This is a genomic window from Ochrobactrum sp. PL_is483 (assembly GCF_055816855.1).
The window spans coordinates 1-57,671 of record NZ_JBVPGS010000038.1 but is presented as its reverse complement, the minus strand read 5'-3'; the positions used below and the strand labels follow the sequence as shown (position 1 = coordinate 57,671).

The window sequence follows — 57,671 nt, the reverse complement described above, 5'->3', positions numbered from 1 at the left end:
CATGTTGATGATACCGCGATAGTTCATGTCCATGTGGTACCAGTGGTTGAGACCGGCACCGAGAATGACCATGGAACGGCCATTGGTCTTTTCGGCATTGGTGGCAAACTCGCGTGCGACCGCAATGATCTGGTCGCGCGGGACGCCCGTGATCTTCTCCGCCCATGCCGGGGTATATGGCAGGCCCTCATCATAGGACTTGGCGGAGTTCTCGTCGCCAAGCCCGCGATCGAGGCCGTAATTGGCGGCGAACAGGTCGAACACGGTCGCGACCAGCACATCGCCCTTTTTCAGTTTCAGCTTGCGGGCCGGAACCTTGCGCACCAGCACGCTGTCATGGTCGGTGCCTTCGAAATAATCGTGCTCGCGATTGCCGAAATAGGGGAAGGCCACATCGGCGACGGCATCGTGCGCGCCCGCCTCAATGAAGCTCTTGGCAAGTTCCACGTCCTTGCCCTGGCCGTCCTTTTCTTCAAGGTTCCACTGGCCGTCATTGCCCCAGCGGAAGCCGATGGAGCCTTGCGGCGCAACATAGGTGCCCGATTTCGTATCATAGGCGACGGTCTTCCAGTCGGGATTGTTGGCCTCGCCAAGATCGCCCTTCAGGTCGGAAGCGCGCAGGAAGCGGCCCGGCACATAGCGGCCGTCCTTCTTCGTGAGCATGACCAGCATCGGGAAGTCGGTATATTTGCGGCAATAATCCTCGAAATAGGAAACCTGCCGGTCAAGGTGATATTCGCGCAGGATCACATGGCCAAGCGCCATGGCAAGTGCCGCGTCGGTGCCTTGCTTCGGGTGCAGCCACAGATCAGAGAATTTCGCGGCCTCCGAATAGTCGGGCGAGACCACGACCGACTTGGTGCCCTTGTAGCGCACTTCCGTATAGAAATGCGCATCCGGTGTGCGGGTCTGCGGCACGTTGGAACCCCAGAGCATCAGGAAACCGGCATTGTACCAGTCTGCCGATTCCGGCACGTCCGTCTGTTCGCCCCATGTCATGGGCGATGCGGGCGGCAGGTCGCAATACCAGTCGTAGAACGACATGCAGACGCCGCCCAAGAGCGACAGGTAACGCGAGCCCGCCGCATAGGACACCATCGACATGGCCGGGATTGGCGAGAAGCCGATCACGCGGTCAGGCCCATAGGTCTTGGCCGTATAGGCATTGGCGGCAGCGATGATCTCGTTGACTTCTTCCCACGTGGCGCGCACGAAACCGCCAAGGCCACGCACCTTCATATAGTCGGCGCGCTTGGCGGGGTCCTGCTGGATCGCGGCCCATGCCGCGACCGGCGTTTTCAGCACACGTTCCTTGCGCCACAGTTTCAGGAGGCGCGAGCGGATCAGCGGATATTTCACGCGGTTGGCCGAATAGACGTACCAGCTATAGCTCGCCCCGCGCGAACAGCCGCGCGGTTCGTGGTTCGGAAGATCGGCGCGGGTGCGCGGATAGTCCGTCTGCTGGGTTTCCCAGGTGATGATGCCGCCCTTGACATAGACCTTCCACGAGCAGGAACCGGTGCAGTTCACGCCATGGGTGGAACGCACGATCTTGTCGTGCTGCCAGCGCTTGCGATAGGCGTCTTCCCAATCACGGTTTTCGTTGGTGGTGACGCCATGGCCTTCCGAGAAGGTGCCGACATTCTTGCGGGCAAGAAAGTTCAGGCGATCGAGGAGTAGACTCATGATTTTATCCTCACTTTAGTTCGTTAGGCAGCAGCAGCTGCTGGCTTGCTGCGATGCTCCACGTCGTAGAGCAGCCCGCCTTTTCGGGTGTAGACGCCCCAGGTGATGACGAGGCATGTCACGTAGAAGATCAGGAAGGCCCACAATGCTGCTTCCGGCCCGCCGGTCATGCTGATCGAGGTGCCGTAGCCCTTCGGGATGAAGAAGGCGCCGAAGGCAGCAATGGCCGAGGTGAAGCCGGTGATGGCCGCGGATTCCTTGTCCGCTTCGTGGCGGCGTTCTTCCGGGGTGGCATTGGGCATCAGCCGCACCATTTCCTTCGACATGATCGCCGGGATCATCTGGAAGGTGGAGGCATTGCCGATACCGGTTGCGAAAAACAGCAGCACGAAGGAAGCGAAGAAACCCCAGAACGCATTCGGCTGATCCTTGATGCCGACGAAGTAGAGCACGCCCGCTACGCCCACCATCATCAGCACGAATGCCCAGATGGTGACGCGCCCGCCGCCATACTTGTCCGCCAGCCAGCCCGAACCCGACCGCGACAGCGCGCCGACCAGAGGCCCCAGGAAGGCGAATTGCAGCGCATTCACTTGCGGGAACAGGATGTTGGTCAGAAGCGGGAAGCCAGCCGAATAGCCGATGAACGAACCGAAGGTTCCCGTATAGAGCCAGCACATGATCCAGTTGTGCCTGCGGCGGAAAATGACGGCCTGATCGGCAAACGAAGCCTTGGCCGAAGCGATGTCGTTCATGCCGAACCAGTTGGCGAAAGCCGTGACGACGATGAACGGCACGAAGACGAACCCGGCATTTTGCAGCCACAGCGGTGCGCTGCCCGCTTCGGTTGCGACCATGGCCGGATCGCCGCCAAGCTTGCCGAAGATACCGGCGGTAATGACCAGCGGCACCACGAACTGCACGACGCTGACGCCGAGATTGCCGAGTCCCGCATTGAGCGCTGCCGCATTGCCCTTCTCGTGCTTGGGGAAGAAGAACGAGATGTTGGACATGGAGGAGGCGAAGTTGCCGCCACCGAAGCCGCAGCAGAGCGCGAGCAGAAGGAAGATGAAGTAAGGCGTATCCGGGTTCTGCACCGCATAGCCGATACCGATGGCCGGGATGACCAGCGACCAGGTGGTGAGCGTCGTCCACAGGCGACCGCCGAAGATCGGCACCATGAAGGAATAGAAGATGCGGAAGGTCGCGCCCGAAATGCCGGGGAGTGCCGCCAGCCAGAAAAGCTGGTCGGTCGTGAACTGGTAGCCCACCAGCGGCAGCTTCGCCACCACCACGGACCAGACCTGCCAGATGGCGAAGGACAAAAGAAGTGCGGGGATCGAAAGCCACAGGTTGCGCTTGGCGATCTTGCGTCCCTTCTGTTCCCAGAAAGCCGGATCGTCCGGACGCCAGTCGGTGAGGACGGAATCGCCCTTTGCCGGCTTGATTTCAGCCTTCTTCAACCCCTGCAATTCGGCAAAGGCCGGAAGTTCGCCGAAAGCCTTGCCTTGCGCGGCGCGCTCCATCTGGCGGATCGAGACATGCATCCACACGAAAGATACCGCGACAATGACGAAGAGCAGCATGAAGCAGCTTGTCCACAGGCCCGTCTGGTCGAGGATCACGCCGAACAGGATCGGCAGGATGAAGCCGCCGAGACCGCCGATCATGCCCACCAGACCGCCGACAGAGCCGACATTGCCCGGATAATAAACCGGAATGTGCTTGAAGACCGCAGCCTTGCCCAAGGCCATGAAGAAGCCGAGGATGAAGACGGTGACGGTGAAGCCGATCACGCCCATTTCGGCATGGAAGGCCAGCGGGCCGTTATCGCTCTGGATGACATAATCCGTCGGCGGATAGGACAGCACGAAGGTTGCGACCAGCGACACGGCGAAGGTCCAGTACATGACGCGGCGCGCGCCATAGACATCCGAAAGATGCCCGCCATAGGCGCGGAACAGGCTGGCAGGAACCGAAAAGAACGCCGCGATGATGCCTGCAAGACGAATATCGACGCCGTAGACATGGATCAGATATTGCGGCAGCCACAGCGCGAGAGCCACGAAAGCGCCGAAGACGAAGAAATAGTAAAGCGAGAAACGCCAGACCTGCACGTTCTTCAGCGGTTCCAGCTCCATCAGCGTGCTGGCGGGCTTTTCACCCTTGCGGCGGCGCTCGACCAGAACCGGGTCGTCGCTCGTGGTGAAATAGAAGATCAACGCCATGACGACCATCGCAGCCGCCCAGACTTCGGCAACCGCATGCCAGCCAAAGGCGACCATGACCATCGGCGCGAAGAATTTCGTCACCGCCGAGCCGACATTGCCCGCGCCGAAAATGCCGAGCGCGACGCCCTGCTTTTCCGGCGGATACCAGCGCGACACATAGGCGACGCCGACCGAGAACGACCCGCCCGCCACGCCGACGCCAAGCGCTGCAACCAGCATCTGCGGATAGGTGGTGGCGTAGGTCAGCAACCAGGTGGCAACCGCCGAAACCAGCATTGTGAGCGTGAAGATGGCGCGACCGCCATAACGGTCCGCCCAGATGCCGAGGATGACGCGGATCAGCGACCCGGTCAGGATGGGCGTGCCGACCAGCAGGCCGAACTGCGTTTCGCTCAAGCCCAGCTCGGACCGAATTTCAATGCCGATGATTGCGAAGATGGTCCAGACCGCGAAACAAACTGTAAAAGCGGTCGTACTCATCGCTAGCGCCGTTGTCTGCGCCCTGGGATTTTCCCCTGCGACATGTTGCATAGGCGTACTCCGAATTGAATACCATTGGGAGGTTTCGTATGCACTTATGCGTCGACTGTTGGATGAATACATTGATTAAGATCAATATCTCTGGACTATTCAAGTTGAATTTTAGTTTTTCGTGACTTAAGGGAAATAATAGACCAAGTTAGGCGCAAGTATTGATTAATGCATATTGCCTAATTGATATTTATCAATTATGTTAACGGGCTATAACTTGACCCCTAAAGTGAGGATTGATGCGGAAAGAAGAAATCGACGCGCTGAGAAATTTGCCGCTTTTCACGGACATGGCGGATGCCACGTTCGAGCGGCTGGTGCGTCCGAGCTTCGTGCAGTCTTTTCCGCCGCGCACGACCCTGATCCGGGAAGACGAGCCTGCGGACTTCCTGTTCGCGATCCTCGACGGGCTTGTGCTGATGTCGGCCAAATCGGACGATGGCGAGACCGCGCTGGAGATATTGCGCGCCGACGATATCTTCATTCTCGCAGCCGTGCTCAATGACGATGTGTGCCTGCAAACCGCGCAGACGCTCACGCCCACCCGCGTGCTGATGGTGCCCTCCAGCCTGGTGCGCGACCTGATGAGCGAGGATGTCGGCTTCATGCGCGCCATCGTTTTTGAAACCGCGCGCGCCTATCGCCGCCTGGTCAAGGAACTGAAGACGCAGAAACTGCGCAGCAGCGTGCAGCGCCTCGCCAACTGGATCGTCAAGGAATCGCTTCTGAACGACGGCGCCGATGTGGTGATGATCCCTTACGAAAAACGCACGCTTGCCGCCTATCTCGGCATGACACCGGAAAACCTGTCGCGCAATTTCGCGACGCTCGCCTCGCATGGCGTCACGGTGCAGGCCTCCGCGATCAAGATCACCAACAAGAACAAGCTGCTGCAATTTGCAGCCCCCTCCCACCTGATCGACAGGCAGGAACCGGCGCGCAGTTTCGACAAGATCTGAGATTGGCGGCCTTCATCTTTCTGTCAAACAGAACGACTATCCGGTGACTTTCTCCATCGAACGGGCCTCCGCCATGAAAGCACCTTTTATCGTCCTGTTTCTCGCTCTTGCAACCAGCGCCGTTGCGCAGGAATTGCCCAAGCCCGAACTGATCGGCGCTTTCACGCTGCCCACCGGCCTGAAAATCGGCGGCGTCGAGTTCGGCGGAATTTCCGGCCTCGATTACGATCCGCGTGAAGACGTCTATTACGCCATATCCGACGACCGTTCGGAAAATGCGCCTGCGCGCTTTTACAAGCTCAGGCTCGCCATCGACGGTTCCGGCGTGCAGGGCCTCGACATCGTGGAAACAATCACCCTTCTGGACAAAGCCGGCAAACCATTTGCGCTGAAGGATGTGGACCCGGAAAGCATACGCTTCAACGCAGCCACCGGCACCATCTACTGGTCAAGCGAAGGCGACAGGAACGGCAGACCGTTTGTCGGCGAAGCAAAGACCGATGGCAGCTTCATCCGCGAATTTGCCTTGCCGGAAGCCTACGTTCCCGACGAGGGCAAGACACGCGGCATCCGCAACAATCTTTCCTTTGAAAGCCTGACCATCACGCCGGACGGCAAGACGCTTCTTGCGGGCACGGAAAACGCGCTGATACAGGATGGAGACAAGGCGACGCTCGACCAAGGCAGCCGCTCGCGCATCATCGCCTTCGATCTCGCATCGGGCAATGTCACGGCGGAATATGCCTATGATACCGACCCGATCTTCACCAAGGCGACTGAGCCGCCCTTCTGGAACGATAACGGCATGTCGGAATTCGTTTCCGATGGAAACGATCTTCTCACCGTCGAACGCTCCTTCGCCATGGGTGTGGGCAACCGGATCACGCTTTACCGCGCCTCCTTCGATGGCGCCAGCGATGTGAAGGGCGTGCCGTCGCTTGCCAGCCAGCAGGTAACGCCGCTCGGCAAGAAACTTCTTCTACGGCTCAACGAAGGCGATTTCGGCCTCGACATCGACAATATCGAGGCCATCACCTTCGGGCCGATGGTTGACGGCAAGAGGACGCTCATCCTCGCCTCGGACAACAATTTCAGTCCCGGACAGGTTTCGCAGTTCATCGCCCTGAAGCTGCCCTGAAAAATAGTGACCGCACTCAGGTCCAGAAATAGCGCACGATGTGGAAGAAGACCGGGGCCGAGAAGACAAGGCTGTCGGCCCGGTCGAGCATGCCGCCATGCCCTTCGATCATGTGGCCCCAGTCCTTCACGCCGCGATCACGCTTGATGGCGGAGGCGACAAGCCCGCCGAAGAAGCCCATGATGCAGGATGTTGCGGCAAGCGCGCCCGCCTGAAGCGGCGAAAACGGCGTCAGCCAGGCAAGCCCTGCCCCCAGAAGCGAGGCGCTGGCGACCCCGCCGACAAAGCCTTCCCAGGTCTTGGACGGCGATATGGCGGGCGCGATGCGATGTTTGCCGAACAGCTTGCCGAAAATATATTGCAGCACATCGCTGCCCTGCACGGTGGCCACCAGAAAGGCGATCAAAAGCAGCTTCTTGCCGTCAAAGCCGGGAATATCCAGCGTCATCAGCGCGGGCACATGGCTGATGCAATAGACCGACAGCATGATGCCCCATTGCTGCTCGCTGATGCGCTCCAGAAAGCGCGACGTGTCGCCGGAAAGTGCCGTCAGCACCGGCATGGCGAGGAAGCAATAGACCGGGACAAAGATGGAATAGAGCCCGTACCAGTCGATCCAGATCAGGTAATACTGCACCGGGATAACCAGCAGGAACATGCCCAGCAGCACGCGATGGTCGGCGCGCCGCGTCTGCGTCAGCGTCGCATATTCGCGCAAGGCGGCAAACGAGATCAGCGCGAACAGCACGATCACCCCGCCCTTGCCGAACAGGAAGGCGACGCACATGGCGCCGACCATGATCCACCATGCCTTGATGCGGGCATTGAGATTGACCAGCGTGGAGGAAAGCGGCTTCGGCGCGCGCCATGAAAGAACACCGGCAACGGCGCTTGCCGTTGTCAGAACGCCCATGAGGCCAAGGAACAGTCGGGTTGTTTCGCTCATGGTTGTTTACCGTTGCGGGGCTGAATATCGAGAAGGCTCTGGCGGGCGCGGGCGAGAAATTCCTTGCGGTCCTCGCCCTCGCGAAGCTGGACCGGCGCGCCAAAGATGACGCGGCACAGAAGCGGCACCGGCAGCATCGCGCCCTTGGGCAGCACACGCGACATGTTTTCGATCCAGCACGGCACCAGTTCCACATCAGGGCGCGCCAGCGCCAGATTGTAGATGCCTGAGCGAAAGCGCAGCAGCGCCTCGTCGGTCATGTTGCGCGTGCCTTCCGGGAAGATGATGAGCGAATGGCCATCGGCCAGCGCCTTCAGCATCACTTCCATCGGGTCCTGCGTGCGTTCCACCCAGTTGCGCTCGACAAGCACGGTGCGCAGCAGAACTTCCGCCATGAACTGGCGCACGCGGTTGCCCCGCCAGTAATCCGCCCCGGCGACGGCACGGGTGCGGGCGCGCTCTTCCTGATCGAGACAGGAGGAAAGCAGGATGAAATCGCCATGGCTTGTGTGATTGGCAAAATAGATGCGCTGATTGCGCGACGGTCCGGTGCCGCTCCAGATGGGCCGCACGCCGGTAATCCCGCGCGACAGGATGGCCAGAAACGAACCGAAAATCGATTGAACCTGATGGCGGATCAGTTCCCGCATGTCACGGCCCCCACCCCAATGGCTGACCTGATGGCACTGCGGCCAGCAGAATGAAAAGCACGATCCCAACCCCCATGAAGAAGCGCAGCCGCCCCACGATGCGCCGCGAACCCTCAATCCTTGCCGCAAGCGGACGCACCGGCCCCTCGGTGGAACGAAGGCCCATGCGCTCCAGAATTTGGTCCACCTCGCCCAGTCCCGTTTCACCGGAAGCGGCAATCAGGCGGAAAAGCGCTGCATCGAACAAGAGATGCGCGGCGATACCCAGCATGATCAACGCAGTGGCGAGCAGCAGCGGCCAGATCAGCCAGAAAGCCAGATCGTGCACCGGGCGCAGGAAGGGCGCGACCGCAAGGAGAACAACCGCGATGGCAATGCCAAGAAAGGCGTTGCGGCGCAGCATCATCGCCGTCGAGGTTGCAGGCGTATTCATGCCGCCTCCCCCGTCAGATGCAGATGGACCGGCCAGCCTTTGGCGCGGACCAGCGCTTCCGCTTCCTGCGCATTGGCGGCGCGTCCGGTGGAAACAAGCCACGCCACCGCAACGGTGGCGCTGCGCTGGAAGCCAAGCGCGCAGCAGATGAGAACCCGGCCGTGATGGCGAGCAGCTTCAACGGCATGGGCGGCCAGTTGCACTTTTTCGGATGACGGCGCGATCAGGTCGAGCGTGGCAAAACTTTTCCATTCCGTGGCGTGCGGCGGCGGCACCATTTCAGCGGCAAGATCGATGACGGCGGCAAAGGATGAGAGTTCCGACGCTTTTGGAAACCGCCCGAGAAACACCCCATCGGCAAGCTCGACATGCGGCGGCAGCCTGCGGGTCCAGAACCGCACATTCAGCCGGGCAAAAAGACGATAAGGCCATAGCAGCCAGCGGCTTGCGATACTGACCGATCCATCCGTCTGCTTTTGGAAAATGGCCGCACCGGCACCAAAATAGCCGAGCGCCACAATGGCAAGCGCGGTTGCAGGCCAGAGCCAGAAAATCGCATAGCCGGTGACGGTCAGGCCATGGATGGCGAGCGCCAGAAACAGGATCGCGCCCGCCAGATAGCAAAGCCCGATCCTTCTGGCTTTGGGGTCCGATGTAAACGGAAAGCCAGCCAGCGGCGAAGGGCCGTTGCGCGGAAAAAGCCACAGGGCAAACAGGCCGAGCAAGCTGCCAGCCGGAATATCGACCGCATGGTGCTGGTAGGTGGTCAGCACCGACAGGCCGATCAGCAGGCACCAGACATGCCAGACCACGCGCATGGCATCACCCATCACGCGGCGCATCTGGTCCCAGATGATGATCAGCAGCGCGATATGCAGCGAAGGCGCCTGATTGAAAGGCTTGTCGAAGCCGCCAAGCACATCGAACATGAAGCCCGGAATGCCCGCCGTTGCCGGTTTCACGAAGGTCGCCGTCAGCGGAAAGGCGACGAAGCAGAGAACGGCGATGATCTGTGCCGTCAGATAACGCTTCGCCAGCCGGTCGACCTGTTCCGGACTGTCATTGACGAACAGCGCAATCGCGTAAAACAGGTTGACCGACCAATAGGGTACGATGCTCCACGCGATGAACGGAACCCGGCTTTCCCACGCGAAGGCGAGGTTCGGCACATGGCTTTGCTGCGATGCGAGCCAGTTGGCCGTACCGTAGGTCAGGTAGAAAAAGGGAGCGAGAAACAGAAGCCAAAGGATGGCGCGACGGGCCACGGGCCGCCGCGAATATCCCTCGCGTTCCGTCAAATCCCCTATCACGCTTCGCCGTCTCCAACGCGCTCCGCAATCGAGACGGTGAAAATGCCCCACTGGTCGATGCGCTGCTCGATCTTGCGATAGCCTGCCTTCTCGACAAGCTGGTCCATTTCGCCCTGCGTGCGGCGGCGCATCACCCATGCCTCGCCGCCGCGATGCGAGGTCAGCGCCCGCGCGATCATTTCAAGCTGCGGATGCCAGGGCTGGTTGGTGTAGATCAGCAATGAGCCGGGTTTCTGCACGCGGGCAAGCCCCGACAGCGAACGATTGATCAACGCATTATCAGGGAAAAGCTCGTAAAGACCGGACACGATGGCGAGGTCCGGCTGCGGCGTGATCGCGGCAAGGCTTTCCTCGTTGAAAGCGTCGCCCTCTTCCATATGGGCGATGGCTTCCAGCCCGCGCTCCTTGATGAGCTTGTTGCCCGCCAGCACATTGATCGGCGAATAATCGCGCAGGTGAATGCTATCCGGCAAGTCGCCTGCACGCACCACGGCATCAATGACATAGCGGCCATGGCCGCAGGCAATGTCGAGGATATTGGTCGAGCGGCCTTCGCTTTCGAGCCGCCTGATGGCGTGTCTGATCAGTTCTTCCAGATGCACCTTGCGCTGGCGGATGCCGCGCCAGCCGATCGCTTCCAGAAACTGCCTGTCGATGAGCTTGCCGCCCGGTCCAATGCCGCGCGCTTCGTTCTCATAGACATAATCGAGCGTCGAACCGGAATCGAAGCCGGTGCGCTTGCCGACTTTCAGCCCTTCCGAAAACAGTGCGCCGAAGCCTATCGAAGCGCGTGTCGACGCCCAGTAAAGCCCCCGTGCCGTCAGAAGCGACAGCGGGGTCGACAGCCGGTCCGCCTCGTCGCGCGTGTAGCCTGCGATATGCGCTTCCGTCAGGTCGGCGCGCTGCGGCTTTTCGGCAAAACGCGCCTCGATGAAATCATGGATGCGTTCGATGGCCGGCTTGCGATTCCGCTCGCCCAGCGTGTCGTGATAGAAGCCTTTCAGCACATGCCGCTCCTTGATGCGGCTGCCGAGATTTTCGAAGAAGCGATGTTGCGGCGCGGGGCGCACGACAAAATCGCTGCCGGAGATGAGCAATTGCGTCGGGACGGTAATCGCCCGCGCATCGTCCACCACGCGCTTTGCCGCCTCGTAGAGTTGCAGCAATATATGCGATGCGATGGGCCGCGTGATCAGCGGATCGGTGCGATAGGATTCGATGCGCTCCGGATCGTGGGTCAGGAATTGCGGCTTGACGTAGGAATTGACGTAGAACGTACCCTTCAGCTTCTGCCAGAGCGCAATGCCTTCCTTGGCGAACGGCACATAGAGCTTGATGTCGAAGGCAGGCGAAGCCAGCACCAGCGCGCGGATATTGGGCGCATAGTCATGCACCCAGGCAGCCGCCAGCACCGCGCCGACGCTTTGCGCGATGATGGCCACGTCCTCGATGGCGGCACCGGTTTCCTGCCGGATATGGGTGACGAAACAATCGAGATCGCGGATCGAGGCGCCGAAGGATGGCGAGAAGCCGCGCACGCCCGGCGACTGGCCGTGGCCGCGCGCATCCCAGGCATAGAAGGCGTAGTCGTCGAGCCCCAGCTCATCGACGAGGTGCGCGACGCGCCCGCTATGCTCATGCCCGCGATGCAGCAGCACGATCACGCCTTTCGGCTTGCCGGAGAGCGACGGCCAGAAACGGTAGAACAGCGACGTGCCGTCATGGGTGACGAACCGGCTTTCCTGCGCCACGCGATGCGGTTTGACTGCGTGCTCGTTCATGCCATCCCCTCTCGGCTGCTTCCCCAAGGGCCATAGCCCCCAATTTCTATTGAGTGAAACAAAATGTTTGCATAAACGAGCTGGCGCGAACCGCAAATAGCTGTTCAATACTTATTCTTCGTTTCCCAAGAGATTCTTGATGTCGGTTTATCAACTCAAGTCGCGTTTCCAGAATTTACTGAGGCCAGTTGTCGTGCGACTTGCCGCAGGCGGTGTAACGGCCAATCAGGTTACAGTCGCCGCCGCGCTCGTCTCCATCATACTTGGCGCTTTTCTGGCGTGGAACGGAAGCGCGGCATGGTTCGCGCTCGTCCCTGCCTGGCTGTTCCTGCGCATGGCGCTCAATGCCATCGACGGAATGCTGGCGCGCGAACACGGGCAAAAATCGACGCTCGGCGCCTATCTCAACGAGATCGGCGACGTGGTTTCCGACGCAGCGCTCTACGCGCCTTTCGCATTGGTCGCGCCGTTCAGCGGCCCATGGATTTTCGCGGTCATTTTCCTCGCCACCCTGACGGAATTTGCGGGGCTTGCCGGAGCAACCGTGGGTGCGAGCCGCCGCTATGACGGCCCGATGGGCAAGAGTGACCGCGCCGTGGTCTTCGGCGTCCTTGGCGCATGGATCGCCATCGACGGCGCATTGCCGGACTGGATGTTCTGGCTGCAACCGCTCCTTTGCCTGTTACTCGCCGCAACCACGGTCAAGCGCGTCGCCAACGGCGTCAACGAGGCAAAGAACCGTTAAAACGGGCTTCCGGTACTGGTATTGACGCAATTGGGGCCTATGTTGGTTCCCATCCAATTCCAGCTCAATCGGAGGCCATGCCAATGAAGAAAGCTAAGATTGCTGCTCTCGCCGGGGTCTTGTTCGCATATTCGTCCGCGCCCGGCCCGGTGCTTGCCGCCAGCGATGGCAGTTCCAGGCAGCGGGCGAAGGAAGTCACCGCTGTCGTCAACGCCGTCGCGCAGAAAATGCCCGACCAGCCGATCAATACGGTGATGTATATCCGCTCCAACAATTTCGAGGTTCTGGCCGGCGACTGCACGGTGCGCGCGCATATCGTCTCTTCCGGCCACAAGGCGAAAAGCACCTCTCCCGAAAAGATCAAGGTGCGGCTCAACAAGCGGCGCTGCGCGCGTTAATTCCCATTGAGCTGCGACTTGGCGACGGTCTTGACCACCCAGTCGGCGAAGACGCGCAGGCGGTTGCTGAGGTGCCGGTTGGGCGGATAGACCAGATAGATCGGCATCGGCTCGATCTCCCATTCCTGCAGGACGGGGCGCAGCGTGCCGTTGGCGATGTCGTCCCTCACCATGAACAAGGGCGCCTGCACCACGCCAAGCCCGGCCCGCGCGGCGGCAAGATAGGTGGTCGATTCATTCGCCGCCACCACATAGCGCCCGTTGACCTCGATCTCCTCCGTCCCCTTCCTGAAGCGGAACGGCATCTGCTGGCCGGTCGATGGCCGGAAATAGCCGACCACCGTGCAGTCCCGACCAAGATCGGAGGGGTGCAGCGGCGTGGAACAACGGTCAAGATATTCAGCGGAAGCACATGCAATGGAATGCATGTCGCCAATGCGCCGGGCAATCAGCGACTGGTCGGCAAGTTCGCCGACGCGGATCGCGCAATCGACGTTTTCCGCCACATAGTCGACAGGCCGGTCGGATACGCCGAGATCGATCTGGATATCGGGATAACGCTGGTGGAACTCCATCAGCGCCGGAATGATGATGAGATTGGCGATCGCGCCCGCCATTTCAACGCGCAGACGGCCCTTGGGCAGGGTCTGCGCGCTCGACAGGCTGCCGTCGAGTTCTTCCAGATCGGCCAGCAATCGCGCTGCGCGCTCATAGTAAAGTGCGCCGTCCGGTGTTACGAGAACCCGACGGGTGGTCCGATTGAGGAGTTTTGTGCGCAAATGGGTCTCCAATCCCTGAATGAGATTGCTGACCGTGGCCTTGGGCATGTTGAGCGAAGCGGAGGCGCGGGTGAAGTTGCCGGTTTCGACAACCCTGAGAAATGCGCGCATGGCCGAAAGCTGGTCCATTTGAAAAACTGCCATTGTTCGAGATTCTGAATAGTGTAACCAATTACAGGGGACTATTCCAGATGGGAGACAATGATAATATTCCAACATAGCGGTTTGCCGCTATACGTGAAGGCCAACAAAGATGTGCGAGAAGTTCAGCGTAGAGACAATTCTGGTTAACGGAAAGGCCGATGACTGCGGCTGCACGGCCCGCGTTTATCGCGGTGCAGAATTGCTTTCTCCGCCGCCTGTGGTGCTGCATCTCCACGGCGGGGCTTTTTCCGCCAATTGCGTTGGCGCCTGCGAGCGCGTTGCCGAAACACTTGCCGAGGCGGGTGCGGTGGTCGTGTCGCCGGAATATTCGGCAGCCTGTCTCAACCCGTTCCCGGCGGCGCTTGAGATCGTCTACTCCATCCTGACTTCGATGCGCGCGCGTTGCCCGGAGTTTGCGCACAAGAAGTCGATGCTGTTCGTCGCCGGTGAAGAGGCGGGCGGCAATATTGCTGCGGGTTTGGCGCTCATGGCGCGAGATCAGAATCTGACGGACCTCAAAGGTCAGATATTGCTTTCGCCCATGCTCGACCCCTGCCTCGCCACGGCGTCTTTCCGCAAATATTGCCCGGAAAGCGCGGTCCAGACGATGGCGGATGGCTGGCAGCACTATCTGGGCCAGTGCGGCGGGTTCACGCATCCCTACGCCGCGCCCGGTCTTTGTACACGTCTGGGCGGTCTGGTTCCGACCTTGCTCGTTTCCAGCGCCCAATGCCCGATGCGCGATGAAACGCAGGCCTATGCCGAGCGTCTTCGCGAAGCGGGCGTGAAGGTCCAGTCCCATGTCCTTCCGGGGAAAGCGGGCTGGATACCCGAAAACAAGGTGGCCGGCAGCGACTGGTCGCCACAGGAACACAAACTTATCGACCTGTTTTCCGATTTCTTCCGGCAGGCAGGAGCAAAGCCAATCGCAGCATGAAGCATGTCTCCCAGAAGCGGGAACCGGTTTTGAGAGACATGCTTGAAAAACAATCAGATTGAAGTCCTCCCAAGCTTTGACCTGATGCCCCATTGAAGCCGGCTTCCCCTACCGGTTTAGGAGATACAACGATGACATCGATCACAGCCCGCCGGGCCCTATGGGGCGCCGGCCTGAGTATCCTATTGTCTGCAGCTGGCGGCGGCGCCATTCTCTTCGGCGTGCCGCACCTCAAGGCCGATGCTGCAACCGATATTTCCGCTCCCCCGCCTGCCGTTCCTGTTTCCGTCGCCAAGGCGGAATCGCGCCGCATCGCGACCTGGGAAGAATTTTCAGGCCGACTGGAAGCAATCGACCGCGTTGAAATTCGCCCGCGCGTCGGCGGCGCCATCCAGAAAGCCCATTTCCGCGAGGGCGCGCTGGTGAAACAGGGCGATCTGCTCGTCACCATCGATCCCGAGCCCTATGCGGCGGCGGTCGAAAAGGCGAAGGCGCTGGTTTCCGCCGAAGAGGCGCGCGTTGCGCTGGCGAAGGCAGAACTGGAACGCGGACGCCAGCTCGTCACCACCCGCACCATCGCCCAGAGCGGCCTCGACCAGCGCTCCAGCGCCTTTGACGAGGCGCAGGCAAGCTTGCGTTCGGCCAAGGCTGCATTGCAAACAGCCGAGCTTGACCTGCGATATACGGAAGTACGCGCACCGATTTCCGGTCGCGTCGGGCGGCTGGAAGTGACGGCGGGCAATCTCGTCGCCGCAAGTTCCGCCTCGCCGGTGCTGACCACGCTTGTCTCGGTCGACCCGATCTATGCAAGCTTCAGCGCCAATGAGGAAGTCGTCACCAGGGCGCTTGCCAAGCTTGCCGCCTCGCCCGGCGGCAGCGCCATCGAGCGCATTCCGGTCCAGATCGGCACCGCTTCCGATGACGGCACCCCGATTTCCGGCCATATCCAGCTCATCAACAATGAGGTGGATGCCACGACCGGCACAATCCGGGTTCGCGCCGCGATCGACAATCCGGATGGCAGGCTCATTCCGGGCCAGTTTGTCCGCATTCGTTTCGGCGAACCGGAACCGGATGAAAAGCTGGTGGTGAGCGACCGGGCCATTGCTTCCGATCAGGACAAGAAGTTCGTCTTCGTGGTCGGGGCCGATAACAAGGTCGAATACCGGCAGGTGGTTCTGGGACGCAATTATGACGGCCTGCGCATCATCGAAAGCGGGTTGAAGCCCGGCGAGAATATCGTCGTGAACGGCCTGCAGCGCATTCGTCCGGGCGTGGTCGTCGCACCGCAACCCGTCACCGAAACGCTTGCCAAAAACTGAATTAAAACGGCGCGCCTGAGCGCGCGCTAACCGCAAATGCTCAGCCTCAGCAACCCGCGAAATCTGCCGATTTCGCGGGCCGGGAGAGTTTTTGCCTTCCCGCTTAAGGGGGATAAACAGATGAACTTCTCACGCTTTTTTGTCGACCGGCCGGTCTTCGCTGGCGTTCTGTCGGTCCTGATCTTCGTTGCCGGTCTGATCGGCATGACAGGTCTGCCGATCTCGGAATATCCGGAAGTCGTGCCGCCGCAGATCGTGGTGCGCGCGCAATATCCGGGCGCCAACCCTGCCGTCATTTCCGAAACCGTCGCCACGCCGCTTGAAGAACAGATCAACGGCGTCGAGGGCATGCTCTACATGCAGAGCCAGGCGACCGCCGATGGCGTCATGACGCTGACCGTCACCTTCGCGCTCGGCACCGATCCCGATCAGGCCCAGCAGCTGGTGCAGAACCGTATTTCGCAGGCCGAACCGCGCCTGCCGGAAGAAGTGCGCACGCTTGGCGTCACGACCGCCAAGAGCTCGCCCGACCTGACCCTCGTCGTTCACATCATCTCACCCGATGGCCGCTATGACGTGAACTATCTGCGCAATTATGCCGTTCTCAACGTCAAGGACCGCATCGCCCGTATTCCGGGCGTCGGACAGGTGCAGATATTCGGCGGCGGCGATTATTCGATGCGCGTCTGGATCGACCCGCAAAAGGCCGCCGAGCGCGGACTTTCCGCAAGCGACATCGCCAATGCCATCCGCCAGCAGAATGTTCAGGCCGCTGCTGGTGTCATCGGCGCATCGCCGTCGGTTTCGGGTCTTGACCTGCAACTTTCCGTCAATGCGCAAGGCCGTCTCCAGTCGCCGGAAGAATTCGCCAATATCGTCGTAAAATCCGGCAATCAGGGCGAAATCACCCGGCTGGGTGATGTGGCGCGTGTTGAGATGGGCGCTGCCGATTATTCGCTGCGCTCGCTGCTCGACAACAAGCTGGCGGTCGGCATGGGCGTGTTCCAGTCGCCCGGTTCCAATGCGCTGGAAATTTCCGAAAACGTCCATGCGGCCATGGCCGACCTGAAGAAGACCATGCCGGAAGGCGTGGATTTCGACATCGTCTATGACACGACCGGGTTTGTGAAGGCGTCCATCGAGTCGGTCATCCATACCCTGCTCGAAGCCATCGTGCTGGTGGTGATCGTCGTCATCATGTTCCTGCAGACATGGCGCGCTTCCATCATTCCGCTGGTTGCCGTTCCGGTTTCCATCGTCGGCACATTCGCGGTCATGTATGTGTTCGGCTTCTCCATCAACGCGCTCAGCCTCTTCGGCCTTGTGCTCGCCATCGGCATCGTGGTCGATGACGCCATCGTGGTGGTGGAAAATGTCGAGCGCAATATCGAACAGGGGCTGTCGCCGGTCGAGGCCACCTATCGCGCCATGCAGGAAGTTTCCGGGCCGATCATCGCCATTGCGCTGGTGCTGGTCGCGGTCTTCGTGCCGCTTGCCTTCATCACCGGCCTGACCGGCCAGTTCTATCGCCAGTTCGCGCTCACCATCGCGATCTCGACGGTGATCTCGGCCTTCAACTCGCTGACGCTTTCGCCCGCTCTGGCGGCCCTGCTGCTGCGCGGCCATGATGCCCCGAAGGATCGGCTCACCCGCGCCATGGACAAGCTGTTCGGCTGGTTCTTCCGTGGCTTCAACCGCTTCTTCGGTGCAAGTTCGGAAGCCTATGGGCGCGGCGTCGGCGGCATTCTCTCGCGCAAGTCGCTGGTGATGGGCCTCTATGTCGTGCTGCTTGGCGTCACCTTCGTCCTGTTCCGCGCGGTGCCCGGCGGGTTCGTTCCGGCGCAGGACAAGCAATATCTGATCGGCTTCGCGCAATTGCCGGATGCGGCAACGCTCGACCGTTCGGAAGATGTGATCCGCCGCATGAGCGACATTGCCCTCAAGCATCCGGGCGTGGCCAATGCCATCGCCTTCCCCGGCCTGTCGATCAACGGGTTCACCAACTCGTCGAACTCCGGCATCGTCTTCGTGACGCTGAAGCCGTTCGAGGAGCGCAAGACCCCGGAACTGTCGGCCAATGCGATCACCATGGAGCTGAACCAGCAATACGGCGCCATTCAGGATGCCTTCATCGCCATGTTCCCGCCGCCGCCCGTTCAGGGTCTCGGCACGACCGGCGGCTTCAAGCTTCAGCTTGAGGATCGCAACGGGCTTGGCTTCAAGGCGCTGGACGATGCAACCAAGGCGTTTCTCGCCAAGGCCTATCAGACGCCGGAACTGGCCGGTCTCTATTCGAGCTACCAGATCAATGTGCCGCAGCTTTATGCCGATCTAGACCGCACGAAGGCGCGTCAGCTTGGCGTGGCGGTGACTGACGTGTTCGAAACCCTGCAAATCTATCTGGGGTCGCTTTATGTCAACGACTTCAATGCCTTCGGGCGGACCTACAGCGTGCGCATTCAGGCCGATGCGAATTACCGCAGCCATGCCGAGGATATCGGCAAGCTGAAGGTTCGCTCGCAGTCGGGCGAGATGATCCCGCTGTCGGCTCTCCTGAAAGTGGAGCAGACCGTGGGTGCCGAACGCGCCATCCGCTATAACGGCTTCCTTTCCGCCGATATCAACGGCAACCCGGCCCCCGGCTTCTCGTCCGGCCAGGCACAGGCCGCCATTGAACGGATCGCCGAGGAAACCTTGCCTCCGGGCATCGCCTATGAGTGGACCGACCTGACCTACCAGCAGATCCTTGCTGGCAATTCAGGCTTCCTCGTCTTCCCGCTGGCGCTGCTGCTCGTCTATCTGGTGCTGGCCGCGCAATATGAAAGCCTTGCCCTGCCGCTGTCGATCATCATGATCGTGCCGATGGGGATCATGGCGGCACTCACCGGCGTCTGGCTGACCGGAGGCGACAACAACGTCTTCACCCAGATCGGCTTGATCGTCCTTGTGGGGCTATCGGCGAAGAACGCGATCCTGATCGTGGAATTTGCCCGCGAGCTGGAACTATCGGGAAGAGGTGTCGTGCAGGCGGCGGTCGAGGCAAGCCGGTTGCGTCTGCGCCCGATCCTGATGACCTCGATGGCCTTCATCATGGGCGTGGTGCCGCTGGTCATATCCACGGGTGCGGGTGCGGAAATGCGCTCGGCCATGGGCATCGCGGTCTTTGCAGGCATGATCGGCGTGACCGCCTTCGGCATCTTCATGACGCCGGTGTTCTATGTGCTGATCCGCAAGCTCTCCGGCGAGCGCCCGCTGAAACACGCAGGCGCCAAGATCGAGGCCCCGCATCTGGCGCCGGGGGAATAATCCGACGTCTCCTTCCATCACCTTCTGCAGAGGGGCCGGAGCAATCCGGCCCTTTTCTTTGTGGACTTGTCTTTTGCGGTCGCGATATCGCCCGAATCGGTTTCTTAAGAGGAGGCTTTGTCCGCTGCATGAAGGAGAAGATCGTTGCAGAAGTCCGGTTTGCTTGCCCTCGTCCTCGCTGTCACTGCCCTGACAGCATGTTCCGAAACGACGCCCGGTCCTTCGGCAAGCGCCACCCCCGCCAAGCCGCCCGTCGATCCGACCCCCATCACCGGCAACTGGTGCAGCCCCGACGGACAGCGATTCGCCATTTCCGGCGAGCGTTTCGACAGCCGCGACAGCCAGTGCTCGGTCACGCGGATGAACAATTACGAAGGCACCTTTACCGTGTCGATGTCCTGCACCGCCAATGGCCAGCAGTCGAAGGAAAACATCACCATTTCACCCGTCGGCCAGACGCTGCATATCTCGTTCCTGTCGATGGGCGGCAAGCGGGCGGTGGTGAGCCGCTGCGCCTCCTGAGCGGTCCGAAATCACATCAAGGCAAAATCGTGATCTGGCGCGAAAATCGCGCCAGTTGCGTTTTTGCGCGGCAGATCGTTCCGTTTTTGCGCCAAAATCTATGGCGAACGCCCGACAAATTCATGGCAAAAATGTGGCAAAGGCTTTTTTTCGGATGATGTGATGCGACAGAAGTTTCCCGCTCTGCTAAACTCGCCGCTGCAATGCCATACCCACAATATAGGGAGACAGACATGAAAGTCGTATTCGTGACTACCGCTGTCCTCGCTCTGTCGGTAGCTTTCTCGGTTACAGGCGCGATGGCAGACTGCACCTATCATAGTGCTCAATCTTCCACGAAGATCGAGAAGCCGCAAACCACTGCAAGCATCCAGACAACGGCTCCGGAACAGAAATAAACTGCCGGAAAAGCTGGAAACTGGCCCCTATCCTGCTTCGTGACGATCGCGCCCGGACGCCGGTCGTCACTTTTTTCTGAAAGGAATACAGGCAAAAAAAAGCGCGCCCTCCAGATTGAAGGACGCGAAAGAGGTGCAAGCTCGCTCTGTTCGAGGAACCTGAACGGCAGGTTCTAGGCTCGACCAGATGCCTGTCGGCCATTCTGTCCTGGAAGCGACCAGAGTGCGGGACCGGTTTTTATTCGTAGCTCGAAACGCTTCGCTTCGAGAGTAACCGTTATCGCCGCTGCCGCGCTGTCCGGACTGGTTTGGCTGCCTATCGACCCCGACTCCCCGCGGTCGATAAGCAGCCCCCGCCCAATTTTTGCGTCAGCCTCCTAAGCCCAACAGGCCGACGGCTATTTAGTGAACGCTCCAGTAGCGAAAAACAATTCCCCTATTCAGGGGGGTATGAAACAAAGAAGAACCAGCCTCCACGTCCCGCAATGACTTTCAGCGGCCGGTAGAGTTTGAAAGACTTTATGAAACCATTTGATATTTATTTGAAATTAGACCAGACTTTTTCGGTGATATGTGCGAATTGACGCTTTTGAAGGGAAATTTCGCCCGCCAAAATCAGGAGATTCTTGAAATTGCGCGCGCCCTCCCTTTAAAGCTTCGGTACATTCGCATTCTTTCGTTTCTGGAGATACCCCACGTGTCATGCGCAAACTGGATGTTCGCTCTCCGGCGTCTTCTGGCGCTCCCGGCACTGATTGCGCTTTTCGCCATCTGCCAAACTTCTCCTTTTGCAGGAGCGGCTGAAGTCCCGTCGTCCGCGACCACGACCACTACGCTGACCGTCATCGGCCCGAACGGAACAACCCGCGTGCTGACAAGCGACGACTTCACGCAACTGCCGCAGAACAGGTTGCAGACGAACACCGCCTGGACCGAGGGCCCGCAGAATTTCGACGGCGTGCTGCTGCGCGACGTGCTGGCAACGGTCGGCGTCGACGGGAAAGACGCCGCAGACCGTTCGATCACCATTCTTGCGATCAACGACTACAGTATCAGCATTCCGCTGCAGGACGCCTACAGGTACAATGTCCTCGTCGCGCACAAGATGAACGGCAGGGAGCTGAGCCTGCGCGACAAGGGACCATACTGGATCGTCTATCCGCGCGACCAGCATCAGGAGCTGAACGATTCGCGCTATGATCACCGCTGGGCGTGGCAGTTGAAGCAGATCGAGGTGAAATGAGAATCAAGCGAGGCTACATTCTCTCCGGCCTGGTCATGGCAGGGTTTGCAGCGCTGCTCGCTTATGCATTCATTCAGCTTTTCGAAATCCAGAAATCGCTTGCAACCTATACCGGCGAGAACATGGTCTGGGCCATCACCAAGACGGAACGCGACGCCAGCCGCCTGGCCGAAACGGCGCTGACCTTTCCCGCAGGCAGCACGAACACAGGTGATCTCTCGCTCCGCCTCGACGTTCTCTACAGCCGTTTCGCGCTTCTGGCCGATGGCCCGCAGAAGAAATATTTCGAAGGCATTCCGGGCGCTGCCGACACCATCCGGCGCAATGCAGACCGGCTTCCCGAAATCGAGGCGATGATCAAGGCCGGGCCGGAACAATTCAACCCCGCCGCCATCTACGAAGCGCTGGTTCCCATGCGCGATGAGCTGACCAAGGTTGCCAATGATGCAACGATTGTGGAGCAGGACCGCGGCGGCGCGCACCGCGACCAGCAATTGCAGTCAATCTACCTGATCATGTTCGCGGTGCTGGGCATCATGGCGACAGGCGCCATTCTGTCCTGGCAGCTTTTGTCCAACATGCGCAGGGCCGAGCGCGCCCACAAGGCCTTGCAGGAATACAAGCAGCAACTGGAACAGACCGTTGCCGACCGCACCGCCGCCCTGCGCGAGGCGCTGGAAAGCGAGCGCAAGGCCAAGGAACTCTACAAGAGCTTCATCACCACGGTTTCACACCAGTTCCGCACGCCGGTATCGATCATCGACATCATCGCCCAGCGCTTCATCCGCCGCGCCGACGAGTTCACGCCCGAAATCATCATCGACAAGGCCAAGCGGATGCGGAATGCCAGCCGCCGCCTGATCCTGCTTCTGGAGAGCACCGCCAATGCGGAACGCCTCGACGAGAACGGGTTTCAGATCAACCGGCAGCCGGTCGATTTCTCCGAACTGGTGCGCAACACCTGCACCTATCATCAGGAGCTGCATCCCGAGCTGGAACTGGTGACGGACATCAAGGACAGCGAGACTTTCTGTTATTGCGACGGCATTCTGGTCGAGCAGATTCTGGTCAACCTGCTTGGCAATGCCACCAAATATTCGCCCGCCGGCAAGCCCATCGAAGTGACCACGGAAGAAGACGAGAACGGCTTCCGCTGCATCGTCCGCGACCATGGCATCGGCATACCGGCGGAGGAAGCGGATCGCGTATTCACGCGTTTTTTCCGCGCCAGCAACGCATCGCACATGGCAGGAACCGGCCTTGGCCTCAGCCTGTCACGCGCGCTGGCCGAATTGCACGGCGGTACGCTTGTCTTCACTTCGGTTGAAGGACAAGGTACGGTATTCATTCTGTCTCTACCAAAGGTGGCCCAGCATGCGACTGCCTGAAACTCCTCCCACGCCCACCGTCCTCTGCATCGAGGACGAGGCGCATATTCTTGAAGAACTGATCGATGAGCTGAGCACTTCGGGCTTCAACGCCATTGGCGCCGCCAATGCAGGTGAAGCGCTGCGCGTGCTGGAGCGGACGACGCCCGACATCATCATCTGCGATATATTGATGCCCGGCACCAACGGCCTGCAATTTCTGGAACAGATTCGCGGCTCCCGGCCCGACCTTGCCGGAACGCCATTCCTGTTTCTGACCGCCCTTGCCGACCGCAGCCACGAGCTGACCGGCAGAGAGGCCGGTGCCGACGACTATCTCACGAAACCAATCGATTTCGACGTTCTCATCCTCACGATTCGCGCCAGACTCAATCTGGTGGCGCGCGTAAAGGCCATATCCACTCCTTCCGCTGCGGCGGAACCGAATGGAGACTTCATCCATCTTTCGCGGCGGGAAACCGAAGTGCTGAAGGAGATCAGCACCGGCCAGCGCAATGGCGAAATCGCCCGCAAACTTGGACTATCGGAACATACAGTCAGCGATTATGTGAAGGCGATCTACCAGAAGCTCAGCGTGTCATCGCGCGCTGAAGCAACCCGCGAAGCCATCCGGCGCGGACTGGTCGACATGAGATAGGCAGGCGAATTCAACCGGTTTTTTGGGGGATGATCGGTAATGATCTCGACAATCCGACAACCCCAAATTACGATTTGCGCATGAAGCAACCGGTTCGACAACGCGCTGTCTTCTTCATTGGCGGCTATGATCCGAAAACGCCGGAGGCGTTTTTTGGACGATTGAACAGAGAAATCAAACGGTCCGAAGCTCTCTGGAGCGTTCGTTCCGACGTTTCGGATATCAGCGTATCGCCGGATGGCGAGATAGGCTCCGTCTCAATCAAGACGGCACCCGGCGACAATGGCTGGGCCACCGAAACGGACTTCAATTTTCTCGTTCTGGACAGAATCGTGTTGGCGGATTTCGACCGTCCGCTCCCGGTCAGGCTGGCAAAATATCTTGTCGCCTTCGGCGATTTCGTCATCACCGGTACTGCGTTTCGCTTCTTTGCCAGGGCATGGCGGTTCGGGCTTTATTTCCTCTACCCGTTTCTCGTGCTCGCCCTGTTCGCCGTGGCGGGCTATGCGGCGGCGCGGGCGACTGCTCACTGGCTTGGCGCCCTGAGCTGGCTCGTCGGGCTTGCGGTTTTTTCGGCGGCACTCGCCATTCTGGGCAAAAGATGGTCCACCAACCATCTGATGGACCTGTGGTCATTCTCGCTCAATTTCATTCGAGGACGGCGGCGGGATGCAGAATCCCTGATGCAGCGCTTTGCCGCTGGCATCGTCGAACGCACCGCCGCGAAACAGTATGACGAGGTCATTCTGATCGGCCACAGCACCGGCGGCATGCTGATGCTGGACGTTGCCGCGCGCTGCCTTGCCATCGATCCGCAATTCAGCCGCCATGCGTCGAAGGTGACGGTCCTCACGCTTGGCTCGACCGCGCTCAAGGCAGGCTATCATCCGGCGGGCGGGCATTTTCGCGAAGGCGTGCAGCGGCTGGTGGACGATGGCAAAATCGACTGGGTGGAAATCCAGTGCCTGACCGATGCGATCAATTTCTACAAGACCGATCCCGTGGCCGAGATGGGTTTAAAGCGGGAGCCGCAACGAGCTTTTCCCGTCACCCGGACAGTGCGCATGAAGGAAATGTTGCAGCCGGAAATCTACAAGCGCGTGAAGCGGAACCTTTTTCGCGTGCATTATCAATATGTATTCGGAAATACGAAGCCCTATTGGTATGATTTCTTTCAGATCTGCTGCGGGCCGATTTCGCTCCGCGAACGGACGGATGACCGCATCATCGGTGCCCAGCCAAGGAAGGAAACTGTTGCCGAATGACACCGACACTGGCCGCAATCGTCTGGGGAATCGGGCTTGTCGCCTGGGTCGTTATCCGCATTCCGCACCAGCGGCGTGCACGCAAGATCAAGGTTGCAAACGATGCGAAGACGCTGGCTGACCGGCTGGCGCTGGGTGCGGCGACGGTGGGCCTGTCGCTGATCCCCATCGTCTATGTCGCGACCGGCGTTCCTGCCTTTGCCGATTATGCTTTCCAGCCGTGGCTGGCCTGGATCGGGGTAATCGTCGAGATCGCCTTCCTCTGGCTTTTTTATGCAAGCCATCGCCAATTGGGCAAAAACTGGTCGGTCTCGCTTGAAATCCGCCGCGAGCACAAGCTGGTGACCGACGGGCTTTACAAATATGTCCGCCATCCGATGTATCTGTCGTTCTGGCTGTGGGCGATTGCGCAATTCTGCCTGCTGCCGAACTGGTTTGCCGGGCTGGCCGGGATTGTCGGCGTCGCCATCCTCTATTTCTATCGGGTCGGCCATGAGGAGGCGATGATGCGGGCGGCCTTTGGCGCGTCCTATGACGATTATGCGCGCCGCACGGGCCGCGTCATTCCAAAACTCAAGTTCTAGTGATTTGGCTGAAACGGACCGGCGCTCTAAATAGCTGGTTCGATGCCCCTCGTTCGAAAGTCATTTTTCGAACGCGCCCCAACAGGTAGTCGAAGATGGTTTCAAAGCCCGATCATTTGCATTCGAAAATCATGACCCGCCGCAGCCTGATCTTTGCCGGAGCGGCTCTTGCGCTTTATGGCGGCGCAGCGCAGGCGGCGCCCAAAACACCTTCCAGAAAGTCCTCGCGGGCGGATGTCTATCTTCTGCGCGGGTTCGGGGACATTTTCTCCACCGGCATTGACGAGATCGGCAGGCAATTGCAGGCCAATGGCGTCGATGCGCATGTCGAGGGCCATCAGGCATGGCGTTTTGTGCTGAACCGGATACTTGCCGACCAGCGCGAGAACCCGCGCGCGCCCGTGGTTCTGATTGGCCATTCGCTTGGCGCCAATGCTGTCATCGACATTGCGGCCGCTCTTGAAAAAAAGGGCATTCGCGTCGCCTATATGGCGACCTTTGCCGCCACAGCGCCTGCCCCTCTGCCCGGCAATATCGGGCGTGTCGTGAATTTCTATTTCAAGCAGCATGGCTGGGGCCTGCCGTTGACCGCCGGCCCGCGCTTCAGGGGAAGCCTCGACAATCGCGATTTCTCGGGCATGAAAGATATCGGTCATTTCAACATCGAGAAGCAGCGCCCGCTTCAGGATGAAGTGGTTCGCAATGTGCTGAGTATCGTACGGTGAAGGACCGAGAGCCTGAATCAAAAAGCGGCAGGACGAGGCGAAAATGGTGACTTTTGGAACAGGCCCTTAGAGCGGCTCCTGTTTTAACGGAACCGCTGGAACCACCCTATCTATTTATTTTTCCACATTTCCGAATGCATCGAAGCGGGATTAGAAATCAGTCCAGTGGACCGATTTCCCCGCGTAGGCGTTTTACACTTTTGCTGGAAATGCATCTAAGGATGCCGATTGGCGAGGTTCACAATGGATATTGAATTATTCTTAGGGCAAGCGACGCCAGAAAAATAAAATCGTATCAAAAATTAGAAATGCTGAAATAACAGACAGGAACATGAATATACTATTTTCTACAGTAGTAGATGGCGACCAATCCATAATCGTGAACCAGCAAGAAAACAAACCTGCATATCGACCTGACGATTGAATATATGGCAGATATTGACCATTTTGTTGGTATATTTTTCTTGTATTCAATTGCGGAATGGGCACGCCGACGTAAAGCACGCTTGCTGCTAGCTTCATTATCTGCACAGATGGCTCTTCGTTCCAGCTCATCAGCAAAGTGGTCAAAAGAAGCGCCGCTAAATACAGTATACTTTTAGATATAGAATTCACTATATGCTCGCTACCCGTCAAAGCCCATTCAGTTACGAACCATGCAAGGTTAGCAAGCATACAAAATCAAACAAATCCCTTCATATTGGTAATACTTTTACCTGTGAAAATAAGTTAAACGGCACCCCTCTATAGCAAATTCCGTTCGCTGATGATCCAAACGTCGATAGTTTTAAGGATACTGGCGGAAGAGAATGGGAGTCGAACCCACCAAAGACCGTCTATCGGCCCCTCCCGGATTTGAAGTCCGGACATGCCACCGGGCATGCATCCCTTCCAGATATTGTTTTTATTATACAATTTCAGTTTCGGCAGCAGCTGGAGGTAGTGTTTGCTACCATTTCTATTTTCCCTTCCTTGCTACCGCATTACTGATCATGGCGTCAATCTGAGCGGCGGCGTTCGCTTGCATTCCCGGCATGACATGCGAAGGCGACGTCGCCTTAACCGGGTGGTTGGAGATGACTTGATATCAGGGGTCTATGACCGAAGCTCCGCTTACCCACTTCAGACGTCATCGCTTTCCAGCTGAGATTATCGCCCATGCGGTCTGGCTCTATTACCGGTTTCCGCTCAGCTTTCGCGACGTTGAAGATCTGCTGGCCGAGCGCGGTATTGAGGTTTCGTTCCAGACCGTCTCGGAATGGGCTGCAAAGTTTGGCCTTGAATTCGCCCGCCAACTCTGCCGGCGCTCGCGAGGCCACTTTGCTGACAAATGGCAGCTTGATGAAATGGTGGTGACGATCAAGGGAAAGAAATACTGGCTGTGGCGCGCCGTTGACGCCAACGGATACGTTCTTGATGCGCTTCTGCAAACCCGCAGAAATAGCAAGGCTGCTCTCCGGCTGATGCGCAAGCTACTCAAAGGCCAGGGCATCGCCCCACGGGTCATGATCACCGACAAGCTGCGGTCCTACGCTGCAGCCAAGGCGGAACTGATGCCGGGCGTCGAGCATCGATCTCACAAGGGCATCAACAATCGAGCAGAGAATTCACATCTTCCCGTGCGAAGACGGGAGCGGCGGATGATGCGGTTCAAGTCGGCCCGGCAATGCCAGCGTTTCGTCTCAGCCCATGGCCAGATCGCCAATCTCTTCCTTCTTCACCGTAAACATCTTTCCGCCGCAGACCATCGAAAACTTCGAACCCACGCTATCGCAACATGGCAAGACATCGCCATGTCCATCAGTGCATGAAAGACGGCCTGCGCAGACAAGTGCGTCCGCTCCCAGATTAAGGCGACGCCTCCGAGAAACTATGGATGAGGGCATTCGACGATGGCCTCAACGAGTTGTCTCACTTTATTCGCTGAGGTTCGGAAGGAATGTGGCTTGGAAAACCCGAACGCGACGCTTCCGGCATCCTCAACTGGAACTTCCTGCCGGCAGGAGGCATGAATTTCGCCGACCCCGGTTTCATCCAGAATATGCATCGCGTTTTCTATAGTGATCCCGCTACCCGGCATGATGCCAATGCGCCCGGCAGCGCGCTTTGCAAGGCTAGCCAGCATCGGCAGTCCCTCCAGCGCCGTATGCCGCAATCCGGAGGTCAATATGCGCTCGCAACCGAGCTCGATAGCCTCCTCCAGCGACCGCTCGGGATCCGGCACAAGATCGAAGACGCGATGAAGCGTCGTCCCCAAACCGCTCGCACGATCGACAAGACGACGCAACAACGGCAGATCGAGATTGCCGTTCGGCAAAGATGCGCCGATGACGACCCCAGCAAGCCCGGCATTTCTGGCTGCGTCGATATCCGCGATCATGGACACTGCATCGTCGGTCTGAAAGCAAAAGCTACCGGCACGCGGACGGACCATGGCATACACAGGTATCGGTACTCGGGCAGCCAGTGCCATCAAGCCGGGCGATGGTGTCAGCCCGCCGACATCCAGCGCCGCACATAATTCAATCCGGTGCGCACCACCCTCGACAGCCGCCCTGAGACCCTCTGGGCTATCCACACAGACTTCTAATCTGGCTCTCACGATTGGCGCCCCAGAATAGCGGCGCCGATCAGCCCGCCTTCACTGCTGAAGCGTCCAGAGACGATCAACGGCGTGTCCACACGGCGCAAGATGCGTTGCCGAACAGATTTATCCAAGGCCATGATCAGAGGTTCTGCCGTTGCGAGTCCTCCGCCAACAGGGACGATCGAAGCGCCCGTAATGTTCACGACCGCAGCCAGAGGATCAGCAACCAGCTGCAGATAGGCTGCCAGGGTTCTGCGCGCCGCACTGTCACCGCCTTGCCATGCCTGCAGGATGCTACGGCTGTCCTTTTCCTCACGGTTGAGAAAAGAATGGACGAGTTCGATGCCGCGTGCGCCGCCAACCGTATCCACACATCCTCTCTGGCCACACCCGCAGGCGAAACGTGGGATAAACACCGACCCTTCGCCTTCAAGCTCCACCTGCGTGTTGAGGATCGGCCCGTGCCCCCATTCGCCTGAAATGCCGCCTGCCCCGCGGACAAGACGGCCTTCCACCACCAGACCGCCACCAACGCCCGTGCCAAGCACCGCGCAGAAGACGATACGGTTTCCCGCGCCAGCGCCCTCGCCTGCTTCCGCCAACGCCAGGCAATCGGCATCATTGGCCGCAAAAACTCGCCGCCCAAACCGCTCGCCGAGTTCCTTTTCGAGATGGCGTCCCGTGATGCACGGAATATTGGCGGAAAAAGCCCTACCGTCGACTGGATCGATCAGTCCGGCGATCGACAGGGCGAGTGGAGCGTTGCTGCTGCCGGCGTGACGCAGAAGCAGTCCATCAAGCGCGCTCACGAATGCCGCCCAATCTTTGGTCGGCGTCGGGAGGCTCTCCAGATGCTCAAGCGAGCCAGGCCGGGCCGAATGCGCGAACCGTATGAAAGAGCCTCCGATGTCAGCGGAGAAGACCGGCAGCGTGTGCGACGCAGAGTGCGGTTCAAAATACAGCATTGTCGATTGTCTCACCGTCGCGGATCCAGGAGATCTCGCAATCCATCCCCAAGAATGTTGAAGCCGAGCACCGTTATCATGATTGCGAGCCCGGGAAATAACGACATATATATGTTCAATCCCAGATAGTTACGGCCGCTCGACATCATCGCACCCCATTCGGGCAGTGGCGGCTGTGCACCCAGTCCGAGGAAGGAAAGGCTGGCAGCGGACAGAATGACCGTGCCAGCGGTCAAGGTCGATTGCACAATGATCGGCCCGACAGCATTGGGCATGATGTAATGTGTCATGATCCGCCACCGCGAAAGCCCGAGCGAGACAGCGGCTTCCACATAATCCATGGAGCGTAGGCCAAGCGTAAGATTGCGGGCTAGGCGGGCATAGATCGGCACGGAAAACACGGCGATGGCAACCAGAAGATTGACAAGGCTGGTACCAAGGATGCTGATCAACAGAATTGCCAGGACGATACCCGGAAACGCGAACAGCACATCCATGCACCACATGATCACGGTATCGATACGCTTGCCCGCCATGCCGGATAATATGCCGAGCGGCACGCCGACCAGAACCGCAAGGCCGACGCCGAGCGCAACTTCCAGAAGCGAAATCCGCGCACCATGGATCACACGGGCGAAAATATCGCGCCCGCCGTCATCAGTGCCGAAGGGATGTTCCCAGGATGGTGGCAGCATGGTTGCAAGCAGATCCTGCTCATAAGGGTCGGCCCTGGCGATGAACGGCGCGAAAATCGCACAGAACACGATGAGGGCAATCAGCGCGCCACCGACCGCAATACCTGGATGACGTGCGATCCAGCGCAATGTTTGCCGGGAGCGTCCGAAACGCGGTTGGGCGGAGACGGTCATCGAAACGTTGTTCATCAGTCGAACCTAATGCGGGGATTGAGCGCTGCGATCAGCATCTCGGCAATGAAATTGGCGAGAACCACACCTGTTACAGCCACCAGCGTAACGCCCTGGATGACTGGATAGTCGCGATAGCGTACCGAATCCACCAGAAGCCGCCCGATACCGGGCCAATTGAAGACAGATTCCGTCACGACAGCTCCGCCAATCAAAGCGCCGAAGTTCAGCCCAACAATGGTGATGATGGGGATCAGCGCGTTGCGCAGCGCGTGGCTCCAGTAAATCGAGGCAACGGAAACGCCCTTGGCACGCGCAGTGCGAATATAATCCTGTCCCAGCACTTCGATCATGCTTGAGCGCGTCATGCGGGCAATGAGTGCGGCGGGCAAGACGGCGAGAGTGACGGATGGCAGGATGAAGCTTTTCCAGTTCGATGCGCCGAGAAGCGGCAGCCAGCCGAGCTTGACCGAAAACGTGTTCATGGCCATCAGCGCCAGCCAGAAATTGGCGATCGAAGCTCCGAGAATGGCTAGGAACATGACTGCATGATCAGGCCAACCGTGCCGATAGATCGCCCCCACCATGCCGGCAGGAATGCCGATCGCCATGGCAAGCAGATAGGCTGTCAGCGCGAGAGCCAGCGTATAGGGCATGCGCTCCGCGATTTCGCTCGTTACCGGCAGCTTGGAACGGATGGATGTGCCAAGATCACCCTGCCCGGCATCGATCGCAAATTGCGCATATTGATGGACAAGACCGCGATCCAAGCCCAGACGGGAGCGCATTGCGTCAACTGCTTCCTGCGTCGCCTCTGGGCCGGCCATGAGGCGCGCCGGATCACCCGGTAAGGCGCGCAGGGCGAGAAAGATCAGCAGCGATACGCTGATCAGTATCAGGGGCAGGCCGATGAGCTTGCGGAGAATATAGGCTTTCATACGCCCCTCGTCGGTTTGTCACGAAAGGAAGTCGCTCAGGCGGCTTCCACGTTCTTTATGGCCTCAGTTCTTGGTGGCTTCCTCGACGACTACCTGACCGCCGGGAATCATACCCACGCCTTCCACATTGTTGCGCACGGCATAGACGTCCTTGGTCGTGTAAAGAAGGACATGTGGCGCCTGCTCATTGATCTCCTTCTGCGCTTCGACATAGAGCTTGTTGCGCTCGCCTTCGTCCTGGATATTGGAAGCGTCATCAAGGAGCTTGTCGAGCTTTGGATCGTTGAAGAAGCCGAGATTAGCGCCGACGGGCGCCGAGCTTGCGGAATGATAGAGCGGGCGCAGCTGAAGGTCAGCACCGTTCACGCTCGTGGACCAGGAAGCAATAACGGAGCCGGTGCCGTCGGCTTCCTTGCCCGCCAGATCGGCGAAGGCTGCCTTGGTCCAGACACCGCTTTCCATCCGGCGCACATCAAGCTTTACGCCAACTTTTGCCCACATGGCCTGCAGCAGTTCGGCGATGCGTGCTTCCGGCTCTTGCACGGCAACCGACATCGAGAAGCCATCCGGATGGCCAGCTTCAGCCAGCAGGGCCTTCGCCTTGTCCAGATCAAGCGTATAGGGTTGCAATGACTTGTCGTAGCCGTTCATGACCGGAGGCAGCGGGGAGTTAGCGGGAATGGCGTAACCCTGCATGATGGCGCGCACGAGTCCGTCGCGGTCGGTGGCATAGTTCAACGCCTGTCGCACCCGCATATCATCCAGCGGTTTCAGCTTCGTATTAAGCGCGACCCAGAAAACAGCCGCGCCATCGGAACTGATAACCTTCACATCGTCGCTTGCAGAAAGCTGGGCCGCAAAAGCGGGTGGCAACGGGCTTACCACATCCGCGTCACCGGTCTGGATCGCCATGTTCATTACCGACGGCTCGGATGTCCAGGTCCATTTGATCTCGTCTGCGCCTTTGGGGACACCGCCCCAATAATCCGGGTTCTTTTCTTCCAGCACATACTCGCCGGACTTATATTCCTTGAACTTGTATGGGCCAGTGCCAACCGCTTTTGCGCCCAGCGTTCCCGTATCGTCCGCGGTGGGGCTGACGATCCAGTTGGACGGCGTAGTGAGCAAGGCCAGAAATGCCGGGTACCGCTTCTTGAGCGTAAAGCGTACGGTTTTGTCATCAACCGCTTCGACCTTCTCGATCACGAGGCGCAGGCGACCGCTTGCCGCCAGACCGCGCTTCGTGTCGAGATGGCGGGCGTAGTTCTTCACCACAGCATCCGCATTGAACGGTGTTCCGTCATGAAATTTGACACCCTCGCGCAGCTTGAACGTCCACACGAGCCCCGTATCGTCCCCGGACCATTCGGTGGCAAGCGCAGGCGCAACAGGGTTGCTTTCAGTCTGCTTGAGCAGGCCGTCATACATAGGATCAAGCACAGAGGCTGTATAGGTTGCCGTCTGGTCACCCGGATCCATCGAGCGCGGAGCCTCGCTCTGCATAACGGTCAAAGTTGCGGCCGCAGCCTGCAACGGCAAAAGAGAAACGCCTGCCAAAAAAGCGCCGCCGAGCACGGCAACGCGGAAACAGTTGAACGATCGGCTGATAAACATCCCGGACCCCCTCTTTGTCTTAAGATTCGCTCAAATTTTGATTGGATCATTTCAGAACCAATTAGGCATTGATTTGTTCACTTATTGAACTTAGTGTCAAGCATGAAGTCAAATCGCCATGGGCCAGCCCTCTTGTTCACCGCAACGCAACGACAGATATTACGAGCCATCAGCGAATCCGGCCCGCTTAGCCGTACGGACCTCACGGCGGTGCTCGGGCTGAGTAAGGCAGCGATGAGCGGTCTTGCGCGCGACCTGATCGACAAGGGCGTATTGCAGGAAACCGTACCTGTTTACGGACAGGGGCGCCCTTCGCTTCTCCTGGATATCCATCCTGGTTGCGCCTTTCTGCTCGGTGTATCGCTCTTGCAGGACCCTGCTCCGATCGTACTGACCGACCTTGGTGGCGAAATCGTTGCCGAAGCCCAGATACCGTTATCCCGCGATCCCGAAACGATCGCAGCCAGCATTGCCGGTTCACTTTCAATACTTATCGGGGGCCAACCGGGAATGCGGGAAAGGCTGGCGGGTATCGGCATCGCGCTTTCCGGCTTTGTTGACCACACACAAAGCCGCTGTATCCAATCGACGCTGCTTGGCTGGCAGGATGTACCATTTGCGGAAATCGTCGCAGCCAAGGTAGATGTGCCGGTCTTCATCGAGAATGACGCGAAATCGGTCGCGGTCAGCGAAAAACTATTCGGCGAAGCCCGAGAAGTACAGAACTTCAGCCTTGTATCGCTTGGCGACGGTATCGGCTGCGCCCATTTCATCGATGGAAAGCTCTATCGCGGCAATCATGGCGGTGCGGGCGAAATCGCCCATCTGACGATCGAACCTGGCGGTGCACCCTGCCGTTGCGGCAAGCGTGGCTGCCTCGATACGGTTGCATCCATGAAGGCAATTCGTGAAACGGCCCGCGCCGAAGGGCTTTCCTGCGAGGCACTGGCTGACATTGAAACGGAAGCAGCGACCGGCAACGCCACCGCCATTCGTATCCTGCATCGCGCTGGATCAGCGCTCGGCCTCGCCATCGCGCATGTCATTCAGCTCAACGATCCCGGCGAAATTCTCGTCACCCATGACGAATATTCGTTCAACGGCTTGTTTGGCACAGTGATGCAGCAGGCCGTGGAGGCCAATGTCCTGCCGCGGCAGGCAGGTCAGACAGCAATTCGCACCCTGCGCGTCGACCAGACCGTATGGGCGCGCGGCGCCGCGGCCATCGCCGCACACCGATTTCTGGTTGGCCGGTAGGGCCGCAATGAAAATACTTCCATTGATCAATTGAGGTCACCCATGCGCATAGCCGTCGGCGGAATTCACACCGAATGCAGCACCTACAATCCGGTTTTGGCCGGGGTAGAAGAATTCATCGTCCTGCGCGGAGAGGAACTCACCGCCTCCCCTCGTTTCGCCTTCCTCAAGGATTATGATGCTGAGTTCGTTCCAACGCTTCATGCCCGCGCCATTCCTGGCGGGCCGGTTTCCCTCGCGGCCTACGAGTCGTTCAAGGCCGAATTTCTGGAACGGCTGAAAGCCTCCCTTCCCATTGACGGCCTTTACCTCGCCATGCACGGGGCGATGTATGTGGAAGGCATGGAGGACGCGGAAGGCGACTGGATTTCCGCGGCTCGCGCCGTCGTCGGCGATGACTGCCCGATCTCGACGAGTTACGATCTTCACGGCAATGTCACGCAACGCATTCTCGATGCGCTCGATATGTTCTCGACCTACCGCACCGCTCCGCACATCGACGTCGAAGAAACAATGCGCCGCTCCGTAAGCATGTTGGTTCGCTGCCTTTCCGAAAAGGTGAAGCCCATCCTCTTGTGGGCACCCGTACCGGTGGTGCTGCCGGGAGAACGCACATCGACGGAAGATGAGCCGGCAAAGGGCCTCTATGCGCGCCTGCCGGATCTGGATACCATTCCAGGCATATGGGATTCGTCGCTGATGGTAGGTTATGTCTGGGCCGACGAACCGCGAGCAACCGCTGCTGCGATCTTCACAGGTACCGACCGCGGCGTTCTTGAACGCGAAGCCAAGGCGCTTGCCGCCGCCTATTGGGATGCGCGCAAGGATTTCGTCTTCGGTTGCGAAACTGGCTCCATTGAGGAATGTGTTGCCCGCGCGGTGGCAAGCCCTACAACTCCCGTCGTTCTGGCGGATTCCGGTGACAACCCGACCGGTGGCGGTGTCGGCGACCGTGCCGATGTGTTGCGCGAACTCATCCGTCAGGATGCGCAAGGTGTCATCGTCGCGGGCATTACCGATCGCCCGGCAGTCGAACAATGTTTTGCCGCATCAGCAGGCGCCGAACTGGATCTGACAATCGGCGCTACATTGGACACGAACGGCAGCAAGCCGGTCCGCATCCATTGCCGGCTACGCAGCCTTCACGATGCGGCGAAACCAGTCGATAGGCAAGCGGTAGTGACAGTGGGTGGTGTAGACCTTGTCCTTTGCGCGAAGCGGCGCCCCTATCACAATATCTCGGACTTCACCACGCTCGGGCTTGATCCTCGCCGGGCGAAAATCGTGGTGGTCAAGTCCGGATACCTTTCCCCCGAGCTTGCACCCATCGCCAATCCGAATCTGATGGCGCTATCTCCCGGCGTCGTGGACCAGTTTGTCGAGCGGTTGCCTCGCCTCCGCAAGACACGGAATACGTTTCCGTTCGACCGCGACTTTATCTTCGAGCCGGAAATCCGGCTCTCCGCCCGTTCCGCTTGACAGGAGATATCAACGTGACAGCCAGCGCCATGCAACAAGCCGCCGCGTCCCCAGTGCTTTCCGTATCGAATCTCGTGACGGCATTTGAAGCGGATGGCGCATGGCGCCCCGTGGTCAAGGGCATTTCCTTCGAGGTCGGACAAGGGGAAACGGTTGCCATCGTCGGTGAATCCGGTTCTGGCAAAAGCGTCACATCGCTCTCCATCATGCGTCTGCTCGACCCTGCCCGCAGCCGAATAAGCGGTGAAGTGCATCTGGGAAATCGCAATCTTCTCGCACTTTCGGAGCGCGAGATGCGCCGAGTACGTGGCCGTGACGTTGCGATGATTTTTCAGGAGCCGATGACCAGCCTCAACCCGGTTTTCACGATCGGACGGCAGATATCGGAGGCCCTGACGTGTCACGGCGGTATTGATCGCGCTACCGCGCGTTCTGAAACCCTACGGCTTCTGGACAAGGTCCGCATTCCCAACGCGGCCGCGCGATATGACGACTATCCGCATCAGTTCTCCGGGGGCATGCGCCAGCGGGCCATGATTGCCATGGCGTTGGCAAGCCGTCCGAAACTGTTGATCGCCGACGAGCCGACGACCGCACTGGACGTGACGATCCAGGCTCAGATCCTCGATCTCGTCAAAACTCTTCAGGCAGAAGAAGGCACATCTGTGCTTTTCATTACGCACGACATGGGGGTCGTGGCGGAAATCGCCGACCGCACCCTCGTCATGTATCGTGGCGAAGTGGTGGAGCAGGGAACGACGGCCGATATCTTTCATCGCGGCAAGCATCCCTATACGCGTGCGCTGCTTTCCGCTGTTCCGCATCTGGGATCGATGGACGGAAAGACTGAGCCGTTGCCATTTCCTGTGGTGGACATGGCGACCGGTGAAAAGCGTGAACCGCAGCCGATGGCAAACCACCCCAAAGCAATTGAACCGGTGTTGCGGGTGAAAAATCTCACCACACGTTATCAGATCAGAGGTGGCGTTTTCGGGCGCCCCATCGGCGCCGTTCATGCCGTCGAGAATGTATCCTTCGATCTGTTTCCCAGGGAAACGCTGGCCCTGGTGGGAGAATCCGGCTGCGGTAAATCTTCCATCGGCCGTACGATCATGCGACTCACCAACGCGCATGGCGGCTCCATTTCTCTAGACGGAAAAGATCTTTTGTCCCTGCCGGCAGAAGAATTGCGGCGTGCGCGTCGCGATGTGCAAATGATCTTCCAGGATCCTTTCGCAAGCCTCAATCCCCGCATGAGCATCGGCAATGCCATCGCCGAGCCCATCGTCCAGCATAAGCTTGCAGGCAAGACGGAGGCCCGCGAAAAAGCGGCTTCATTGCTGGAAAGAGTAGGCCTCTCAGCAGATATGATGAAACGCTATCCGCACGAATTCTCCGGTGGGCAGCGCCAGCGTATCTGCATCGCCCGCGCGCTGGCACTCGACCCCAAGGTGATTGTTGCCGATGAATCCGTTTCTGCGCTCGATGTGTCGATCAAGGCCCAGGTCTGCAATCTCCTGTTAGATCTTCAGGACAGCCTCGGCCTTTCCTATCTCTTCATCAGCCACGACATGGCGGTGGTCGAACGCGTCAGCCATCGCGTGGCAGTGATGTATCTCGGTGAGATCGTCGAAATCGGCCCCCGCGCCGATGTCTTCGGGAACCCACAGCATCCCTACACCAGGAAGCTGATGGCGGCGGTACCTGTGCTAGATCCTGAACGAAGACATATCAAGCGCAGCCTTAACGCAGATGAATTGAAAAGCCCGGTCCGCCCACTCGGTTTTGTTCCGCCGGAGCGGAACTACCGAGAGGTTTCTCCGGGCCACTTTATTGCGGCCTAGGGTGAGGACTCCGATCTGCACCGAGAGGTACCCGGCTTACAGGCCAAACCAAGAAGCTAGATTACCGATACCCGATCGCGATGGGCAGTTCTATGCACTGTCTCCACTCAAAGCAGTCCGTTCCCGGGAAATATGGTCGGCGCGACTTGACGCCGATCTTCAAAAAAAGTGAACTTTTGCTGGAAGGGTGATATTGCCGACAAACTGGCAGCGGCGGGGCTATTGAGCGTCTCGGGGGTGGAATGCGTGAAGAAGGTATCCTGAACCGCCCCGGGTTTGCCGGCGGTGCAGCGGGCGATGTCGCAACCCTTCCGTAGCGACTCCTTCCGTAGCGACTGTCGCCAGACCTTGCGCACGCCATAGACCTGGAAGTTCTCGTTGAACACCCGGCGTATCTCGACCTTCATTGCAATGTCGCGTCGGGCTCGGTCGACAGACGGTCGACGTCCATGCGCTTGGCGATAACCTCATAATGGGTGGACGGGGCAATCGGCAGCAGTCTGCAGATCGGCTCGACCCCGAGCGCCGAACGGGGTGCGTCGATGAAGGAAATCATCGCTTGCACGGGCGGTCGAGCTCCGCCTGGGCAAAATACGCCGAGGCTTTGCGCAAAATCTCGTTCACCTGACGAAGTTCGCGGTTCTCCCGCTCCAGAGCCTTCATCTTCTCCGCGACATCACTCGCCAACCCACACGCTTGCCGCTGTCCACCTCAGCCTTCTTCACCCCCATCATGGAGCGTATGCGCCGAGCAGCCAATCTTGGCGGCTATGGAAGACACAGCCGCCCATCGCGAAGGATGCTCCGCTTCATGATCGATCACCATTCGAACGGCGCGAGCGCGGACTTCAGGAGAAAACTTGTTTGTCGTCTTGCTTGTCATAGACCTTACTTCTCACGAGTTGAGGTCTCCGGCAAAGGGCGGTTCAAACCCTATATCACTGCTTATCGACGAAACGTTTGCAACAGACCCTGAAATCAAGCATTGTTTCCTACGGACTCCGAAGGTTCGTCTGCAAAAGGGGGAAACGCTGCGCATTCCATTGAACTTCGCCCAGTTGCGTGTAGTTGAGACTGCCATCCGCCACGCCAGTTTCGAGCGCGCCGCTGACGAGTTGCATGTTACTCCAAGCGCCATCAGCCAGCAGATTGCCAAGTTCGAGCGCTCGCTGGACACCCGGCTGTTCGAGCGGCATGCTCGGGGCCTCACGGTTACGTCGCAGGCGCTGGAACTTGGCCAGAGACTGGCAATCGCCTTCGATATCGTGGATAAGGCGATGGACGCACTGACCGAGGAGCGCGCCAGCGGTCCGGTACGGCTGCGCATCTATCAGACTTGGGCGACGCGCTGGTTGATCCCTCGTCTAGCCGGGTTGCATGCCCGTCGCCCCGATGTCCGCGTGCAATTCGAAACCGGGATGCAGCAGGCCGATTTTCAGCGTTCAGGCTTGGATTTTGCAGTGCAGTTCGTGTCCCGCCCTGACCCGGATCTGCTAGTGACGCCCTTGTTCCCGCAAGTGCTGGTGCCAGTTTGTGCCCCGGCGCTGGCGGCGGGGTTGGACGAACCTGACAGTTTGTTCAGGCAGCCGCTGATCGCCTCAGCCAACCGGATGGAAGATTGGGGGATCTGGTTTGCGGCAATTGAACTGGACGTGCGCGTTCCGCAGCCGCAACTGGTTTTCAGCAATTCGACATTGGCCTATCAAGCGGCGCTGGCGGGCAGCGGCATTGTTATCGCTCAGGCACATCTGATTGAGCAGGAGATCGCCTCGGGGATGTTGGTCGCACCCTATCCGGTCGGTGTGGATAGTGGCCAAATCGTCGGTCTGGTAGAGCCAGCCGGGCGGCGACTGCGCGCCGCTGCCCGCGCCTTCAAGGACTGGATTCTTTCCGAGGCTCCAATCAACGATCATGATCCGAATTTCTTGACCGAAATCCGACCTGTGACTGGCTCAGCGAGGGCCCTCCCACTGCCATCAAACTGAATGGCGGCGCAGGAAGTTTAGAATTTCGTCGCTGGCCGGCGGCTCTTGGAACTCGGGCGCGCCATGGCCGATGCCGCTAAGCTGCACCAGCCGGCTTTCCACCCCCGCCAGCCGCAGATGCGCGTCCAGAATCACGCTCTGGCTGAAGGGGATCACCCGATCATGGTCGCCATGCAACAGCAGGAAGGGCGGCGCATCTGGCGTGACATAGGCGACAGGGCTAGCGCGGCGGGCCAGGTCGGGATGCTTACGCACCTCGGCGCCCAACAGTTGGTTTGCGGGCGCATCCTCGGAATCGTGGTCCAACCCGCCCAACATAGGCCCGGCCATGGCGATCAAATCGCTTGGGGCATAGATCGCCACCACCCCGCGCAATGGCACTGCCGGGCCGAACTCGGGTTCGGCCACGGCCAGCGCCGCGAGGCTTGCTAGATGCCCGCCGGCCGAGGCGCCGCTGAAGAACATCCTATCCCCGTCAATGCCGTGATTCACGGCTTGGGCCAGCAAATGCGCGGCGGCATGGCGATAATCCTGAACCTGCGCTGGAAAGGGCGCGTCCATCGCTAGACGATAGCCAACGCTGGCCAAGGCAAAGCCGTGCTCCAGCACATGCATCATACGGATTGCGCGCTTGTCGCGACGCACCCAGCCGCCGCCATGAGCAAAGACCACTACTGGCACCGGACCCTCTGCGCCTGACGGCAGGTAAAGGTCATAGCTCTGCCGCGGATGCTCGCCGAAAACGATGTCGCGCAGTACCCGCACCCCGGCGGGTGGCTCGGGGTCCGGGATGGGTGTGCCCTTGTGGACATAAGCGGGCGAGGCGGAAATGGTGCTCATGCTGTCTCCGGTAAAAGGGGCTTGCAAGGACCGAAATGCGGCCTGCCCGCCAATTTCAGTTCAGCACGACGCCCAGCTTGCGCTGATACCATTCGGCCAGCCAGGCAAAGGCCCCCTCATCCAGTGTAGTGGCACCGGAGAACTGGCGCGCTGCAGCCTCGCCGGTTGATTGCGGGTAATCACCGATCTCGGCCTTAGCCTTGGCGATAAACTCGGGATCAGTAAAGACCTTCTCGAAGATAGCAATATAGGCTGCAGCCACTGGCTCGGGGGTCTCGGGCGGCAGCACCAGAGCCTTTCCAGTGCTGATCGAGGCGTTAAACAGCGCCACCCAAGCGCGCCGGGCAGGCCCTTCTAGCGGCTTGCCGTGGGTCTGCTGATATAGTTCGAAGAAAGTCGGCAGTTCGGGGAAGCCCGGGTCGCGGCCGATGTTCCCTTGTGCATCAGCAAAGCCGAAGCTCATCAGCGGGATCGCTTGGCCGGCGTCGACCAGCGGCTGGACATTACTGGAAAAGGCGGCGGGTGACTGGTGATCGACATTAAATTCGCCCCGCTCGAAGGCGATGCGGGCGGCACCGCGCTGAGTGCCGAAGACCGGCTTCACTTCTAACCCCAGCAGGTCCAGCGCTAAAATGGTCAGCACGTCTGCCGAGGTGGGCGAGGCTGCGCCATAGACAAGTGGCGCTTTGATATTCTTGATACCTTGTCCCGGTTTGGCGCCAGTCTTGTCAGCGACATATATCACAGCTCCGAGAGGCGACAGGTAGATGGGCGTAAAATCCTCGATCTTGAACCGCACTTGCCGGTCGCGTAACAAGTTCGCCATGAACACCGAGGAAGACATCGCGAGCAGTGCACTGCCGTCAGTCTCGGCCGATTTGAAAAATTGGTTCGTTCCCGGCAGCCCGCCGCCGCCTGGCTGGTTCTGAACCAGTATCGTCGGGTCGCCTGGCAATGATTTTTGCAGAAAGGGCGCGATCATCCGCACCAGTGTGTCGCTGCCCCCGCCTTCGGCAAAGGGCACGGTGATGTTGACCTGCGCGGGGGCGAAATTGTCTTGCGCGCTGGCTACTAGGGGCATCAGAGCCAGTAGCCCAGCCAAAGTAATGGCCTTGCTCATGCGTATCATGTCTCTACTCCTCCTCAAAGAGATGCGATTTCGGTGATGATGCCCGCAGGCATGTGGATTACGGCTAGATGGGCTAGACCCCAGAATACTGCGGCAGCGGCCATGGCGAAACCGATGGCGGCAACGGGCCTCGCCCGCGCCTCGACAGTCAGAAAGGCGGCCAGCAGGATGGCGCCGCCGGCAAAGAAGCCCAACGTTGCGATCAACCCCAGCCCGCCCATGATCCAGGCCAGCGGACGTAATGGACCGGGGGTACCAGGCTTGCGACCCGCTTCCTGGTCCAGCAGCATATGTGGGCGGCGGCGTGCCAAGCCCAGCATCAGCACAAGCGTGCAGAGAATGCCCAAGCCCGCCACCGCCATTGGAAACATCCTACCCAGAGGAGAAAAGGCGGTTAGTGTAACCATGGCCCCAGCAAAGACGGCCAGCAGCAGCGCCGGAATGGCGAATTGCACCGTGGTCAGCGGAGCGACGGCGCTTTCTCTCCCAATCGACTCCGTATCCAGCTTGTGCGATGCCAGCAGCGTACGCGCCAGAGTCGCCAGGATGATGATGCCGACTATCAGGACGATGGGACGCAGGAAGAAATCGCCAAAAGTATAGATCTGAGCGCTCTGGTAAAGAAGCACCTCAAGGTTGTCCTGCAGTACGAAGCCGATCAGGAAGGCGGGGCGAGCGTAGCCGAAGCGGCGCAAGAACACACCCAGTAGACCAAAGCCGGCCAACACTGCCAAGTCCAGCGGCGCGCGGCTGGATTGCAGCACCGCAAAGCTAACCACCAGCAGAAGGATCGGTGCCAACCAGACGAACGGAATGCGGGTCAATCGGGCAAAAGTGCCAGACAAGCAGTAGCACGCCAGCGTGCCGATGACATTGGCCAGTGCTAACGCCCAAACAATGCTGAACGTCAGCGGCAGGTTTCCCTGTACCATCGCCGGTCCCGGTTGGATGCCTATCAGAATCAACCCCGATAGGAACAGCGCCGTTGAACCCGAACCCGGCACTGCAAACAGCAGCGTGGGCAGGAGGGCGCCGCCAAGGACGGCGTTGTTCGAGCCCTCGACCGCAATGACGCCGCGAATGTCGCCCTTGCCGAACTGGCTTTTATCCTTGGCCGAGCGCACGGCATGACCGTACGCTAGCCAATCCACGACCGAGCCGCCGATCCCCGGAAGCGCCCCGATCAGGCAGCCCAAGCCCGACGTGCGCAGGACCAGCCCCTTGTTCTGAATGACGTCACGAATTCCCTGCCGCTCGCCACCCTTGAGCAGCGGCTGCTGTGAGATTGTAGTGCCGCTGCGCAGCAGGTCCACAATTTCCGGAATAACGAAGATGCCGAGGACGCAGGCGACAAGTGAAAAGCCGTCTCCAAGGTGATAGATGCCGAAGTCCAGCCGGTATTCCCCTGTCGCCGGCGCTGCGCCCACTGCGCCGATCAGCAGGCCCAGGCAGCAGGCTGCTAGGCCTTTGCCCAGACTTGCTCCCGATAGGGCGGCCACACTAGCCAAGCCGAAGATCACCAGCATCAGCATCTCGGGCATGCCGAAGTACAGGATGATTTGGCGTGCGATCAGCAAGCTGCCGGTCAACACCATTGCCCCGAATAGTCCGCCCAACATCGAAGCGAAATAGGCTGCCGACAGCGCTCGCCCCGCTTCGCCCCGCTTGGCTAGGGGAAAGCCGTCTAAAATAGTGGCCTGAGACGAGGTTGAGCCGGGCACTCCCAGAACAATGGAGGTGACCGTGTCCCCGGTTGCTACTGTCGCCAACATCCCGATCATTAACGCCAGCGCCGCGCCTTGATCCAGTCCGAAGATGAAGGGCAAGATTAGCGACATGCCTGCCGTGGCGCCTAGCGCAGGCAGTACGCCGACTACCAGACCCAGCGCAGCCCCAGCAACAAGATAAAGTGGCGTCCCGCCGGAAAAAAGCAGGCCAAGCCCACTTAGGATACTTTCAATCATGGTTCCTCCTTGCACGCCGAGACGCATCTGCAAGGATTGACGTTGCGCCAAGACGACGCCAGGTGCAAAGGAGAAAACCTAAGCCAAGAATTAGAAGATCTAATGTGGGATCTGTTGCGAACGTATCGTCAACGAGCACTGATATAGGTTTCAGGTTTCAAGAAGCTGGATTATTCGATGTTCAAAGACCGCCATTTTGATAAGTCCGTCATCCTTCTGTGTGGCTGGTGGTAGCCGACTTAAAATCAGAGGCGGCTCGGGAAATCTGCACAGCTAGGATAAGTGGAAAATCCGCCTGACTTCGGCTTAGATGCCGGGGAACAGGAGGTATCATGACGAGACGACCGCGCCGGAACCATAGCCCGGCTTTCAAGGCAAAAGTGGCGCTTGCTGCGATCCCGAGGTGAGCAGACTCTGGTGGGGATCTGTCGCAAATTTTCACTTTTTCCTTGCTATGCATCTTTGCTTTGTGTGGTCGAGGAAAGCGTGAAACGATGGCAGGCGAATTCAAGGGTGTTCATTTCCCCAAAAGGGTCATCCTGCATGCAGTCTTCTTTTACATACGCTATCCGGTTTCCTATCGTGAGTTACAGGAAATTCTGGCGGAACGCGGCGTCTGCGTTGACCATGCGACTTTGAACCGATGGGTGGTTCGCTACTCTCCCCAGATCGCCGCTCAAGCCAAGATGTGCAAGCGACTCACCGCCAGTTCCTGGCGTGTTGATGAGACCTATCTCAAGGTTCGGGGCCAATGGACCTACTTGTATCGAGCGATTGGCCGCGATGGCCAAACACTTGATTTCATGCTGTCCGAGCGCCGGGATCTGGCCGCCGCCCGCAGTTTTTTCAAGAAAGCCATTGCAGCCAACGGCGTTCCCGAGAGGATTGTCATCGACAAGAGCGGAGCCAATCTGGCTGGGCTGCAAGCTGTCAACACGATCCTGAAATTCGCCGGAACCGGAAGGGTCATTGAAATTAGACAGCTCAAGTATCTCAACAATATCCTTGAACAGGATCACCGCTCCATCAAGCGGCTTCCAAAACCGATGATGGGCTTCAAGGCGTTTCATTCGGCGGCCGCCCTTGCCGGCATCGAGGTCGCCTACATGATCCGCAAGAACCAGTTCGCCAACGACAATCGCTCACCATTCAAGATCTTCGCCGCGCTCGCAGCATAAATCCGTTTATAGTTAAGGCCGACTGTACCCAAACGAAAATTTGCGACAGAACTTTCTATGTGCGCGATCGCTGCGCCAGCCTTTCACGTTGCACCGTACGGATTAGGCCATCAGCAGGAGGCGTCGCCTTAATCTGGGAGTGGACGCACTTCTCTGCGCAGGCCGTCTTTCATGCACTGATAGACATGGCGATGTATGGCATAACTATGCGCGAACAACGGTAATATTGTATGCCCCTCAGTCACAGCCATTTAAACCAGCTAACGATGGGCCTACCATTCCGAAGATGTTGATTTTCACGGAGAGGTGAAAATCAACACCGGGCCTTTTTGACAGGCGTGCTTTCAGATCACGATGCGTCGTAAAGTGGCTTACTCCATGCTGTAATTAATAGTTAAGCAAAGATGAACATTGAAATTAGTTCAGTCAATATCTGATGTATCAGATATTGACACATCAGATTTCATGCTTCATGATCATGGGGTAAATACGGATGAAAAGCAGGTGCGCCTTTGCGTGATAGTGTTTCCCCATTCTCACCCATCAAGGTGAAGAGCCTCAGAGATCATGTGCATGACGATCTGCGGGAGGCGATCATCTCGGGTCGGTTGAAGTCCGGCGACAGATTGAATGAGCGACAATTGGCAGCTGACCTCGGTATCAGCACCAGCCCTTTAAAAGAAGCGCTGCGCCAGCTTGAAGGTGAGGGGCTTGTGCGCACGGAAGCACGGCGCGGTACATTTGTTTCGTTCAATGCGCGGCAGGCCGAAGAGATGACGCTGGCGCGTGCAGCGCTTGAAAGCATTATCGCGCGACAGGCTGCAAAACATGGCGATGAAGAAGCTTTTGCCTTTCTTCACGCAGTCATTGAGGAAATGCGGGCAGCCGTCGAATCGGGCGATGTGGATGCGCTGATCGAGCTCAATGAGAAATTTCATGATGCCATTCACGAGGCATCGGGATGCGAATATCTGCGGCGGCTGCAAAATGCGCAGCGGATGTATGACCATGCAGCACGGGTGACGGTGCTTTCTCGCGAAGATGTGCGCCGCCAGTCATTTGGCGAACACGAAGCGATCATGCAGGCCATTACGGCCAGAAACGGGGATTTGGCCGAACGATTGATGCGGGAGCATATCGTGAAAGCGGGGGATACACATATCGAACTGGTCTTCTGACCAGTACCTGGGAGGGTAATATGAATTTAGCGGAATACCGCGGGGTGCTGAGAGGCATCTCGGGCGTGCATGCGACTGCCTATAACGCAGATGGCGAGATTGATGCCGCTCTAACCACCGAAATTGTTGCACGTATCGCAAAAGCTGGCGTGCACAACATCGTCACCGGCGGCAATACAGGTGAGTTCTACAGCATGACTGTGGATGAAGTGATCCGCCTGCAGGCAATCGCCGTCAAAGCGGTTGATGGCAAAGCTGCGGTAACGGCCGCAGCCGGACGCTCGGTCCGCGATGCAATCAAGGTATCAAAAGCCGCACAAGCTGAGGGTGCGGATGGCGTGATGATCCATCATCCACTTGATCCCTTCGCTGCCCCTCATGCACAGGTCGATTACTTTATCGAAATTGCAGAAGCCACCGACCTTCCGATCGTTGCCTATATCCGCTCCGATCTGATCCCATTGGATGAGATGGTGCGGCTTGCAACCCATCCGAAAGTTGCCGGTGTGAAATTCGCATCGCAAAATACGATGTTGTTCTTTGAATGCTGCCGCGCAACCAAGGGAACCGATGCGACCTGGATTTGCGGTCTCGCCGAAAGCTGGGCACTGCCGTTTTACGCTTTAGGCGGACGGGGTTTTACATCCGGTCTCGTTAATGTGGCTCCTGACCGCTCGCTGGCTGTGTGGAACGCGCTGGAAGCTGGCGATTACGCCCGTGCTCGTGCCGTTGTTGAAAGCATCGCCGATTTTGAAACCATGCGGACCAAGTACCGCAATGGTGCAAACGTCACAGTGGTCAAGGAAGCACTGCAAATTCAGGGTCTTGCTGTCGGCGATGTGCGGCTACCGGGTCTGCCTAAACTTGAAACGGCTGACCGCAAGGCGCTCGAAAAGGTCGTTGCGGGGTGGGAGACCGATGCAATTGTCTGAAAAATAGAAAACCGGCGCGTACCGACAGGAGGAAGCGGTGTGTGCGGGACAAGTAAAAAAGGTGGAGGAGAACATGACCAAAGGAATTTCACGCCGCACATTCATGGCGGGGGCCGGACTAGCAACTGGCGCAGGACTTTTGCTGCCCAAAGGTGCTGCATGGGCACAATCGGCAAAGCTGCCATCATCGCCTGTCGCCCTGAATGTCATTGACGCGGCGGGCAATCTCGCGCTGACGCAGCCGATTTTCGACAATTTTGCTTCTGAACAAAAAGCGCTCGTTTCGCGCTTTACGTTCAACAAAGCACCTGCACCGGAACTGCCGGGCAAGATCAAGGCGCAACAGCGCGCCAACCGTATCGATATCGATCTGGTGATTATTGGCCCAGATGCGCTATCTGCAGGGCTTGCTGACGATATCTGGACCGATATTATTGCTCTTCCAGACAATGGCCTGCCAAAATTGCAGGATATCTATCTTGAGCCCGCCTGGCGTATGCAGGAAATGTCAAAGGGCAAAGGCGTTGTGGTTTCCTATTACCCGTCCGGTCCATTGCTCGAATATCACCCTGAGAAGGTCAAGACGCCACCAAAGACGGCCGAAGAGCTTCTGGCCTGGACCAAGGAAAATCCAAACAAATTCATCTATGCACGTCCGGCAAATTCGGGCCCGGGCCGCACATTCCTGATGGGCCTGCCTTACCTTCTTGGCGACAGCGATCCGAAAGATCCGGTCAAGGGCTGGGACAAGACCTGGGCCTATCTCAAGGAACTGCACAAGAACATCGAATATTATCCCGCTGGCACCGGCGCTCTGATGAAAGAGCTCGGCGAAGGCACACGCTACATGACCGCAACCACAACCGGTTGGGATATCAATCCGCGTGCGTTGGGCGTTGTTCCAAAAGAAATGGCAGTCAGCAAACTGGAAGGTTTCCACTGGGTCTGTGACGCGCATTACTTCGCAATTCCGAAAGGCGTTTCCGAAGACAAGGTCGCGGTCCTGATGGAGTTTATCAAATTCGCGCTCAAGCCTGATCAGCAGGCCTATTCCTACGATGCGGGCTATTTCTATCCGGGTCCTGCAGTCAAGGATGTCACGATCGAGATGGCGCCAAAGGAAAGCCAGGACGTGATTGCCGAGTTTGGTCGTCCGGAATATGCCGACTGGATTGCAAACAATCCGATTGAGTTGCCGCTTGAGCCGGAAGCGCTGGTAGCTGCTTTCCGGCGCTGGGACGAAGACGTCGCAGCCAGCTAAGGCTCCTCCAAAGCGTCAATGGCGGATCATATGGTTCGCCATTAGCCGCCTAAGATCACCACTCAATTTACGGTGCTTGCGTCAATGTCCTTTCAAGAACTTCGGCTTGATCGAATGAGCCGCTCATTTGGAACTTTCAATGCGCTGAAGGAAATCAACCTCACGATTGGAAAAGGTGAGTTCATTGCCCTTCTGGGCCCTTCAGGCTGCGGAAAATCCACGGCGCTTAACTGTATCGCAGGTCTTCTGGGTACGACCGGCGGCGGTATCTATATTGATGAAAAACGCGTCGATCAGCTTAAGCCTGAAGATCGCGGTTTCGGCATGGTGTTTCAGAACTATGCCCTGTTTCCACATATGAACGTGCTGCAGAATGTTGGCTTTGGCCTCAAGATGCGCGGTCTTCCCAAAGCCGAAATAGACAAGCGATCGCGGGCAGCGCTGGCACTTGTCAGACTGCAGGGGCAGGAAGCAAAACTTCCCGGCCAGCTTTCTGGCGGGCAGCAGCAACGTGTTGCCATTGCGCGCGCTATCGTGATTGAGCCGCCTGTCGTGTTGATGGATGAGCCGCTCTCTAATCTTGATGCAAAGCTGCGTCTTGAGATGCGCGCCGAGATCAGACGTATTCATAACCAGCTTGGTTCGACGACAATCTATGTAACCCATGATCAGGATGAGGCCTTGTCTCTCGCGGATCGTATTGTGGTGTTGCGTGATGGGGAAATCCGGCAGGTCGGCAAGCCGCATGAGCTTTATGAAGCCCCGCGCTTTCAGGATGTTGCAGCCTTCATGGGCTTCCGCAACGCTTTAAGTGGCAAGGTTGTGCGCATTGATGACGGACAGGCAACAATCGACGTTTCGGGCAGCGAACTGACCGGGCGCGCGATGGACACGCTGCAGCCTGGAAGTAGCGCTATTATCATGGCGCGTGGAGATGATGTTGTGTCGGGTGAAAAAGGCCGCAACACAATTGCTGCCACCGTCGAGACAATTGAATATCGAGGCCGTGAATATGTCGGCATAGCGCGGACTGAAAGCGGTATGGAAATGGTCTTTCATGGACCGCAGGAAGTTGCGCCGGGCGCAAAGATCACGCTCGGTATCGATGCAGGCCATGCGCTGGTCTTTGCGAGCGAGGCTTAGGCCATGGCGGAAGAACGATTTTCCGAACAGGCTTTGAGCCCCGGCCTGCGTCAAAGGCTCGCCAATCGCGGTTTCGATGGGGTGACACTGCTCATTCTGCCAGCGCTGCTCTTCATTATCGGCGTTTTCATTTACCCGTTTCTCTATGGCCTCGTCCTGTCTTTCAACCCGCTTGATGGCGGCGGGGCACTGGCTAATTATCGCAAGTTCTTCTCTGATCCCTATCTCTATAAAACCATAGGTGCGACGCTCTGGCTGGCTATTCCGGTGACGCTTATCAGCGTCCTGTTTGCCGTTCCAATTGCCATGCGCGTCCGGCTGATGCCGCGGCAACGTCTTCTGACGACAATCCTGGTTCTGCCAGTCACTCTGGGAACGGTTTTGATTGCCGAAGGGCTTTTGAATTATCTCGGACCGCAGGGCTGGTTCAGCCGTAGTCTGATTGCCATTGGCCTGATCGATAATCCGTTGAAGCTCACCAATAATTACTGGGGTGTCTTTGCATCGCTTGTGATTACCGTGTTTCCATTCACTTTCCTGCTGACGCTTTCCTATATTTCCGGCATCGATCCGGCCTTGGAACGTGCCGCAGCAACGCATGGAGCAAACAGCTGGCAGCGCTTCCGCCATGTCATGTTACCGCTTCTGGTGCCGGGGCTTGTGGTGGCCGCATGTCTGACATTCGTGCAGGCTTTTGCGGTATTTCCTTCCGCTGTTCTTCTGGGGGCACCATCCGGCCCCACGCGTGTGATTTCCATTGCCGCGGCGCAGGCAGCTTTCGAGCAATATGATGACTCCATGGCATCATCCATCGCCATGATCATGGCCGCCGTACAATTGCTCGTGGTGGGTGCTTTGCTCGGCCTTCGTTCGTTCTTCTATCGCGGTTCGACCGCTGGCGGGAAAGGATAGACCATGATCCGCGATACATCTGTCCTTTCAAAGCTCTGGATTACGGTTGTCTGGCTTGTAACGGGCTTCTTTGTCCTCAATGTACTGGCTGTCATTGCCGCGGTTGTCGTCTCGAGTTTTGGCACACGCTGGCTTGGCACATGGCTGCCCGATGCGCTCACAACACGCTGGTATGCCGCCGCATGGGCCGAATTCCAGCTTGATCAGGTGCTGCTGGTCACTTTCCAGGTTGTGTTTGCCGTCGTCATCCTTTCCGGATTTCTCGGGGTGACAGCAGCTTACGCCATGGCGCGCCGGGATTTTCCGGGCAAGAAAATCGTTCTGCTGATTTTCCTTCTGCCGCTTCTGGTTCCGCCCATTACATTTGGCATTCCGCTCGCGACAGTGCTCTACAAGTTTGGTGTTGGTGGGACTTTCTGGGGTGTGGTTCTGGCTAATCTTGTGCCGACGGTCCCCTTTGTCATCCTTGTGATGGTGCCGTTTATCGAGCAGATCGATCCCAAGGTTGAAGCAGCAGCGCGGGTCTTTGGTGCGGGCACCTTCAAACTGTTTCTGCATGTTTTGCTGCCAATGCTCACCCCGGGCATTCTTGCAGCCATGCTGCTGGTGCTGGTGCGCACGGTTGCCATGTTCGAACTGACCTTCCTGACGGCTGGCCCGACATCGCAGACGCTGGTGGTCGCGCTTTATTATTCCGTCTTTGCGGCAGGTGTCCGCTCGGTTCAGTCCATTGATGCAATGGCCGTCATCTACATGGTGACATCACTGGTCTGGCTTCTGCTGGCACTGCGCTTTGTCAACCCAACGCAGATTGTTGCGCGCAGTCGCCAGCCGTCTGCGCAGTGATAGGCCAAAGGTTTTAGGCCAGAATTTATTCGGAGTGCATGATGAAAATTACGGCCATTGAAACCGTACAGCTGCCGCACCTCAACAATATTTTGTGGGTGCAGGTCCATACCGATGAGGGGATTATCGGCTTGGGCGAAACGTTCCGCGGGGCCAATGCGGTTGCTGCCCATATTCACAGCGATATCGCTCCGCAATTGGTGGGCCAGAACCCTCTGGAAATTGATCGCATTTCAAAATTGTTGCTGGAGCCTTATGTCGGCTTCCGCTCTTCGGGTGTGGAGATACGCGCGGCCTCGGCCATTGATATCGCGCTTTGGGATATTTTCGGGCAACTGACCAATCAGCCGATCCATCAGTTGCTTGGTGGTCTCTCGCGTCCCTCGATCCGCACCTATAATACCTGTGCGGGCTATACCTACAACAAAAGCGGCACCCGTCGTTATATCGGCGATCAGGATGACGCAAAGGAAGGCCCTTACGAAGATCAGCTGGCGTTTCATCGTGATGCCGGAGCGCTTGCGCAGAGCCTGTTGTCAGAAGGTATTACGGCTATGAAAATCTGGCCGTTCGACCCCTTTGCGGTGAGCAGTGGCGGCAATTACATTCACGCCACCGATCTCGACAAGGCGCTGGTTCCATTTCGCCAGATCCGCGATGCGGTGGGCGATCAGATGGAAATCATGGTCGAGTTTCATTCGATGTGGGATCTGACATCGGCACTGACGATTGCGCGTGAACTCAAAGCCTTTCGGCCCTTCTGGTCGGAAGATCCTATCAAGATGATGAACCCGCAGGCGCTGGCCGTTTATGCGCGTCAGTCCGGCATTCCCGTCTGCGCCAGTGAAACTATGGCAACTCGTGCGCAGTTTCTCGATGTGCTGCGTGCCGACGCATCCGATTATGTGATGCTTGACATTTCATGGTGCGGCGGACTTTCCGAAGCAAAGAAGATTGCAACCATGGCCGAGGCGTTCCAGCGCCCCATAGCGCCGCATGATTGTACTGGTCCGGTGGTTTTCGCAGCCTCGATCCATCTTTCTCTCAATGCACCCAATGCGATTTTTCAGGAATCTGTGCGCGCCTATTACACCTCATGGTATCGCGATCTGGTGACTGTGATGCCACGCATCGAAAAGGGTGTGATCTATCCGTTTGAAGGTGCCGGTCTGGGACTCAAACTCTCTGACTTCGTTCTTGATCACCCCGATGTGGTCCGTCGTAAAACGGGGGCTGTGTGATGGCCCAATTTCGCTGCATAGCCGATCTGCGCGGACAACTCACTGAAAGCCCTGTCTGGGATGACAGACGTAAAACGCTGTTTGCATGCGATATCAACGGGCAGAAAGTTTATGAGATTGATCTCGATAAAGGGCCGCTGTGCGAATGGTCTTTCGAGACTGCAGTTCCTTGTCTCGGGCTTGCGGAAAGCGGTCGACTGGTCGTTTCGCTTGCGCGCGAGATTATCCTGTTTGATCCCGAAACATTGGAACGCCAGACTCTTTGGGATGGTTATGACGAGCCGGAAACATCGCGCTTGAATGACGGCAAGGTTGGACCGGACGGAGCCTTCTGGATCGGTAGCATGGATGCGCGTCCACAGCGTGAAGCCATTTCAAAACTCTATCGTGTGACTGCTGATGGCAAAGCCGAAATCAAGGCGGAAGGCTTTGAGATTTCTAACGGCCTTGCATGGACTGCCGATGCTGCAACGATGTTCCACACAGATTCCCGTGGGCCATGGATTGATCGCTATGATTTTGACGTCGAAACCGGATCAATAAGCAATCGTACCCGCATTGCTGATCTTGATGAAGAGGCGGGGCGTCCTGATGGTGGCGCTTGCGATGGTGATGGCAATTACTGGAGTGCCGGAGTTTCTGCTGGTGTCCTCAACCGCTTTAATCGCAATGGAAAGCTGCTCGATCGCATAGCGGCTCCTGTTCCTGCACCGACAATGCCATGTTTTTGCGGCCCGGATCTTACGCTTCTTGCCGTCACCTCTCATCGCCTAGGAGCATCTGAAACATTGGAAGCTGCACCGCAATCAGGTGGCATTCATCTCATGCAGGCGCCTGTTGCGGGTGCGAAAATTGCCAGAATGAAGGGAGTTTGAACGGATGAAACGTCTGCTTCTCACCGGCGCGTCAGGCAATCTGGGGCGTGTGCTGGCTAAAAGACTGACACAGGCAGGCTATTGGCTGCGCTTGTCCGATATCGCACCGTTTTCCGATGCTATGCCGGAGAATGCCGAGTTCATTCAGGCCGATCTGATGGATGCCGGTGCCATTACCGAGCTTGTGCGCGGTATGGATGCGATTCTGCACTTTGGTGGCATTAGTGTGGAGCAGCCTTATGATGTGGTTGCCAAAGCCAATCTGCTTGGTGTTACGCATGTTTTTGAAGCGGCAAGGGCTGAAAAGCAGCGGGTCATTTTCGCTAGCTCCAACCATACGATCGGCTTTTATCCTCGGGACAAGGCGCTTGGTGCGGATGAATCATATAGACCCGACGGCTATTACGGGCTTTCCAAGGCGTATGGTGAACTGCTCGGGCGCATGATGTTTGACAAGCACGGTATTGAAAGCGTGCATCTGCGTATCGGTTCCTGCGTACCAGAGCCAACAGAAGCGCGGCATTTATCGACATGGCTTTCGCATGATGATCTGGTTCGGCTGCTGATAGCAGCTGTTGAAGCCCCAAAAACGGACGTTGCAATCGTCTGGGGTGTTTCCGCCAATGCGTCGCGCTGGTGGGAGAAAGATGATGCAGCGCTGATAGGTTATGTTCCGCAGGATGATGCTTCCCGCTACGGCGATCTAGCTGAAACCGGCGATCCTGTATCGCGCAGGTTTCAGGGCGGAACATTCACCGCTCATGACTACTCGCGTGAGGAATGAAGCTGTGGTGCCCATGGTTCTTGAACTCAACGCTTATAATTATCGTCTGAGGCTTGCCCCCCAATATGGAGCAACTCTGCTTGAGGCAGAGTGGCACCACCCGGAGGGCTCATGGGTAGAATTACTTGAGCCACTCGCAACACCCGAAGCGGGCCTGAAAGCGGGGTGTTTCGTGATGGCACCTTTTGCCAATCGCATAGATGGTGGGCGGTTCGCTTTTGAAGGAAAAACTGTTCGGCTGCCGATCAATGCGCCACAGGAAGGCATGGCTATTCATGGCTTTTCGAGGATGCATAGCTGGGAGGTGGTGGAGACCAGCGACAATCGGGTGCATGTGCGGGATGAGGTTCACAGTGACGACCATCCCTACTCATACAGGCTGGATCAAATCATCGATATTGCGCCTTATGGCTTTCGCATATCGCTAAGTATCCAGAATGAAGGCGACAGCGCTCTGCCGTTCGGCATTGGCTTGCATCCGTGGTTTTCTAAAACCAACAAGGCAATGCTCGAATTTCAATCCAATGGCGCACCACAGCTTGATAAACGCGGATTACCACAAGGTATCCCCAAAGCTATCGACTGGTTTACTCCGGGAAGCACAATTGCTCTATCAAAATTGTCGCTGGTGAATTGCTGCTTCAGCGGCTGGGACCGTGTGGCCATAATACGTTGGCCTGAAACATCAACCAGCCTCCGGCTTAAAGGCGAAGGCGCGTTGCGGCATCTCCATGTATTCAATCCACAGGATCGCGCAGTTTTTTGCGCTGAACCCGTAAGTCACCTGCCGGATGTCATCAATAGGCCAGCGCTTGGTGAGGATGCAGCCATGACAGTTCTCAATCCTAGAGAAGCGCTGACGGGTGCTCTCCTGTTTTCTGCTCATCCATTGCCAGCCAATGCACCTGGCACTTGCAGAAATTTGCGCAGCTCAAATACCGGGAAGGCACTGAAATGACCAGAAAAACATATGAAGATCTGCGTTCTGCGCGCTGGATGTTGCCAGATGATCAGCGTTCTTCGGGCCATCGTTCAAGAACCATGCAAATGGGGTATGGTCCAGCGGATTGGGAGGGCAAACCAATCATCGCGATCATCAATACCTGGTCGGATGCACAACCTTGTCATGCGCATTTCAAGGATCGTGTTGAGTGGGTAAAGCGCGGCATTCTGCAAGCAGGCGGCTTTCCGCTTGAGCTTCCCGCATTGTCGCTTTCTGAAAGCTATGTGAAGCCCACTACCATGCTTTACCGCAACATGCTGGCGATGGAGACGGAAGAGCTTTTGCGTTCTCATCCGGTTGATGGTGCTGTGCTGATGGGCGGCTGCGACAAGACCACACCGGCACTCATTATGGGTGCCACCAGTGCTGGCTATCCCTTCATCTTCCTGCCTGCAGGTCCCATGCTTCGTGGCAATTATGCTGGAAAGACGCTTGGATCTGGCACGGATATGTTCAAGTTCTGGGATGAACGTCGCGCAGGCACCATCGGTAAGGAAGAATGGCAGGGTATTGAAGGTGGCATTGCCCGCAGCTACGGCCATTGCATGACGATGGGTACGGCATCCACCATGACAGTGATTGCAGAAGCCATGGGGCTGTCGCTGCCAGGTGCATCATCAATTCCTGCGGCCGATGCCAATCATCAACGCATGTCAACGCAATGCGGTCGCCGCATTGTCGAGATGGTGTGGGACCATCTGACACCAGACCAGATTATCACACCGGCAGCGGTGAAGAATTCGGTTATTGTTGCAATGGCGACCGGTTGCTCCACCAATGCAATCATTCATCTGATTGCGATGGCGCGACGTGCAGGCGTTCCGCTCGAACTGGACGACCTTGATCGTATCGGACGAACAACACCTGTCATCGCTAATATCCGCCCCTCCGGCTCCACCTATCTGATGGAGGATTTTTATTATGCCGGCGGCATTCGCGCGCTGATGCGTCAGCTCGGCGACAAGCTCGATTCTTCAGCCATTACCATTACCGGAAAACCGCTGACCGAGGGGCTGGAAAAAGCGCAGATCTATAATGAGGATGTTATCAGGCCGTTGTCCAATCCGGTGTATCATGAAGGGTCACTGGCTGTCTTGAAAGGCAATCTCTGCCCGGACGGTGCAGTGATCAAGCCGGCTGCATGTGATCCCAAGTTTCATCGACATAAGGGACCGGCGCTGGTCGCAGACAGCTATTCTGAGCTGAAGAAAATTATCGATGATCCTGATTATCCGCTGACGCCGGACGCGGTTCTTGTGCTGCGCAATGCCGGTCCGCAGGGCGGGCCCGGAATGCCAGAATGGGGCATGATCCCGATGCCAAAAGCTCTACTGAAGCTTGGTCTCAGGGATATGGTGCGGATTTCAGACGCGCGTATGTCAGGGACAAGCTTCGGTGCCTGTGTGCTGCATGTGGCACCGGAATCCTTTATCGGCGGACCGCTGGCCCTGCTGAAAACCGGCGATATGGTCGAACTCGATATTCCGGCACGCAGCCTCAACATGCTTGTTTCTGAAGATGAGCTGACTGCCCGCCGTGCAGCTTGGCAAACGCCGGAACCTAAATATGAGCGTGGCTATGGCTTCGTCTTTTCCAAGCACGTTGAGCAGGCCGACAAAGGCTGCGATTTCGATTTCCTGAAAACCGATTTTGGTCGTCCGGTTGACGAGCCGGTCATTTATTAGGAGGCAGACCGATGTCAGACTATATTCTCTCGGACGAAACACGCGCCAAATTGAAGAAGGTTTCAACCGCATCCGTTGCCACCGCTCTCTATAAGCGCGGATTGCGCAACCAGTTCATTCAGGGCTCGTTTCAGGTAGCACGTAAACCGGAAAACATGGTCGGTCAGGCTTTTACGCTGCGCTATATTCCAGCGCGCGAAGACCGCAATCCGATCACTGTCTTCCGTGATCCCGATCACAAGCAGCGTGTGGCTATCGAAACCTGTCCTCCGGGATGTGTGCTGGTTATGGATGCGCGCAAGGATGCGCGTGCTGCGACCGCTGGTTCCATTCTGGTGACGCGCCTTGCCTTGCGGGGCGCTGCAGGGATTGTTTCGGATGGCGGTTTTCGTGATGTGACGGGCATTGGTGAACTTGACATGCCCGCTTACTGCGCCAAAGCATCGGCCCCGACAAACCTCACTCTGCATGAAGCCATCGACATCAATGTTCCGATTTCCTGCGGAGATGCCGCAGTGTTTCCGGGTGATGTTCTGGTGGGCGATGCTGACGGTGTCATGGTAATTCCGGCGCATCTTTGCGATGAAATTGCCGATGAATGCGTTGGCATGGAAGTCTTTGAAGATTTCGTTCTGGAAGAAGTGAACAACGGAGCGGCAATTATTGGGCTTTATCCCTGCACGAAGGATGAAAACCAGCGCAAATTCGAGAGCTGGCGCAAGAGCAGGTCAGAATGACAGAGCGTTGCGCGACACGCGAATATGTTTTCGCCTCAAGATCATCGGCACCACCAAGCCGGACTCGGTTGTCGGTGACGAGGTACCGACTTCAAACACGTGAAATGCCGGTTAAACAACTTTTGCGACAAAGCCGTGTCAATGGACAGGCTGACCGACGGCGTGACCATAAGCCAGTGATAGCTCCAGATTTTCGTTCTTACCATTTGACGGGGAAGCCACTTATGTTGGGGGGTGCGGACGAAAACTTGGACTATCATGGAGGTAGTTCATGTATTCCTACGAAGACCGGATGAGAGCAGTTGCGCTTTACATCAAGCTGGGCAAGCGCCCGAAAGCTGCTATTCGCCAGTTGGGCTATCCAAGCAAAA

The 57,671-nt window shown here is 58.0% G+C and carries 50 protein-coding genes, 1 tRNA gene, 2 pseudogenes and 1 other annotated feature (1 of these 54 running past the window's edge); of the genes and pseudogenes, 34 read left to right on the top strand and 19 right to left on the bottom strand.

What is annotated here, in order from left to right; all coding sequences use genetic code 11:
- A protein-coding gene (locus AC0TNJ_RS15975) for a nitrate reductase subunit alpha (protein ID WP_473771657.1) crosses the window boundary here: on the bottom strand, nt 1–1,686 show its 5' end (the start). The gene continues 2,079 nt to the left of window position 1, outside the view; the window shows 1,686 of its 3,765 coding nt (coding positions 1–1,686); it begins with the start codon at nt 1,684–1,686; the stop codon falls past the left edge of the window.
- 23 nt (nt 1,687–1,709) lie between these two features.
- Nucleotides 1,710–4,448 carry a nitrate/nitrite transporter gene (locus AC0TNJ_RS15970; protein WP_473768277.1) on the bottom strand — a complete coding sequence of 913 codons (2,739 nt, stop codon included), beginning with the start codon at nt 4,446–4,448 and terminating at the stop codon, nt 1,710–1,712.
- A 239-nt stretch (nt 4,449–4,687) separates the two neighbouring features.
- Between AC0TNJ_RS15970 and AC0TNJ_RS15965 the strand changes: the two genes are divergently transcribed.
- Complete coding sequence (locus AC0TNJ_RS15965) at nt 4,688–5,407, top strand: cyclic nucleotide-binding domain-containing protein (RefSeq protein ID WP_473768278.1); 720 nt, start codon at nt 4,688–4,690, stop codon at nt 5,405–5,407.
- A 73-nt stretch (nt 5,408–5,480) separates the two neighbouring features.
- On the top strand, nt 5,481–6,545 hold the full coding sequence (locus tag AC0TNJ_RS15960; RefSeq protein ID WP_473771656.1) for an esterase-like activity of phytase family protein: 1,065 nt from the start codon (nt 5,481–5,483) through the stop codon (nt 6,543–6,545).
- Between the two features lie 16 nt (nt 6,546–6,561).
- On the opposite strand, the gene AC0TNJ_RS15955 is transcribed toward AC0TNJ_RS15960, so the two are convergent.
- From AC0TNJ_RS15955 to AC0TNJ_RS15935, 5 genes are read right to left on the bottom strand one after another with little or no spacing between them, the layout of a single operon-like run.
- Nucleotides 6,562–7,491, bottom strand: coding sequence for a phosphatidate cytidylyltransferase (locus tag AC0TNJ_RS15955; protein WP_122001182.1), 930 nt, complete (start codon nt 7,489–7,491; stop codon nt 6,562–6,564).
- On the bottom strand, nt 7,488–8,141 hold the full coding sequence (locus AC0TNJ_RS15950; protein WP_121981106.1) for a lysophospholipid acyltransferase family protein: 654 nt from the start codon (nt 8,139–8,141) through the stop codon (nt 7,488–7,490). Before AC0TNJ_RS15950 ends, AC0TNJ_RS15955 begins: the two co-directional genes overlap by 4 nt.
- A 1-nt stretch (nt 8,142) precedes the next feature.
- Nucleotides 8,143–8,574, bottom strand: coding sequence for a hypothetical protein (locus AC0TNJ_RS15945; protein ID WP_473771655.1), 432 nt, complete (start codon nt 8,572–8,574; stop codon nt 8,143–8,145).
- Nucleotides 8,571–9,884 (bottom strand): phosphatase PAP2/dual specificity phosphatase family protein, encoded by a 1,314-nt coding sequence (locus AC0TNJ_RS15940; RefSeq protein ID WP_473771654.1) that lies wholly within the window; start codon nt 9,882–9,884, stop codon nt 8,571–8,573. The genes AC0TNJ_RS15945 and AC0TNJ_RS15940 overlap by 4 nt, the downstream gene beginning before the upstream one ends.
- Nucleotides 9,881–11,665: a bifunctional alpha/beta hydrolase/class I SAM-dependent methyltransferase gene (locus AC0TNJ_RS15935; protein WP_473771653.1), complete on the bottom strand. Its 1,785-nt coding sequence runs from the start codon at nt 11,663–11,665 to the stop codon at nt 9,881–9,883. The genes AC0TNJ_RS15940 and AC0TNJ_RS15935 overlap by 4 nt, the downstream gene beginning before the upstream one ends.
- A gap of 139 nt (nt 11,666–11,804) precedes the next feature.
- Here AC0TNJ_RS15935 and AC0TNJ_RS15930 point away from each other — a divergent pair, with 139 nt between their 5' ends.
- Nucleotides 11,805–12,410, top strand: coding sequence for a CDP-alcohol phosphatidyltransferase family protein (locus AC0TNJ_RS15930; RefSeq protein ID WP_473771652.1), 606 nt, complete (start codon nt 11,805–11,807; stop codon nt 12,408–12,410).
- 83 nt (nt 12,411–12,493) lie between these two features.
- Nucleotides 12,494–12,808, top strand: a complete 315-nt coding sequence (locus tag AC0TNJ_RS15925; protein WP_473771651.1) for a hypothetical protein — start codon at nt 12,494–12,496, stop codon at nt 12,806–12,808.
- Here the strand turns inward: AC0TNJ_RS15925 and AC0TNJ_RS15920 are convergent.
- Entirely contained in the window at nt 12,805–13,716 is a 912-nt protein-coding gene (locus AC0TNJ_RS15920) for a LysR family transcriptional regulator (protein WP_473768307.1), read from the bottom strand. The genes AC0TNJ_RS15925 and AC0TNJ_RS15920 overlap by 4 nt on opposite strands.
- 124 nt (nt 13,717–13,840) lie before the next feature.
- Between AC0TNJ_RS15920 and AC0TNJ_RS15915 the strand changes: the two genes are divergently transcribed.
- From AC0TNJ_RS15915 to AC0TNJ_RS15865, 11 genes are all read left to right on the top strand, one after another.
- Nucleotides 13,841–14,668 (top strand): alpha/beta hydrolase, encoded by an 828-nt coding sequence (locus tag AC0TNJ_RS15915; protein ID WP_122001189.1) that lies wholly within the window; start codon nt 13,841–13,843, stop codon nt 14,666–14,668.
- Nucleotides 14,669–14,799: 131 nt separating this feature from the next.
- Nucleotides 14,800–15,990, top strand: coding sequence for an efflux RND transporter periplasmic adaptor subunit (locus tag AC0TNJ_RS15910; RefSeq protein ID WP_473771650.1), 1,191 nt, complete (start codon nt 14,800–14,802; stop codon nt 15,988–15,990).
- Nucleotides 15,991–16,110: 120 nt separating this feature from the next.
- Complete coding sequence (locus tag AC0TNJ_RS15905; RefSeq protein WP_473771649.1) at nt 16,111–19,296, top strand: efflux RND transporter permease subunit; 3,186 nt, start codon at nt 16,111–16,113, stop codon at nt 19,294–19,296.
- Between the two features lie 144 nt (nt 19,297–19,440).
- The gene (locus AC0TNJ_RS15900; protein ID WP_122001192.1) at nt 19,441–19,818 is read left to right on the top strand and encodes a hypothetical protein; all 378 of its coding nucleotides are present in this window, start codon (nt 19,441–19,443) and stop codon (nt 19,816–19,818) included.
- 233 nt (nt 19,819–20,051) lie between these two features.
- Nucleotides 20,052–20,216, top strand: a complete 165-nt coding sequence (locus AC0TNJ_RS15895) for a hypothetical protein (protein ID WP_473771648.1) — start codon at nt 20,052–20,054, stop codon at nt 20,214–20,216.
- A gap of 715 nt (nt 20,217–20,931) precedes the next feature.
- On the top strand, nt 20,932–21,459 hold the full coding sequence (locus tag AC0TNJ_RS15890) for a putative pterin-binding protein (RefSeq protein WP_473771647.1): 528 nt from the start codon (nt 20,932–20,934) through the stop codon (nt 21,457–21,459).
- Complete coding sequence (locus tag AC0TNJ_RS15885; RefSeq protein ID WP_473771646.1) at nt 21,456–22,847, top strand: sensor histidine kinase; 1,392 nt, start codon at nt 21,456–21,458, stop codon at nt 22,845–22,847. Before AC0TNJ_RS15890 ends, AC0TNJ_RS15885 begins: the two co-directional genes overlap by 4 nt.
- Nucleotides 22,834–23,484, top strand: a complete 651-nt coding sequence (locus AC0TNJ_RS15880; RefSeq protein WP_473771645.1) for a response regulator — start codon at nt 22,834–22,836, stop codon at nt 23,482–23,484. Before AC0TNJ_RS15885 ends, AC0TNJ_RS15880 begins: the two co-directional genes overlap by 14 nt.
- 80 nt (nt 23,485–23,564) lie before the next feature.
- The gene (locus AC0TNJ_RS15875) at nt 23,565–24,749 is read left to right on the top strand and encodes a lipase (RefSeq protein ID WP_473771644.1); all 1,185 of its coding nucleotides are present in this window, start codon (nt 23,565–23,567) and stop codon (nt 24,747–24,749) included.
- Entirely contained in the window at nt 24,746–25,333 is a 588-nt protein-coding gene (locus AC0TNJ_RS15870) for a protein-S-isoprenylcysteine O-methyltransferase (RefSeq protein WP_473771643.1), read from the top strand. The genes AC0TNJ_RS15875 and AC0TNJ_RS15870 overlap by 4 nt, the downstream gene beginning before the upstream one ends.
- Nucleotides 25,334–25,428: 95 nt before the next feature.
- The gene (locus AC0TNJ_RS15865; RefSeq protein WP_473771642.1) at nt 25,429–26,058 is read left to right on the top strand and encodes an alpha/beta fold hydrolase; all 630 of its coding nucleotides are present in this window, start codon (nt 25,429–25,431) and stop codon (nt 26,056–26,058) included.
- Between the two features lie 261 nt (nt 26,059–26,319).
- On the opposite strand, the gene AC0TNJ_RS15860 is transcribed toward AC0TNJ_RS15865, so the two are convergent.
- Both AC0TNJ_RS15860 and AC0TNJ_RS15855 read right to left on the bottom strand, forming a co-directional pair.
- Nucleotides 26,320–26,733 carry a hypothetical protein gene (locus AC0TNJ_RS15860; RefSeq protein WP_473771641.1) on the bottom strand — a complete coding sequence of 138 codons (414 nt, stop codon included), beginning with the start codon at nt 26,731–26,733 and terminating at the stop codon, nt 26,320–26,322.
- A gap of 122 nt (nt 26,734–26,855) precedes the next feature.
- A tRNA-Sec gene (locus tag AC0TNJ_RS15855) sits at nt 26,856–26,951 on the bottom strand.
- A 204-nt stretch (nt 26,952–27,155) separates the two neighbouring features.
- On the opposite strand from AC0TNJ_RS15855, the gene AC0TNJ_RS15850 reads away from it, so the two are divergent.
- Complete coding sequence (locus tag AC0TNJ_RS15850; RefSeq protein ID WP_473771640.1) at nt 27,156–27,869, top strand: IS6 family transposase; 714 nt, start codon at nt 27,156–27,158, stop codon at nt 27,867–27,869.
- Between the two features lie 59 nt (nt 27,870–27,928).
- Here the strand turns inward: AC0TNJ_RS15850 and AC0TNJ_RS15845 are convergent, their stop codons facing one another.
- From AC0TNJ_RS15845 to AC0TNJ_RS15825, 5 genes are all read right to left on the bottom strand, one after another.
- Nucleotides 27,929–28,660, bottom strand: coding sequence for a copper homeostasis protein CutC (locus AC0TNJ_RS15845; protein ID WP_473771639.1), 732 nt, complete (start codon nt 28,658–28,660; stop codon nt 27,929–27,931).
- Nucleotides 28,657–29,610 (bottom strand): ROK family protein, encoded by a 954-nt coding sequence (locus tag AC0TNJ_RS15840; RefSeq protein WP_473771638.1) that lies wholly within the window; start codon nt 29,608–29,610, stop codon nt 28,657–28,659. Before AC0TNJ_RS15840 ends, AC0TNJ_RS15845 begins: the two co-directional genes overlap by 4 nt.
- Nucleotides 29,611–29,621: 11 nt before the next feature.
- Nucleotides 29,622–30,494 carry an ABC transporter permease gene (locus tag AC0TNJ_RS15835; RefSeq protein ID WP_473766817.1) on the bottom strand — a complete coding sequence of 291 codons (873 nt, stop codon included), beginning with the start codon at nt 30,492–30,494 and terminating at the stop codon, nt 29,622–29,624.
- The gene (locus tag AC0TNJ_RS15830) at nt 30,494–31,414 is read right to left on the bottom strand and encodes an ABC transporter permease (protein WP_473766816.1); all 921 of its coding nucleotides are present in this window, start codon (nt 31,412–31,414) and stop codon (nt 30,494–30,496) included. Before AC0TNJ_RS15830 ends, AC0TNJ_RS15835 begins: the two co-directional genes overlap by 1 nt.
- A 63-nt stretch (nt 31,415–31,477) precedes the next feature.
- Nucleotides 31,478–33,028 carry an ABC transporter substrate-binding protein gene (locus AC0TNJ_RS15825; RefSeq protein ID WP_473771637.1) on the bottom strand — a complete coding sequence of 517 codons (1,551 nt, stop codon included), beginning with the start codon at nt 33,026–33,028 and terminating at the stop codon, nt 31,478–31,480.
- A gap of 102 nt (nt 33,029–33,130) precedes the next feature.
- Here AC0TNJ_RS15825 and AC0TNJ_RS15820 point away from each other — a divergent pair, with 102 nt between their 5' ends.
- Genes AC0TNJ_RS15820 through AC0TNJ_RS15810 form a run of 3 tightly spaced genes read left to right on the top strand, consistent with a single transcriptional unit; the run spans nt 33,131 to nt 37,608 of the window.
- Nucleotides 33,131–34,285, top strand: a complete 1,155-nt coding sequence (locus AC0TNJ_RS15820) for an ROK family protein (RefSeq protein ID WP_473766814.1) — start codon at nt 33,131–33,133, stop codon at nt 34,283–34,285.
- A gap of 42 nt (nt 34,286–34,327) precedes the next feature.
- A complete protein-coding gene (locus tag AC0TNJ_RS15815; protein WP_473766813.1) occupies nt 34,328–35,764 on the top strand; it encodes a M81 family metallopeptidase in 1,437 nt (478 codons plus the stop codon).
- 29 nt (nt 35,765–35,793) lie between these two features.
- A complete protein-coding gene (locus AC0TNJ_RS15810; RefSeq protein ID WP_473771782.1) occupies nt 35,794–37,608 on the top strand; it encodes an ABC transporter ATP-binding protein in 1,815 nt (604 codons plus the stop codon).
- A 275-nt stretch (nt 37,609–37,883) separates the two neighbouring features.
- On the opposite strand, the pseudogene AC0TNJ_RS15805 reads toward AC0TNJ_RS15810, so the two are convergent.
- Nucleotides 37,884–38,490 (bottom strand): annotated as a pseudogene (locus AC0TNJ_RS15805) (transposase); the annotation flags it as partial.
- Nucleotides 38,090–38,206 (bottom strand) — a sequence feature (AL1L pseudoknot). It overlaps the preceding pseudogene by 117 nt.
- Here AC0TNJ_RS15805 and AC0TNJ_RS15800 point away from each other — a divergent pair.
- Entirely contained in the window at nt 38,468–39,592 is a 1,125-nt protein-coding gene (locus AC0TNJ_RS15800) for a LysR substrate-binding domain-containing protein (RefSeq protein WP_473771636.1), read from the top strand. The pseudogene AC0TNJ_RS15805 and the gene AC0TNJ_RS15800 sit on opposite strands and share 23 nt — an antisense overlap.
- Here AC0TNJ_RS15800 and AC0TNJ_RS15795 read toward each other — a convergent pair.
- The 3 genes from AC0TNJ_RS15795 to AC0TNJ_RS15785 are packed head-to-tail and all read right to left on the bottom strand — an operon-like array spanning nt 39,584 to nt 43,525.
- Complete coding sequence (locus tag AC0TNJ_RS15795; RefSeq protein ID WP_473771635.1) at nt 39,584–40,432, bottom strand: alpha/beta hydrolase fold domain-containing protein; 849 nt, start codon at nt 40,430–40,432, stop codon at nt 39,584–39,586. The two genes, AC0TNJ_RS15800 and AC0TNJ_RS15795, sit on opposite strands and share 9 nt — an antisense overlap.
- A gap of 55 nt (nt 40,433–40,487) precedes the next feature.
- Nucleotides 40,488–41,561, bottom strand: a complete 1,074-nt coding sequence (locus AC0TNJ_RS15790) for a Bug family tripartite tricarboxylate transporter substrate binding protein (protein WP_473766849.1) — start codon at nt 41,559–41,561, stop codon at nt 40,488–40,490.
- Between the two features lie 14 nt (nt 41,562–41,575).
- On the bottom strand, nt 41,576–43,525 hold the full coding sequence (locus AC0TNJ_RS15785) for a tripartite tricarboxylate transporter permease (RefSeq protein WP_473771634.1): 1,950 nt from the start codon (nt 43,523–43,525) through the stop codon (nt 41,576–41,578).
- A gap of 332 nt (nt 43,526–43,857) precedes the next feature.
- Here AC0TNJ_RS15785 and AC0TNJ_RS15780 point away from each other — a divergent pair.
- The 14 genes and pseudogenes from AC0TNJ_RS15780 to AC0TNJ_RS15715 all read left to right on the top strand — a co-directional run.
- Nucleotides 43,858–43,969, top strand: a pseudogene (locus AC0TNJ_RS15780) (transposase); the annotation flags it as partial.
- 50 nt (nt 43,970–44,019) lie between these two features.
- Entirely contained in the window at nt 44,020–44,703 is a 684-nt protein-coding gene (locus AC0TNJ_RS15775; protein ID WP_473771633.1) for an IS6 family transposase, read from the top strand.
- Between the two features lie 569 nt (nt 44,704–45,272).
- The gene (locus tag AC0TNJ_RS15770) at nt 45,273–45,881 is read left to right on the top strand and encodes a GntR family transcriptional regulator (RefSeq protein ID WP_473766862.1); all 609 of its coding nucleotides are present in this window, start codon (nt 45,273–45,275) and stop codon (nt 45,879–45,881) included.
- A 20-nt stretch (nt 45,882–45,901) separates the two neighbouring features.
- Nucleotides 45,902–46,813, top strand: a complete 912-nt coding sequence (locus tag AC0TNJ_RS15765) for a dihydrodipicolinate synthase family protein (RefSeq protein WP_473766851.1) — start codon at nt 45,902–45,904, stop codon at nt 46,811–46,813.
- A 73-nt stretch (nt 46,814–46,886) separates the two neighbouring features.
- Nucleotides 46,887–48,074, top strand: coding sequence for an extracellular solute-binding protein (locus AC0TNJ_RS15760; protein ID WP_473766852.1), 1,188 nt, complete (start codon nt 46,887–46,889; stop codon nt 48,072–48,074).
- Between the two features lie 84 nt (nt 48,075–48,158).
- Complete coding sequence (locus tag AC0TNJ_RS15755) at nt 48,159–49,217, top strand: ABC transporter ATP-binding protein (RefSeq protein ID WP_473771632.1); 1,059 nt, start codon at nt 48,159–48,161, stop codon at nt 49,215–49,217.
- A 3-nt stretch (nt 49,218–49,220) separates the two neighbouring features.
- On the top strand, nt 49,221–50,129 hold the full coding sequence (locus AC0TNJ_RS15750; RefSeq protein ID WP_473771631.1) for an ABC transporter permease: 909 nt from the start codon (nt 49,221–49,223) through the stop codon (nt 50,127–50,129).
- A 3-nt stretch (nt 50,130–50,132) separates the two neighbouring features.
- Nucleotides 50,133–50,975 (top strand): ABC transporter permease, encoded by an 843-nt coding sequence (locus AC0TNJ_RS15745; protein ID WP_473771630.1) that lies wholly within the window; start codon nt 50,133–50,135, stop codon nt 50,973–50,975.
- Between the two features lie 41 nt (nt 50,976–51,016).
- Complete coding sequence (locus AC0TNJ_RS15740; RefSeq protein WP_473771629.1) at nt 51,017–52,216, top strand: mandelate racemase/muconate lactonizing enzyme family protein; 1,200 nt, start codon at nt 51,017–51,019, stop codon at nt 52,214–52,216.
- Nucleotides 52,216–53,091 (top strand): SMP-30/gluconolactonase/LRE family protein, encoded by an 876-nt coding sequence (locus tag AC0TNJ_RS15735; protein ID WP_473766855.1) that lies wholly within the window; start codon nt 52,216–52,218, stop codon nt 53,089–53,091. The genes AC0TNJ_RS15740 and AC0TNJ_RS15735 overlap by 1 nt, the downstream gene beginning before the upstream one ends.
- Before the next feature lie 4 nt (nt 53,092–53,095).
- Nucleotides 53,096–53,875, top strand: a complete 780-nt coding sequence (locus AC0TNJ_RS15730) for an NAD-dependent epimerase/dehydratase family protein (RefSeq protein ID WP_473771628.1) — start codon at nt 53,096–53,098, stop codon at nt 53,873–53,875.
- A 13-nt stretch (nt 53,876–53,888) separates the two neighbouring features.
- Nucleotides 53,889–54,833 (top strand): aldose epimerase family protein, encoded by a 945-nt coding sequence (locus tag AC0TNJ_RS15725; RefSeq protein WP_473771627.1) that lies wholly within the window; start codon nt 53,889–53,891, stop codon nt 54,831–54,833.
- Nucleotides 54,830–56,563, top strand: coding sequence for an L-arabinonate dehydratase (araD, locus tag AC0TNJ_RS15720; protein WP_473771626.1), 1,734 nt, complete (start codon nt 54,830–54,832; stop codon nt 56,561–56,563). The genes AC0TNJ_RS15725 and araD overlap by 4 nt, the downstream gene beginning before the upstream one ends.
- Nucleotides 56,564–56,574: 11 nt before the next feature.
- The gene (locus AC0TNJ_RS15715) at nt 56,575–57,300 is read left to right on the top strand and encodes a ribonuclease activity regulator RraA (protein WP_473766859.1); all 726 of its coding nucleotides are present in this window, start codon (nt 56,575–56,577) and stop codon (nt 57,298–57,300) included.
- The last annotated feature ends 371 nt before the right edge of the window (nt 57,301–57,671 follow it).

Coding starts and splice junctions, on each gene's coding strand:
- AC0TNJ_RS15970 (WP_473768277.1), bottom strand. CDS start 4,448: ATGCAACATGTCGCAGGGGAAAATCCCAGGGCGCAGACAACGGCGCTA.
- AC0TNJ_RS15965 (WP_473768278.1), top strand. CDS start 4,688: ATGCGGAAAGAAGAAATCGACGCGCTGAGAAATTTGCCGCTTTTCACG.
- AC0TNJ_RS15960 (WP_473771656.1), top strand. CDS start 5,481: ATGAAAGCACCTTTTATCGTCCTGTTTCTCGCTCTTGCAACCAGCGCC.
- AC0TNJ_RS15955 (WP_122001182.1), bottom strand. CDS start 7,491: ATGAGCGAAACAACCCGACTGTTCCTTGGCCTCATGGGCGTTCTGACA.
- AC0TNJ_RS15950 (WP_121981106.1), bottom strand. CDS start 8,141: ATGCGGGAACTGATCCGCCATCAGGTTCAATCGATTTTCGGTTCGTTT.
- AC0TNJ_RS15945 (WP_473771655.1), bottom strand. CDS start 8,574: ATGAATACGCCTGCAACCTCGACGGCGATGATGCTGCGCCGCAACGCC.
- AC0TNJ_RS15935 (WP_473771653.1), bottom strand. CDS start 11,665: ATGAACGAGCACGCAGTCAAACCGCATCGCGTGGCGCAGGAAAGCCGG.
- AC0TNJ_RS15930 (WP_473771652.1), top strand. CDS start 11,805: ATGTCGGTTTATCAACTCAAGTCGCGTTTCCAGAATTTACTGAGGCCA.
- AC0TNJ_RS15925 (WP_473771651.1), top strand. CDS start 12,494: ATGAAGAAAGCTAAGATTGCTGCTCTCGCCGGGGTCTTGTTCGCATAT.
- AC0TNJ_RS15920 (WP_473768307.1), bottom strand. CDS start 13,716: ATGGACCAGCTTTCGGCCATGCGCGCATTTCTCAGGGTTGTCGAAACC.
- AC0TNJ_RS15915 (WP_122001189.1), top strand. CDS start 13,841: ATGTGCGAGAAGTTCAGCGTAGAGACAATTCTGGTTAACGGAAAGGCC.
- AC0TNJ_RS15910 (WP_473771650.1), top strand. CDS start 14,800: ATGACATCGATCACAGCCCGCCGGGCCCTATGGGGCGCCGGCCTGAGT.
- AC0TNJ_RS15905 (WP_473771649.1), top strand. CDS start 16,111: ATGAACTTCTCACGCTTTTTTGTCGACCGGCCGGTCTTCGCTGGCGTT.
- AC0TNJ_RS15895 (WP_473771648.1), top strand. CDS start 20,052: ATGAAAGTCGTATTCGTGACTACCGCTGTCCTCGCTCTGTCGGTAGCT.
- AC0TNJ_RS15890 (WP_473771647.1), top strand. CDS start 20,932: ATGTTCGCTCTCCGGCGTCTTCTGGCGCTCCCGGCACTGATTGCGCTT.
- AC0TNJ_RS15885 (WP_473771646.1), top strand. CDS start 21,456: ATGAGAATCAAGCGAGGCTACATTCTCTCCGGCCTGGTCATGGCAGGG.
- AC0TNJ_RS15880 (WP_473771645.1), top strand. CDS start 22,834: ATGCGACTGCCTGAAACTCCTCCCACGCCCACCGTCCTCTGCATCGAG.
- AC0TNJ_RS15875 (WP_473771644.1), top strand. CDS start 23,565: ATGAAGCAACCGGTTCGACAACGCGCTGTCTTCTTCATTGGCGGCTAT.
- AC0TNJ_RS15870 (WP_473771643.1), top strand. CDS start 24,746: ATGACACCGACACTGGCCGCAATCGTCTGGGGAATCGGGCTTGTCGCC.
- AC0TNJ_RS15865 (WP_473771642.1), top strand. CDS start 25,429: ATGGTTTCAAAGCCCGATCATTTGCATTCGAAAATCATGACCCGCCGC.
- AC0TNJ_RS15860 (WP_473771641.1), bottom strand. CDS start 26,733: ATGCTTGCTAACCTTGCATGGTTCGTAACTGAATGGGCTTTGACGGGT.
- AC0TNJ_RS15850 (WP_473771640.1), top strand. CDS start 27,156: ATGACCGAAGCTCCGCTTACCCACTTCAGACGTCATCGCTTTCCAGCT.
- AC0TNJ_RS15840 (WP_473771638.1), bottom strand. CDS start 29,610: ATGCTGTATTTTGAACCGCACTCTGCGTCGCACACGCTGCCGGTCTTC.
- AC0TNJ_RS15835 (WP_473766817.1), bottom strand. CDS start 30,494: ATGAACAACGTTTCGATGACCGTCTCCGCCCAACCGCGTTTCGGACGC.
- AC0TNJ_RS15830 (WP_473766816.1), bottom strand. CDS start 31,414: ATGAAAGCCTATATTCTCCGCAAGCTCATCGGCCTGCCCCTGATACTG.
- AC0TNJ_RS15825 (WP_473771637.1), bottom strand. CDS start 33,028: ATGTTTATCAGCCGATCGTTCAACTGTTTCCGCGTTGCCGTGCTCGGC.
- AC0TNJ_RS15820 (WP_473766814.1), top strand. CDS start 33,131: ATGAAGTCAAATCGCCATGGGCCAGCCCTCTTGTTCACCGCAACGCAA.
- AC0TNJ_RS15815 (WP_473766813.1), top strand. CDS start 34,328: ATGCGCATAGCCGTCGGCGGAATTCACACCGAATGCAGCACCTACAAT.
- AC0TNJ_RS15810 (WP_473771782.1), top strand. CDS start 35,794: ATGCAACAAGCCGCCGCGTCCCCAGTGCTTTCCGTATCGAATCTCGTG.
- AC0TNJ_RS15795 (WP_473771635.1), bottom strand. CDS start 40,432: ATGAGCACCATTTCCGCCTCGCCCGCTTATGTCCACAAGGGCACACCC.
- AC0TNJ_RS15790 (WP_473766849.1), bottom strand. CDS start 41,561: ATGATACGCATGAGCAAGGCCATTACTTTGGCTGGGCTACTGGCTCTG.
- AC0TNJ_RS15785 (WP_473771634.1), bottom strand. CDS start 43,525: ATGATTGAAAGTATCCTAAGTGGGCTTGGCCTGCTTTTTTCCGGCGGG.
- AC0TNJ_RS15775 (WP_473771633.1), top strand. CDS start 44,020: ATGGCAGGCGAATTCAAGGGTGTTCATTTCCCCAAAAGGGTCATCCTG.
- AC0TNJ_RS15765 (WP_473766851.1), top strand. CDS start 45,902: ATGAATTTAGCGGAATACCGCGGGGTGCTGAGAGGCATCTCGGGCGTG.
- AC0TNJ_RS15760 (WP_473766852.1), top strand. CDS start 46,887: ATGACCAAAGGAATTTCACGCCGCACATTCATGGCGGGGGCCGGACTA.
- AC0TNJ_RS15755 (WP_473771632.1), top strand. CDS start 48,159: ATGTCCTTTCAAGAACTTCGGCTTGATCGAATGAGCCGCTCATTTGGA.
- AC0TNJ_RS15750 (WP_473771631.1), top strand. CDS start 49,221: ATGGCGGAAGAACGATTTTCCGAACAGGCTTTGAGCCCCGGCCTGCGT.
- AC0TNJ_RS15745 (WP_473771630.1), top strand. CDS start 50,133: ATGATCCGCGATACATCTGTCCTTTCAAAGCTCTGGATTACGGTTGTC.
- AC0TNJ_RS15740 (WP_473771629.1), top strand. CDS start 51,017: ATGAAAATTACGGCCATTGAAACCGTACAGCTGCCGCACCTCAACAAT.
- AC0TNJ_RS15735 (WP_473766855.1), top strand. CDS start 52,216: ATGGCCCAATTTCGCTGCATAGCCGATCTGCGCGGACAACTCACTGAA.
- AC0TNJ_RS15730 (WP_473771628.1), top strand. CDS start 53,096: ATGAAACGTCTGCTTCTCACCGGCGCGTCAGGCAATCTGGGGCGTGTG.
- AC0TNJ_RS15725 (WP_473771627.1), top strand. CDS start 53,889: ATGGTTCTTGAACTCAACGCTTATAATTATCGTCTGAGGCTTGCCCCC.
- araD (WP_473771626.1), top strand. CDS start 54,830: ATGACCAGAAAAACATATGAAGATCTGCGTTCTGCGCGCTGGATGTTG.
- AC0TNJ_RS15715 (WP_473766859.1), top strand. CDS start 56,575: ATGTCAGACTATATTCTCTCGGACGAAACACGCGCCAAATTGAAGAAG.